This is a genomic window from Candidatus Ichthyocystis sparus (assembly GCF_900078745.1).
Lineage (GTDB): Bacteria > Pseudomonadota > Gammaproteobacteria > Burkholderiales > 2013Ark19i > Ichthyocystis > Ichthyocystis sparus.
Map to the genome: position 1 here is coordinate 115,344 of NZ_FKII01000045.1, position 57,671 is coordinate 173,014.

A 57,671-nucleotide genomic window follows, 5' to 3' on the forward strand; every position below is an offset into this window, starting at 1 on the left:
TGCAAGATATTGCAGCTTATTACCAAGCTCAAAAGAAAGTGGATATACAGCCTCCTACAGATAATACATCAGGGATAGAAATTGCTAAGGGATATAGCATATACAAGAAGCTGGCGTGCGCTTCTTGCCACGGAGAGGTTGGAACACCTTCGTCTGATGAATACCCTGTGTTGGCACATCAGCGTCAAGATTACTTAGAGTCTGCCTTATTAGATTATCGCTCTAAGATACGCAAGAATGTAATTATGCAAAGCCTAGTATCAAAAGTTACAGATGAAGAGATACATCTTATGGCGTCGTTTTTATCTCACCAAAAGCCCGGTGTATTCAACCCTAACCACTTGGAAGAAGAGGATTCTTAACAATGGCTGCTACCAAAACTCCGATTTGTGATTTTAATTGGTCTGGACCTGATTTTTCCCTTCTGGGAACAGATGGAAAGGTTTGGTCGCGCAGTGATACTATGGGACCCAGTGGTCATCTCATCATATTCATGTGTAATCACTGCCCATATGTACAGTCTATACTTGATGAATTACTTGAAGATATTTCCTACCTAGAAACTCAGGGCATAAAGTCTGTTGCTATTTCTGCAAACGATGCAATTGAATATCCAGAGGATTCACTTGAAAATATGAAACTTTTGGCGAAGAGAAAAAAATTCTCCTTTCCGTACCTATATGATGAGTCACAGGACGTGGCACGCGCCTATGGTGCTGTTTGTACGCCTGATTTCTTTGGATTCAACAGCAAAAATAAGCTCCAATATCGTGGCAGACATAGCTCAAGCGGAAAAGAGATTGTTCCTGGAGCAAAAAAGGAGCTACGTGAAGCCATGATTCTCGTTTCAAAAACAGGTAAAGGACCTGAAGAACAGCACCCGAGCATAGGTTGCTCTATAAAGTGGAAAAATTAAATACAATGAATCAGATGTCGAACACGACGGCATCTAACAATAAAGTCTGGGGAAACAGTTTCTTCATTGTCGCGCCTATATTTTTCCACAAATATACTAGGATTAGCCAGAACAATTTCCCTTCTTTTTTTTTCTTCATCTTCCTCGTCTTGATTGCCACCTTGCTGCTTAGAGTTCCCCTCGTCTTCGTACACACCTATATTGATAGGTGAGGACAATAGAGGCTCCACTTCACGAATGCGCTCAACAGAAATATCATTTGTAGGCATTTCTTGACCTTGAAATTTTATGGACAAGAAAATTCTATATATTTGTGCGCATACTACATATGACAAATTTGTTGTTTAATATGATAAAAATTACACTATAAATACGTTAAAATGTGGCAAAAATCCGTTGTATTACCTAAGTATTTGGGATAATAATCCAAATATCCCCTATAAGGACTGTCAACTTTTTAACACTTCTGGAAAAAGTTCCGCATAAGGTACTGCAGTTTGGTTTATCACTAACATGACGTGGCTCCTGTTAAGTAAGCGCGGATGTTTAACTCCACAAGAATAAGCTATTTGTTCTATCTCGCTATTCATATTGGAAACATAATTAGCCACACGCACATACTTTTCTGCTACTACCAACCCCCTTTGCAAACGAACACTATGGGTGGTAATACCAGTAGGACAACGATTGGTATGACACCTCATTGCTTGTATACATCCAAGAGAAAACAAAAAACCGCGAGCGCTATTTACAAAATTAGCACCCATACAAAGAGCCCAAGCTACGTCTACAGGTGTAACCAACTTGCCAGATGCAATTAAGACGATACGTTTTTTTAAATCGTATTTATTCATTAAATCAACGACTCGTGGTAGTGAATCGCGAATAGAAAGGCTCATATGGTCCATTAACCCTTGTGGAGCAGCACCTGTACCGCCTTCACCACCATCAATAACTAAAAAATCTGGAGCAGATTGTAATCCACGTTCATTTATGGCAGAAAACAGATCACATAAAAAGTCATATCCCCCAAGTGCTGTTTTTACACCAACTGGTTTCTTGGTTGCAGCACGAACCCTTGAAACAAAATCAAGCAACTCGTCTATCGAGTGTGCCATTTTATGGCAATTAGGACTAATAGAGTCTACATGTGGCTTAATACCACGAATCTTAGCAATGTCGTCAGTTACCTTAGCAGCAGGCAATAAACCGCCCTTTCCTGGCTTCGCACCCTGAGACAATTTAACTTCAAAAGCTCTTACCGATGTATTCGCAGCTACCTCCTCTAGCTTGGACCAGGAAAAATTACCATCACCATCACGAAAGCCGTACAAAGCGGTACCAATTTGAGCTATAAGGTCAGCCCCTCCATCTAGGTGGTGTGGGCTAACCCCTCCTTCACCAGTGCTTAACCAGCAACCTGATTCACGTGCACCCTTGGATAGTGCTCTAACAGCAGGTTTTGATATGGAACCATAGCTCATACCACTTATGTTTATAAGAGAACTAGCCTCGAAGGGAAAATCACAATAGCCTTCACCAATTCTTATAGGGGGAGTAGTAAGAGAATCTTGTACTTGCACAGCAAAAGGCGCACTTGAAAAGATAATAGACCCTTCCCTACGAATGTAATATGTAGATCCAAATGCAACAGATTTATCATCATCTTTGGACATTCTGTACACCCAAGATCGCGTAGATCTGTCAAATGGCATCTCTTCCCTATCACCGGAGAAAAAGTACTGCCTAAAGTGCTCCCCTTGCCTCTCCAGGAGGTACCTAAAGTGTCCAATAACTGGAAAATTTCTTAACACAGAGTGCTTTTTTTGCAACACATCATAAATATATACCAACAAAATCAGTAACATAAATATAAAAACAGGAGCACTGATAATGAAAGTAGCAATATGCTCTAAAGTACTAATAAAATCCATTTTAAAATTACCCATAATGACTTGCAGTCATACTATTGGCTACAGCTTTTACGCTACAACCGAACGGAACTACTATTTATGACAACTTCACTTTTTGTTAGAGGCAATACTCAACTAAGTCAATATGATGAGGAGCGAATAAAGTCCATATTGGAGCTTATCACTGAGCCATTGAAAAAAAAAATTAAACATGATCTCTTAATACTTTTTAAGTATGGCCCTGAGTGGAAAAGAAGTTGGGAAAAATCTCAGAACCTTAAACATAAAAATTCTATACTTATGGTTTTTATGACCTCAGAACTTTCAATAGATTCTGATTTCAGGGATGAATTATCATCATTTATCAATTTACGCCCTCAATCCATAGTATGGATTGAGTATCAGAACTACAAGAAAAGCTTACTTACCAATTTACCCCTGCCCCAAGGAATAATTGCGCTAAATTGGACAAAACAGCGTTTTCTACCACTAGAAAACGATCTTTTTGTTATTCCTATAGAAAAGATAGGATCTACCATACTTGAGCTCATGAGTAAAAATAGATCATCCACTACCAACAATAGATCATCCACCACTAACATGAGCCCCCCCAAGATAATATTTGCTGAACACAGGAACTCTCATTTAGCTCGTAAAAAGCCGGATCATAAGGCCGTCAAAAAACACCTAGGTCCCTTAGCATCAGATTTTTTATCAATTCCTACTAAGAGCAAGGGCTCACGTTCTATATTAGCAAAGCCATCACCTAATGTTATAACTATGTTTAGTGATGGAACCGGTGACTACCCAACCTTAGTAGAGGCTGTAAGTAGGTGCCCTGACAACGGCACCATCATCATAAAGCCAGGAATATACCTAGAAAACCTTATTATTAGTCGTCCTATCAACATAATTGGTGAAGGTAATAACGAGGATATTGAAATACGTGCTTCAGGATCATGCAATTTCTTGATTGATAATGACTGCGTGCTGAGAAATTTAACAATAAGGCAGTTTGGTGGAATAGACTGGTACGCTATAGATGTACGTGGCCCATACAATATAGAAATAGATAAATGCAATATACAAAGCGATTGCAACGCTTGCATAGCCGTACACAGTGAAGCAGATCCGTATATACACCATTGTTTCATTCACGATAGTGCTGATGGTAGTGGCATATTTGTTTACGATCGTGGTCGAGGTCGTATTGAGCATAATAAAATTTCTTGGAACAAGCATGCAGGAATTGAGATTAAGTCTGGTGCAGAACCTATAATACGTTTCAACCACATTAATGACAGCTATGGAGGAGGAATACTTGTATATGGGGTTTCAGGGGGACTTGTAGAAGAAAATGAAATTATAGGAAGTGCCTTTGCCGGAATACAAATCGAGGAATTTTCTAATCCAACTATAAGAAAAAACTTAATTCTCGCAGGAAAACAAAGTGGAATCTACATAAGAGATAATGGAGAAGGAGTAGTAGAAGACAATGATATTAGCAGTAATGAATTTGCTGGAATTGCTGTAGAATCTGGGGGATCACCATTTGCCTACCTGAACAGAATCCACTTCAATAATTATGGAATATGGGTCTACAATGGAGGTAAAGGTACGTATGAGGGAAATGATTTACAGGGAAATAAGTCAGGAAGCTGGCTCCTAAATGGTAATAGACCTATCAACTCGATCAACAATGCTGAGGATAAATAGATACTTAGTTCATATTACTAAATATTGAAAGATACAACATGGATTTTGATAAACGATTGCACCCACTAACCATGATAAGTCCTCTTGACGGACGATATGCTAACCATGTTGAGCAACTATCACAAACGGTAAGTGAGTACGCACTGAACAAAGCACGAGTTCATGTGGAAATAGAGTGGCTTATTTCTCTGGCTGATAATCCAGAAATTAGTGACGTAACAAATCTCAGTGTTGATGAAATATTGTTCCTTAGAAGTATAAGTAATAATTTTTCTATATCAGACGCAGAAAAAATAAAGTCCATTGAGAATGTTATTAATCATGATGTTAAGTCAGTAGAGTACTGGATAAGAGAAAAAATTTCTGCTCTAGATTCGCTTTCAAGTAAAAAAGAACTAATCCACTTTTCTTGTACTAGTGAAGACATAAATAACCTGGCAGACGCCATAATGATCAGGGACACTCGAACCATATTGTTAGAAAAAATTCACGTTATAGTGGACCACCTTTTTAAGATGGTTGTAGAATATTCATCAACTCCAATGATGTCTAGAACCCATGGGCAACCAGCCAGCCCTACTACACTAGGTAAGGAAGTTGCTGTATTCTTACATAGAGTAGGTACTATTAAGAAAAAAATAGAAGAATTATCGATTACAGGAAAGTTTAACGGTGCTGTAGGAAACTATCACGCACATACTATTGCTTATCCCAACGTCGATTGGATAGCTCATTCAAAAAAATTCGTTCAGTCATTGGGATTTTCTTTTTGTCTATACTCGACACAAGTAGAGTCGCACGACACGATGGCAACTTTTTTTTTATTATTTTCTCAACTTAATAGTGTACTAATTGATTTATGTCGTGACTTCTGGGGATATATAAGTCTAGGCTACCTAAAACAGCAAATAAATCATCAAGAGGTTGGTTCTTCTACCATGCCTCACAAGGTTAATCCAATCAATTTCGAAAATGCTGAAAGTAATCTTAGCTTAGCTAATTCTCTTCTTATCCACCTTTCAGAACAGCTAACTGTGTCGCGTTGGCAACGTGATCTTAAAGATTCAACACTTAAAAGAAATATTGGTGTAGCTTTTGGTCATTGTCTTCTTGGATATTCCATGCTGATAAAGGGACTAACAAATGTTAATGCCGACACAAAAAAAATGTTAGAAGACCTAAATCAGAACTGGGAGTTACTAGCAGAGGCAGTTCAAAGTGTCATGCGTAGATACAAAATTAACAATGCGTATGAGGAGATGAAAAAACTAACTAGAGGACAGAAAATCACGTCTGATAAATTACACAAGTTCATAAAATCCCTCCCTTTACCACCTGAAGATATGGAAAGGTTGATACGATTAACTCCAGAATCTTATATTGGGTACGCAAAAATAATAGCACAACAAGTAATTAATGATTACGCAGAAAACAATTAAGGATTATAAAAATTAACTCAAAATACCTATACATAAAACATCAAATAAAATTAATATATACAATGTGAGTATCGCAGTCGTATAAATCTTACTTTATATAAATCTTATTTTCTTTATATAAATCTTACTGATCATCTATTATTAAAAAAGTATTAACTTCGTAAGTGGTGCATACTACTATATCCGGCAAGGCATATTAATGCATATGATGTTGTAATATTATTTGTCAATGCCCCATGCTAATTAGCAACGTATGCAATAAACATACTTTACTTAATTTTTTTTAATACATAAATTATCATGGTGTGGAATTTTGTCTGATACAAGGTAAAAAAGATGGAAATGGTTCAGTATAATAGGGGTTCGCTTGACAGCCTTGGAAATTACATGGACATAGGATCAAGTATTGACGGTGAACAAAATATAGAAGTAGCAGATGTAGAAAATAACAATGAGCCAAGTAGTAGAGGGGTTATGTCGGACTTATTGGGATTTTGCTCAACTACGATGACAACGACAATGCACGCTGCTAGAGGAAGTGTAAATTATTTATCTAACTTAGCTATAAACGACGGAATCAGGGTTATTGCAATTTCATTTTTAATTACAATTGCAATTGCTCTCGTTGCAGCTATTATAGCTGCAATTTTCCTTAAAATTGCTGGCCATGTGTAACGATATATAGGCAATCGCGTAGTGTATAAAATTTCAGATACATAGCATATGATGGATAAAAAATGGATAGTAGGGGGTATAGATAGTTAGAATGGTAGATTCGCTCATGGACGTGCTTATCTGTTAGTAAGCATGCTGGACGACAATAAATACAGCCTGATATTTATGCAAAGATCCTGTGGTACGTAAAATTTTTTAAGTATGTCAAGAATGGATAGTAAACACTTGGTACTTAGTTTACTTAAACAATAAAATTAGAGCCATTGCAGTTGCCTTTTACCATGCTAGAATCTGTATTATGCAGCAAGTATTGTATATATCAATGGTGCCACATATATATTGATATTGTTCCAATGTTTAGCCATTTTTAGCAATACAACTTCTTGATACACAAGCATTATCATTATAACGGTGCTATAATTGCGGCGTAGCTTTTTTACCGTATACAAGTTTAGATAGCGCATTAAATGAAAATTATTCTAGCTTCACCTAGGGGATTTTGTGCTGGCGTAGAAAGAGCCATTGGTATAGTTAATGATGCTATTGGCTTTTTTGGTCCTCCTGTTTATGTACGTCACGAAGTCGTACACAACAGACGTGTGGTTAGTGAATTACAAGAAAAAGGTGTAATTTTTGTTGATGATCTCTTGGAGGTGCCAGATAACAGTATTTTGATCTTTTCAGCTCACGGAGTATCTCAAGCCATTAGGAAACAGGCTAAGAGCAAAAATTGCAGGCTATTCGATGCCACCTGTCCTCTAGTTACAAAGGTTCATGTAGAGGTTAGAAAACAATCTGCAGCTGGATATCACATAATTATGATTGGCCATGCTGGACATCCAGAGGTAGAAGGAACAATGGGCCAAATAGAAAAAGATCGGATATCATTAGTACAAACAACATACGATATTGCAAATTTGGATATTGACTCGGATAAGATATTTTATGTAACACAAACGACTCTATCGGTTGATGAAACCAAACAGATAATAAGAGCATTGCAGCGGAAGTACCCTCACATAATTGGGCCCAAAAAAGACGATATATGCTACGCCACCCAGAATCGCCAAGATTCCGTAAAAAAGCTGGTAAAAATAGTCGAATGCGTAATAGTAATAGGCTCTCCAAATAGTTCTAATTCCAGACAACTAAAGCATGTAGCACAAAGCCAAGGCTGTCTTACTTACATGATAGACTCACATGAGGAACTTGACACTGCGTGGCTTAGAGATTTCAAAACAGTTGGTATTACGGCTGGGGCATCAGTTCCAGAGAATCTGATAACGGAAGTAGTTCAAAAAATAAGCGAAGCATTTCCGGATACGTACACTGAACAAATGGAATCGCAGCCAGAAACAATATCTTTTCCTATACCAAAAATACAAAAAACAGGCAGCCACATTACTCAGTAGCCGCCACAAAATACCTTCCTAATTGCCCAATAATTCCTCTATGGTATCGACCGTAGGGGCCCCAGATATCCTCTGTCCCGTCATGAAAAATGTGGTAGGTGTTCCAGTAACGCTATATTTACGTCCCATTTCTACATTTTTCCTGAGAGGAGTATTGCAAGATCCACTGTTATTGGGTTCCTTAGAATCAACTATCCAATCATGCCAAGCCTTAGCACGATCTGGAGCACACCAAATCTTTGCGGCTACAACCATAGACTGCTCCTTAACAACTGGATACAAAACCACGTAAACCGTAGCATTGGTCAAAGTTGAGATTTCTTCTGTAAACACACGACAATACTTACAATATGGATCCTCAAAAACCACTATATGGCGAGAACCGTTACCACTAACATAGGGGATGGCATTTTTTTCAAATGGAAAGTTCTTAATAGCATTTGCCATTATCGACGTCTTTACCTTATCTGTAAGGTTGACCCGCGATTTTTCATCGATAAGAGTACCTTGAAAAATAAGGTGAAGCTTAACATTTACGTAAATTATCTGATCGCCAGAAGCCACTACAACCCAACCAGGCATGGAAGAGGGCAACACAGCATCTACAGAAACTGAAGGAAAAACACTAACAGCTATGTCTATGGCCTTATTTTTTATATCCTCAGTTACTTTGGATGCAATATTCGAATTACTATGAACTGCAGAAGCAAAAACATTAGTATACAATAACAAGCAGGCCCAAAACAGCCTCTGCCTAGCTCTTAACATCATTAAATATTCCTTTCTATATTAATTTATTGAGCACATCGTACGAACCAATTTTTCGCAAACACAAACTGATCTGTCAATAATAATCCACGTAACAGTATTTCCAGAGAAATAGAATTTGAAGACGCGTACCAAAGAGAACGGGTTACAAAAGACCACTTTCGTGCTTCAATTTCAGATTTTCGTCCGTAGGCACGAAGTATGCTTGCATCAAAAACAGGCCTAAAAGAAGGACGATTCCCCAAAACACCGGATAAATGTAACACACCCCTAAAACCTATGTTAAGTCCTTGCCCTGCCAAAGGATGAACAGAATATGCGGCATTACCCAACAAAACACACCTCTGACCTACCACAGGCGTTATATATTCTTCTATATCGTAACAATATATATCCCCAGCTACAGTCAAAGCAGATGAATCTATACCTAAAAACCCGCATAAAGCCTCGCCCCAAGAAGGATTGTCATCATTCCAAAGATAATGTTTTGCAGGCAATGACCAAACACAGCAAGCTGAGTAACTAGTACCAGCATATGGCAAAAACGCAATTACACCAAACTTATCTCCAAACCATTGCCTAGCTGTGATTGGATCCTGATCTTTCCAATTGATAGGAAACACGGCTGTCTTAGCTGGAAGAATTTGATTTTTGTGTATACAAGGAATATTAAAATAGTTACGTAACCATGAATGAGAACCATCAGCTGCCAAAACCAACTCCGCATCTATAGATGAGCCGTGTTTATCGATTAACTGAACGCTATCATGAGATAGCAAGCAACGCGATACTGAAAACTCAGTTCGACAGATAATATTCTCTTCTTTTATTTTAGCAACCAGCGCCTTCCAAAGATCTAAGGCTGACACGGTCCATGCAATTGGACGTACTTGGCAAGACTCACCAAGTGACAACGCTGGAAAATGTTTGACTGTACCTATCTGCATACTCTCTACAGGGCAAGCTTTAACACTTATGCCGTGTTCTAACAAGGCAGTATAGACATAATCTGTCAGAGCAAAGATATTATTTGGCACATAGCTTTCAATTATTTCCCAAGTTTTGCTGTCAACTAGGGTTACAGATAAGCCATGACGGGATAATGCTATACTAGCCCACAGGCCAACAAAGCCTGCTCCAACAACTACAACATCAATTTTTTTAGACATATAACCATCACATACCTTGAAAAAATTACCGCTCGATATATAGTAAGCGGATTTGGACCAAGTTGTATCCATTTTTCTAACTAGGGAGGGTATTATACATGTGGCTTTTATACCTGGAGGGTGTCGGCGCGTGCTTATTTATTGCAACACTTGTGTGGTACACCCTACGTAAAGATCCAGAGGACAAAAAGGACCAAAGGTAAGATATTTGGCCATAGATGGATAATTTAACTGGCAAAGTAGGTACAAGCGGTAGAACTTCAGCAGAAACAGTTCATGTTTCCGCTGGGGTTGTAGAAAGAGGCGACGGACATTATTTAATGTCCTGTCGCCCACCTCTGCAGTCTAGTCCTGGATTCTGGGAGTTTCCTGGGGGTAAGCAAGAACCGGGCGAAAGCTGCCGAGATGCCCTTGTAAGGGAATTACACGAAGAGGTGGGAATCCATGTAGAAACTGCCTATCTACTGGTTACTAAGCACATACGACACACATGCGGCGACATCATGCTTCATTTTTGGCGTGTGACCAGATGGAAGAATGAGCCCTGCAGCCTGGAAAATCAGCGACTTTTTTGGCAGGATCGCCTAAAGCCATTGCAGGTTAGTCCTTTGCTAAGAACAAATCTCTCGGTATTAAAAATCTTATCTCGCCCTCATGTGATAGTAGTAATAGACAATGAAGTTCCTACGAAAAGTGTACAAGACGCTATATCAAGTTTAGGCATGGAGTGCCATATTCTTGTACGGCAAAAATTGGGACATACAGTCGACCTTAGCAAGGTGGGATTGCCTATTATTATTGGGAATAAACTAGTCAGTGGCAATAATACAACTTTGTATACTTGGGTAGATACTAGCAAAGAAGAATTAGATTGGTACCATGCTTACAAAAGATGGCCAGAAACGCCTGATCACGACACATGCCTTCTTTTAACAGAAAAACCGAAACAAACTCTGACCTTGCCTTTTGGATACTATGTTCCAACGTCACACGTAGACGAAGGAACGCTGGAAAATGCATGGCAAATAGGAGCATGGGGAGTACACGTGAATGTATTTCAACTACTGCTTTAGTTGTTATCGTCATCCTTAGAGCCGGAATCTGCAGGCTCGTTGGTATCCATTACATATTCCTCGTTCATCCAATGCACCCAATCCTTTTTTCTACATAATTCGGAACAGAAAGGACGCCACGGATTGTCGCTACTATACAAAATATTCTTTCTACAAATTGGACATGACACCCAGACACCAGACATCAGTCCTCCTTAGCATAACGGCAGTATGTTTCATGATAATTTCTTACATTAGATTCTAATAACTTCAAACTATAATTGTTGTCAATTACATCATCGTAATCTTCATAGAAGTTCTCTCGTTCTTGAACCCCCAAAACTGCATCGGCTTCATCTGGCAAAAACCCACGGCCAGTAATTAAACGCTCACGCTGGAGCGATTTATCACAACGAACTAGTAAAACCCTTTGCACAGAGGTTAGCCAAAAAGAAGCGGAACGCAAGACAGGAACCTCAACCAAAGCATATGGGACATTGGCCAAGAGTCCCAATCTATCCTGCACACGATCCCTAACCATTGGGTGTATCAATGATTCAAGAAGCATTCTGGCGCTATCATCAGAAAAAATGAGGTGTCTCATACTAGGACGATCCATAGAGCCATCTTCACCAATAAATCTACTGCCAAAATGTTTAGCAATAATTGGAACAGCATCACCCCCTGCTGCTGTAAGATTCCTAGAAATTTCATCGCAATCTACTACACCAGCTCCATTTTGGGAAAAAAAACGAGAGGCTGCAGACTTTCCAGAAGCAATACCGCCAATCAAAGTTACAATGTACATTAAGCAACTATCTCGGATCTTAGTTTACATTGTGATATGTGCACCAATCCATCCAAGACCAGGGTATCAATATAATGTGCCGGTATAGAAATATTTCTTTTCCATAAGCGATAGAAAAATTCACCACTTCCGCCAGATATAATAACCCTGGGCACTGTGCTAAATCTTCTCTGAACTCTCTCGACCATTCTACAGGCCCATCCTATAGACAAATCGCAAGCACCCACCTTAACTGCGGCAGAAGTGCTTTGTGGGAAATCATCCAGGTCATCAGGAAGGTCTGCAAAATCAAAATCTTCCAAAGTAAGAGTAGTACCCTCCAACAAACTTCTTTCAAGCCAGTAAAATCCAGGGACAATTGTTCCACCCCAATACGATCCTCTACCTACAACATCGGCTGTCAATGCAGTACCACAATTTATAACCACAATAACTTCGCTAGAGAACAAACAATTGGCAGCAACCACACTGGCCCAACGATCGGAGCCTAGCTTACTTGGATTTTTATATAAATTATTTAAACCACTCTGATCCGTTAAAGAATCAACCTGATAGATAGAAGCATTGTTCCATCTATTCTTAGCAAAATGCATCATAGTCTCTGGGCTAAAGCTGGAAACATTAGAAATAGCCACACAACCTGGCACATGGCGTGGAGAAAGATTATCCCAGCTTTTCAACAGCTCAGAAGACCTCCTTGTAGGAACAGAATCTGTAACATGCCAACACCTTTGAGCATCATCATAAATGGAACAAACTCCCCATTTAGTTAAAAAGTTCCCCATATCAACAACTAAGTAATTCACGACTCTCACTTCTCCGACAAAGAGATACATCACCAGACAAAAAGGCTCTAATTCCGCCTACACGATCATTGCTACTCAACAACAAAGCACCTCTATCATCAACACCTTCACACCACCCCTCGTAATTACATTTAGAGGTACGTATCAATAAACGGGAGCTGTTAAAAAAGTGATGTCGCATCCACGCTGATCTGAAATAAGAAAATCCACGACGAATAAAAATACCCAAATACGCTATTAACTTATTTATAATAGCAACAGCAGTACATTCCCTAAATTTATTAAAATGTAGACAATTCTCACCTAAGGCAGTAGACAACAAGAGCTTCAAGTTGACACCCACACCTATAACAACACGATCTTTACTCTTTTCCACCAAAACACCGGCCAATTTGCTTCTAGACGGAAGCAGTAAGAGATCATTTGGCCACTTCAGGCCAACATTGGTATGCCCAAAGGCATGTAATACTTCCAAAATTACTAATGACACAACAAGAGCAAAACCATCATAATTACGATCAGTGTCAATATAACTTACAGAAAACGTCAACCCATGGCCAAGGGGTGATATCCAAGAACGGCCATGGCGTCCACGTCCACGCAGCTGATATTCTGACCAAAAGACATTAAATGGCTCCTTTTGATTGTGGGCAAAAGCCATGTCCTGAGTTGACGAACATGTAACAAAGGAAACAACAAGACAAGAAACCAGACTAGATAACCTCCTAGTATCAACCCAAGAGTTACCTGAGTCTTTCAAAGAAACATAATTGGACGAAATAAACTTAACTGGGAGTCCAAAACAAAACCAGCAAACTAGCATCTCACGTAAATTAGCTACGGAACACGAAACGGCACGAGAAAACCGTAAAAGATCCAGGCAAGAAACAGAATGGAGCTCGCCCCACAGCGCCCAAGACCAACGGGGGGGAGAAAAAATCAACTTCTGGTCAATCAAAATCCTCACCCAAAAGACATCTCATTACCAAAGCATCCTCATAATTACGCGGTCCAGCTGGGGTAATGTTATAGTAATACCTATAACGACACCCAACTACTTCAAATCCAGCCCACTTGTATAGGGAGAGCGCATTCAAATTGCTCATCCTAAGCTCAAGCATGACTTTGTAACAGCCACAAGACTTAGCCTGGGTCAGCAATGAAAGTAATAGCAGGATCCCAAAACCAGAACGCCTTGCTTTAGGAGATACCGCAATATTCAGGATATCCATAGCATCAACGCTTATGGAGGCAAGAGTGTATCCCAAAATCTCTCCGTCCACATCAATCAACACACCCCAAATACCCGACTTCAGTAGGTCCTCGAATTGGCTTAGACTACATGGATGGGGATGACATAATTGATCTAGCTCAGCAAGACGCGGCAAATCCTCTCTACGAATGAACCGGAGCACAACAAGCCTCCACAAAGTTGTTTATTCTTGACACAGACGAGGACTATACCCCTACTAAGGGTGGTCTTCAATAAAAAAACAACAACAAAAGCACCCGTTATGTATGTTAGACATAACTAAAGCACATTTAGCACGTATGAATTGACAAAACTTCCCCCTACTATCACCCCCAAAGTATATCAGGTCGTAGCTGTTGTACATCAGGACTACAAGCAAGATCTGTCATCAAAAACCTAGGCATAGCAAAAACCCGCCAAGAGAAAAAACAAAAAGAGGGGGAAAATCCCCCCACTCTAGTAGTAAAAGCATGTCCCACAAAAATTCTATGGAAACTCTGGAGCAGTTTCGGTGTGAGTACAAGAAACAGGAAGTATCTCCACTGGCACATTTGAAACACAAGTCCAAGCAAACATACCACCAGCCGAAGTATCACCAACAAGTTCTATAATTCTGTCAACAACTTTGGAACTAACACCGGTATTAGAGAACTTAGCCAAAATTACACAGGCAGTACCAGTACCAGCTTTCAATGAGTAGCCCGACAGAACCTTAGACGCACCCCAAGCCGTACTGTTCTCAACAGGACAAGCACCGGTAGTAGCAACTGCCTCAACTACACGCTGACGAAAAGAAGTCAGCTCAGCTAAAGCAGCTCCAAAATTGGCTTTAGCAGTGTAATTTTGATATGCCGGTAAAGCAATAGCTGCCAGAATACCGATGATAGCGACCACTATCAGTAACTCGACCAAAGTGAAACCCTTATTTCTATTCACGACAGCCCCCCCCTTTCATTACGTAAAAAGACACACACATGCAGGCCACCAAAAACATAAGGCACACTTACAAGACACATGCCATTAGGATATGCTATGTGTAAGCAGAGATTGTTGCAACGCTGATGTAATACCAACTAAATCACATTGCCCACACGTAGGCAAACAATCACCCACTGGTGCACAATATGAAGAACAACAACAATTTCTACCAACAACGAAATCACACGTTAAAAAATAACAAGCCTAGCAATAACCTAACAAAGCAACACCCGCACCAACATTAAGTAATATGCCCAAGTTGAACCACAAACCGATGTCCCCAGTAGCAAGCAACCCACTGAAAGAAGTCATCAAACCCGGCCAAATTGAGAATATCGTTTTGACAAAAAAACAGGCTAAGGTTTCATTAGCTTAAACAAAAAAATAAAAACTGCAAAAAGAACAAAAACACAGACGGTGTGGAGTCTACTAAAACATTGTAATGTTTGGTTATTACCACTACAGCAAAAGGGGGAAATAAAACCACCAAAACAACTCTTGTGTTTATACGGATACTATGGAAAAACTACAATCGGTACACGCACGCAATCAGATGTAGTATGACTGACCCGTCCAACTGTAGTGCTGCAAGTCCATGTCAACAAACCATCAGAAGTCTGTAGGCCGACTAGCTCTACAAAACGACCACGCAACAACTTGTGTGCAGAGGACCCAAATTGTGCCCTAATTAGGCACCCATGAGAAAATCCTGTAGGAGCCTCAACAAGTGAGTATGAAGAAAACAGACGCGACCCTGGGAAGGAATGTCCTACTTCATTCGGGCAATTGCTACTACTGGAAACAACCTCATAGATCTTACGCTTTAAAAAGGACAACTCCTCGACACCATCGCGAAAATCTTTTATAACAGCGTGCCTCTGATACACAGGAGAAAAAATAAACCAACAGCCAACAAATACCACAACAACCGCTACCGCCTCAAAGCTGGACATACCGATCACTGATTTTGAGCTCAATCGTATCACAGGAGCTGATTTTTCCAACAAAACTACACAGTGCGAATGCTAACATGCAGGAAGCACGCATCTACAAATAGCCTTTACATAGTAGCAGCATTAACTAGCATCAGTAACATTTTAATTCTCCATAGACACGCAAATACCTCCCCCCATACAGATAGCGCCATCATATATAACCAACGACTGGCCTGGAGCAACAGCACGCTGAGGAGAGGAAAACACAACACGCCCGGAAGCAGTACCAAAGCCATAGTATTCACACAACTGATCAGATTGATGGTAACGAACTTGCGAAAGATAGCAATTACTTCCATCACTAGGGCACTCACCAATCCACGATAAATCTCCTAAATCAACTATCCTACAATACAAAGATGGGTGGTGCTCTCCCAAACAAACAATCAGAGCGTTACGATTAACATCCTTAGAGACAACATACCAAGCCAGGTTAGCATCATAGCCACGAACACCACCTATACCGAGTCCTCGGCGTTGCCCAATGGTGTGAAACATTAAACCCTGGTGCTGACCTAGGTATTTTCCATCTAGGGTATAGATAGGACCCGGATGAGCCGGCAAAAAACTTGACAAAAACTCACGAAAAGGCCTCTCACCAACGGAGCAAATTCCAGTAGAATCGCGCTTATTGGCATTAGGAAGACCGATTTTGCGTGCCAGTTTACGTACAGTAACCTTATCTAAATTCCCAAGAGGAAAGATAACATGTTGCAACTGATATTGGTTTAAGCGATAGAGAAAATAGCTTTGATCCTTAGTAAGATCGGTCCCCTTAAGAAGACGGTAGATACCGTCTGGCCCTTTTTCAACACGGGCATAATGTCCGGTTGCTATGTAATCAGCACCATTGGATAAAGCGTAATTCAAAAAAGAATCAAACTTTATGTACGCATTGCAAAACACATCTGGGTTTGGAGTGCGGCCATGCTTGTATTCGTATAAGAAGTGGGTAAACACCCGTTCATAGTACTGCTTAGAAAAATCTACCACTTCCAGGGATATGGATAGGTGATCGCATACAGATATAGCATCATTAAGATCATCATCTTGTGTGCAATAATTGCTTTTAGTATTAGTAGCTGATGGACAAAAATCCTCACGCCAATTTTTCATGAAAACAGCGCTAACATCATAATTCTTGTTTTGCAGCAACCAGGCAGACAGAGCAGAATCAACACCGCCAGAGAGACCAATAAAAACTCTTCCCTTTGACATATAAAAGCGCCCCCAGAGATACGTAAACCATACAGCACAGTATAGTCAATTGTACCATTTTCCACTCTAGAAAATAAGATAAAAGCATGCTAGGATCCCAGAAATAGACACAAGGACCTGATATGTCTTCTAATCATGGCCAGACAACAGTGGTAACGATATCGCCTGCGGAGCTCCCACTTCACTGCCCTAGGACAAAGGAACTTTGGAATCTTCATCCAAGGGTGTATCTGGACATTAAAAAAACAGGTGAAATAATGTGCCCATACTGCGGTCAAAACTACGTGCTGAGCGAAACTACAGATAATAAGGATTAGTGGGAGATAAGCTACCGTCAAGAGTGATTCTTCCGTCGAACACAAAGCACGTCCCCTGGAAAAACCCCTGTCCAAATACCTCCAGATACCTAATAATCCCTCCATCCAACTGGTAAGCACTAATGCCTTCACTGTAAAACCAGTGGGATGCTTTTTCACAGCGAATACCGCCTGTACAAAAAGTAACTACGGTGCTATTTTCCTTTAGCAAGTGGCGAGACATTTTGCGGCTAAATTCGCCAAATGAATTTATTGAAACATTTACAGCACCAGAAAATGTTCCCATCTGATACTCAAAATCGTTGCGCACGTCTACTAAGCACAATGGAGTACCAGCATCATCACTACTCATACTCATCCATCTGTGAAAATCTTCTACGGACAAGTAAGGTAAAGGACGGTACGTAGCCTCACGACAACGATAAGATACAATCTCTGGTTTAATTTTCACTAAAAATCTACGAAAACCAATTCTAGTGGCGTAGCTCCTACGTATACTACATACCAAATTGGCTCTTTTAGACAAGGCACTATAGTATTCCTCTAACTCTGGAGATGGTCCGCAAAGTGAGAAATTAATTCCTTCGTTTGCTATGATTATGGTACCTTTTATATCATATCCCATAGAGTCTGCAGTATCTAAGCACCAACTACGCAATTCCTCCAAGTTACCCATACGTGAAAATTGATATCCAGAAATGTACAATATAGGCAAGACTCCGATACACATAGATAAACGACCTCCTATCTTACTTTGATTACAGGATTGCACACACATGAAACTAAAGTAAAAGTAAAAATAGCTGTTCGGTACATCACGTGTATGTATGCCGAAACAATACTAATTATACAAACATAGTAACAATTGTAATGGCATAAACATGATACTAACGCTACTAGTAACTGTAAACATTCTACCAAACTAAAAAACCTATAACACGCTAAATCTCTTAAGATTTTCCTTAATAAGGATAGCGCAGCTCTAGGGTAACTGGCGTGTTATAAAACACAGGGTAATTTGCTAATTTAAGGTTTGAAGTGAAGTTTTATAGTGAATTGTTTACATTGAATTTGTACAAATTTGGGAATTTACTTTGCTTGCGAACTTAGTCCACTGGGTACTTAATCTATCTAAGCAATTAACCTACTGAGTACTTACTCCATTTGAGAACTTACTCCAATAGAAACCCAAGCGCAAATGGCATAACATCATCGTCATCGAATCAATCACGGAGGCATGTATAGGTATCATTATACATGCCAGGTTACTCTAAACCTTATACCGTGGAAGTGCAGCTCAACTACCTTCAAGAGTGGGATGCGCGCTCCTCACGATATTTAATCGGACAGATAAAATGGCATCGAACATAGGGTATTCTCTAGCCTGTGGTTCTGGTGAAGAGGATGTTTTTTCGCTCGTTACTAAAGAATCTGGGGATATAAAAAAAGAACATCATTCCAAAGATTTTTCAGATCTTTGTCAAGGGTTACCGAGTGCATACTCAGGGGAAACACTTGCTAGAGAACTTGGACTCATAGGTAAAATGTGGTCTGAATTAACGTCAGGCACGGAAGAAGTAGACGAGGAATTCTTATCGTCTCTTGACAGATTTAGCAAATACCTTGAGGAGGAATTGCAAGAGGGTACTAGTAGCACACAGGAAGGATCAGTAAAAGAATTACTAATTTTATGTTGGTCAGAACAAGAGTCTCCTAGGGCTGATGCTTGTGCAGCAGGGGGCTTAATGGCTAGTGTTTTATCAGTATTAAGTAAAGTAGAACGAGCTTGCTCTAAGTCAGAACAAAGAAGAAAAGCCGTTGGTGGTGTTGTGTCGGCTTTATTGAGATTACTACATCACAATTCATCGTCTAATCTTAGCAAAGAACAGCTAGAGTCTGTACTGACTGTTATGCTAGATGGAGATTTTTACAAATCTGAATTCATCGCTCAATCCCAACCAGAAGGATGTAATCTACTGAAAGATGTAGTTACCAACTGTGCGGATAGATACAAATTGATGTGTGCAGAAGAAGAAGCTTTAGTAGGATTTACCTTATCCTCGTACGCAGCAGAGTCTGTTGGTAATCCTCACTTTTGCAATCAGCTTGATAAAAAACTATCTAGTATGCCTACAAACACTGACCTTATTTACAAGTGTGACGAAATTACTACTTCTTGCAAATATGAAGTCACAGTGAAACTGATTTCTTATTCATCTATTCCAAGTAGTGTTCGTGGTTTTTCATTAAAGGTCATGGAAGAACAAAAACAAAACACAGGTAATCTATCTGAGCTTGAATCAAAACTAGCTGAAGTAGCATTATCGGAAGATGCCTTAGGAAAAATGATTGGAGAAAAAATAAAAGCTGCTGAAGAAAGAGTTGGTGATTATGAAGAAGCCTTTATTTTATCAATGATGTCATCTATGGAAGCTAATTCATGTGTTATTGATAAAGAAACGGGAAGAGCTGTACCTAAGCATATAAGAATCACTGCAAAATCTGTGGAAAAAGCTAGAAGGATATATACATTTATTAGTGAACACAGTTCACAAAAAGAACAACATATGGAAATGGCATTACTTATGTTTTCTGGCATGAATTGGGTTACTGAAGATGCATCATTAAGCACGCTTATTGCAGCAGAAGAAGTACTAAAACTATTTGGACACAAGCAAGTTTCAGAATTACATGCAGCTTCTAAGGAAAAAGCAGAAGAAGTAACAAGAGATATAGCAGAAATGTACAAAGATTTACTTGAAAGTGCTGCAGCGCTTCCAGCAGGGAACGAACAGATTTTATTAGTGAAACTTAAAAAAATATCCCTAACAGCACATAGTGTAATTTCTCATCTTCCTAAAGGCCTGCTATCAGAAAGGGAAGCTGTCAGAATGGCGGTCGAGTCATTATCTAAAGAAAATGCAAATGCATTAGCAGCTGCCAAACGTGTTCTTTCTGGATGGTGGATGCTTGAGGCAAGAAAAGTAATTGAAAAAATATCTGAGAAAACTGCCTCCTCAATGCCTAGAGAGCTAGGTATATCATTGAGTAAATTGGATGGAGCTCTAGGAATTTCCAGATTTGGTATGGCATTGCGGGGAAGAGGTTCGCCTCCTAGAAAAGAACGAAAACAACATGATGTAGAAGGAGGGGTACTAGAAGTACTTGGTTTTTGCTACAGTCAAAAATATGATTACTATTATCAAAATAGATCTGAGCTTCCAACTTCTTATGCTCTACACACTATGGGCAACTACTTGCCAACAACAAGTTCTGACCATGGAACTAAAGTCACCGTAGATGGAAAAGATTATGCCGTTCAAAATTCTCTTATACAAGATCTTAGACGGTCGTTATACACGGTTTGTGGAGTAGAAATATCTGCAAATGATATAGATGGTGGTACAGAGGGTAAAAATGAAGCAGAAGTAACAGAGGAAATGTCTAGGTTTTTTGTTAAAGAAGTAGCAAAATTAGGACTTACACCAGAAGCTTTTGAAGTATTATGCGCCATAATGAACCAAAGCTCTGCTGCTGTTATGTTGAATACAGGGTGGATTGTAAGCCATTTACTTTTCCCAGTACAAGCGGGAATTGGAATAAATGAGGAGTTTAGTGGTACTACCAAACATGAATTACGCGTGCTACCATCAGGACAGGTAGTTATGACATGCAGCATTTCCGGAGTTGCTCGCGCACTATATGTACAGGAAAAAGAACGTTATGTGGATGTTAAAAAAGATGTCAGTGCTCATAGACAAAACTCCAATTTTGTCTTCACAGATCCAGAACTGCTTGCAGGAATAGACATATCGTCCAGTATGGAGGTCTTAATAAACACTGATGGAACAATACGAATTATTAAATTAAAATATGAACTGCCAAATCTAACCCCAGAAAGAGTAGAAAGTATTTGTAGTTCCCAGGGATTTTAAAATCTATTTACTTGTCTACAGTCACTAAATATAACTATCAGGCTCAATGTAGCCTGATTTTTTTTGCCTACGTAAAGCAAAAAATTAATCAATTTAGCAAATATGCTCATAAAAAAAACCTATAAAAAGAACTATAAGTCATACATGCAGTCAATTCACAGTGTCTCAGTATCTATATCTAGGAAAAACTTTAAAGGTTTTTTCCCTAGTGGTTGCGTTTGCATGTTTGCATATATGAGGTTCCTGTCCTGTGTAGAGTAATCAGGATGTACCGGGGGAAGAGTTCACGGTTAACACAGTTACACTTAATAAGGAAGAGCAACTATGATTGATCCTAATGCTGCACCAGGTGGTGGTAGAGTAGATCAAAGCGGTCCCGCAGGGGGACCTGAAGCTCCTGAAGATGATAACGAACAACTTTCAGTTGGTGATGGTTCTGATGCTAGAGCTGCAAGTAGCCCTGCAGACGAGGGTTCGGCACGTGAAATTAGTTCACGCAATATGGAGATTGCAACTTCAGAAAATGCTGGCCGCTCAGGAAAAAGTAAAGGGGCTAGTGGTGCAAACAAGTTAATGGCCCAGGGAAAGGCAAAGTTGAGTCAACTAGGTCATAAGATAGCAAATGCATTTGCAACTCTCAAAAGCAATCTCGAAGCTAAAATTACTCAGATGGAGCTCAAGGTTAAATCTAAAATGGTTAAGAATGGGCAAATGAGACCATTTGGTCTACCTGGACCTGTTGAGGGAAACGAAGGTGGAGGTGCTTCTCAATTATCAAGGCAAGGTGCTGTGCGTGATCGCGCAGGCAGTAATCAAACAGATGGTTTAACAAGGCAAGGTGCTGTACGTCATCATGGAGATGATGGTGGTCGAAGAGAAGGTTTAAGTAATTTAGTGGCACAATCTCCTGCAAACATCGGTTCACATACAGGAAAAAATTCTAAAGGTCTGTTGAGTAAAATTAGGGGTTTCTTCGCTAAATTGAAAACAAACATTGTCCGTCATGCCAGGGATTTCAATCCAGCAAGATCATTGGGGTTAATCTCCAATAATCGATCCCAAGGATCTGTACATGCTACCCCTAGTGCCCCCCCTCTTCCTGTTGATCACGTTTATGAAGAAATAGATTATGGTGCTGCTAGAAGAGGAAGTGGCGGTAGTGAGCATATATATGAAGACATGGATAGCGTTGCTGGTAGAGGCGGTAGAGAACCACATTCATCTCTTCCTGGAGACAATACCAGAACACAGTATGACAATAGGGGTGATAGTACAGTACCACATTATGACAATAGAATAACTGCCGGTGAAGACGGGTATGCTGCTGTCAATAAAAATAAAATTGATGATGGATTGATGAAAGAACTGCTTACGGAGTTTGATGATCTTTTTGTTGATCATACACCAGGTGAAATGCGTGCTTCATTAGATGAAGCATATGCTCAAGAGCTGGAGGATGTATTCAGAGATTACAATGCCAGCTCTGGTGAGGATACGGCACCTCCACTTCCACCAAGGAATATTGGTGGTCCCAACAGACCGCCAAGGGCAAGGGATGCTACCGGAAATTAAATGGCTTGGGTTATGAATACATTATAATCTAATGCTGGCAACACAATGTTACAGTGCAAAATGGTTAGTAGCTATACATATCATCCAGTGCAACCTACTATATGGGTTGCACTGTGTTTTTAAGATAATTAACTTATTTAGCAATAAGATTGTTATGTGCTTATAAAGCATAGAATAAATTACCTTGTGTATAATAGGTAGGATAGTAAAAACTAAGTAATAAGCGTGATATTGTGTCATTAATATTTAAACATGATATACAGTTAAAAATAACAATATTAAATGAAGATTGCTTAAGTAACTATGTCATCAAAAGTAATCTAAAGCGTCATATTAAATAAAAATCTACATTATTACGGATAAAAAGAGTTTGTATTTGTATCAAAGGAGCAGAGTAAATTCTATAATTGTTCGTTTGTAGGATACAAACAAGGAAGTAGCATTTAATCCAGAGATGAAACTTTGTACCACTATAAAAACTCAACCCGTACTATTAGCAGCTCTAATTTTAGGGATTTAAAATATGAGAACTAATGAATATAGTCGTCAAAGCACTGATGATACTGATGCAAATCATAACTTAAAAGAAAGCGGCACCATTAATACTTCAGGTAAGACGTCATCAGGTAGAGAGCTATCGCAAACACCTGAAGAACATTCTCGTAATAAAGACAAATCGTCAGCTGTATCTGATGCACTTCGTAGAGCGGCTGCACGTGGAGCAGGTGCAAATGTAGGTTCCAGGACATCATCTTCACACAAATCAGCTATTTATGATGCTCTTCGTAGAGCAAGCGCAGGTAGAGGCAGTTCAGAGTCATTATCAACAGGTAGAGAAATATCACAAACATCTGAAGAACATTCTCGTAATAAAGATCGATCGTCAGATGTATATGATGCACTTCGTAGAGCGGCTGCACGTGTAGCAGGTGCAAATGTAGCTTCCGGGACATCATCTTCACACAAACCAGCTATGTCGTCTGATGTGCTTCGTAGAGCAAGCGCAGGTAGAGGCAGTTCAGAGTCATTATCACCATACAGCTCATCTGTATCAGCTATATCTGGTACACTTTCTGATGCACTTCATAGAGCAGGTGCAAATATAGGTTCCGGACAATCATCTTCACGCAAATTAGATATTACAGTTAGAGAAAAGGCCAGTTCTACCATTACAAAGGCTAATAGTATTGTATCTAGCCTAGGACAAAAATTGGATAATACGGAAGAAATTTCTCAATTATTACTGACTCTTAGAGAAGACACAATACCACTATATTTAAGGATATCAAATAGGTTAATGGAGGGGTATTTTATTGAAGAAAATACGTACCCTAATACGTCATCATTAGAAAATTTAAGATCACGGTCTGAAGATGAATTAAGTGAAGATATGATAGAGGATATTACATCTCAGATGTTGAACATGCATAAAAAAATGAGTACATATTTAATGGGTGCTGTGGAGGAAGTAAAAGCCTTAGCCGCTCGCATAGAAGGATCAGAAGATATAGGTCAACCATCAGATGGTTTAAAAAAAATGTTGATCCTAAAAATGAGTGAGATAGACTCAACTATAGACAAAGAATTTTCAGAATTTCAAGCGGAGTTATCTTATAAATATGACTTACTATTGAAAAATTTAGTAAGTCTAACAAAAGTTGTACACGAAAATAGAGATAAACTTATAAATTCAGCCCACAATGCCGCTGAAAAATATGGTTTATTAGAAGAAAAAAGCCAAAAGGCAACGTCTTATCAAAGTAAAAAAGGGACATCTAGTGCTAAATCTAGACACGGTTTGTTAGGAAAAGGTGGAAAAGCATCGTTATCACAAAGTAAAAAAAGAATATCCGAGGCTAAATCTAAAATTAAATCTTTAATTGATCGTGCTTCTATTAAAAAAGGTAGTAAAAGTGATGAAGTAGATACTAGAGTGAGAAGTAGGTCAGTAAATCTGATGAATTCATTATTATCTGATTGGGGAGAACACACCATACCACCATCAGGATCGGACGTGATGAGTGTTGCGTCTGCTCTATCAGTTGATACTGATTATGCACGTGCTACATCTAAATATCTTCTGAGAGCACTTAGTGGAGAATAGGTATGGTTCTTGTTAAAAATTTATTACTCAAGTTTATAATATAGACGTGCTTATTTGTACATAAAAAAATTTCTTTAAAATTTATAGCATTGGTATCGGATTGGCTATGGTCATAATTGACCATAGCCAATTGTAACTGCACAGGAATAAAGACAATATGATCTTGACATAACCTATAGTCAGTAACAATAGTGATATTAATAGCACCGTAGTTGATAAATAACATGATACTAGTGTTAGTAGTATAGATTTATCTCTACTAAAAAAATTGCCCTTCATGTATAGAATTAGTTAATTGAGAAATAAAATATAAAATATATAACTGTTGATGATTGCATTAGACAATTATTACTAGCTGTATATTTAGATACTAGATCTCATTTTATGGTACAAGGCAATGCAGCAGAGGCTGATAGGGGTGGGAATGTACCTGAACACAAGAATAAAATTATCTTGAAAAGACTGCTGCTGAACTAGTTGAATTAGTAAGAAAGTGGGCGAATTTAATTTAATCATAGAAGCATAAAAAAACGATTATGTCGTTAACGTACCAGAATATTGCAGTTTAGTTAATTTACTCCATCTACCGAAATTATTCGCAAGTATTTTCTCTTTAAGGCAAAGGAAGGCTCAGTATTTACCGATCTGTGAGTAAGCATATTGTGTTTTTCAGTTGATGGAGAAGGGGGTAATAAATTACATTCTTATGTTTAATAGAAAGTGCTGTTACGTTTTTAGAGAAGTGCGTATTGGTGAACTGATTCTGGTAATTTGAAGTTTGTTCCTATCATATCACTAGATAAACTTGAGTGCTCTGTGTTCGTTAAAATTAGGATACGACGTAACCGCAGAGCCCATAATGTGGGGGTACTCTACCTACTTTATACTCTACCTACTTTAATATGATTAATTACCTAATCAAAGCTGAAGTTTGGTCAAGACCTTAGCAACTTTCTTTTAGTAAATTCTTTACTGGAGCAAATGAGCATCTATGTACTGGAGACGGTCCGAACTTTTCCAGGAGTAAAAAATGTTGCTTTGTTGGGTATCCCTTATGCTTGACAAAATCGTACTGTGGGTATAGTTCGTGCAAAACACTGCAATAATGGTCCCTGCTTACTTTGGCCATGATAGAGGCAGCGCTAACAGCTGGTATCAAAGCATCCCCACATACAACTGCTCTACATACTGTACTGAGATTAGGACAATGAGAGCCATCAATGCAAACATCGTCGCATGGAACATGAGAAACCTTATCAAATGCCCGTTTCATAGCTAACAGGCTGGCCTGTAATATGTTCATTTGGTCAATTTCTGCCACTGTTGCCTCTGCAACGGCCCATGCTATAGCAGTCTCTTGAATAACAAGAAACAGTTCCTCACGCTTTTTTTTAGATAACTTCTTGGAGTCATTTAGTTCTGGCAGGCTACGGCTCATATCCAAAATCACGGCTGCAGCAAACACGCTACCAGCAAGAGGCCCCCTACCCGCTTCATCAACACCACAAACTAGCATAACTACGCCCTAGCACACATAATATTAGCCTCAGCCATAAGACGTTCTCCACAGTAAACGCGTCCAGAATATTTACTTATAGAGGTACGTTTCATAAGCATAGAAACATTTATGGTTATAGTGTCTCCTGGCACTATAGGTGCTCTAAACCTAGCATTGTCGATACCGGCGAGGTAGTACACATCGTTTTTGCTGCTGTTAGCATTTCCTTCTGAGGAAATGGTAAGTAAGATCCCCGCTGCTTGTGCCATAGACTCAACTACTAAGACACCTGGCATAACTGGATTTCCTGGAAAATGACCCACGAAAAATGGTTCATTTATGGTAACGTTCTTGATAGCAACGATACTTTGGCTAGGTTCACAGGAAATAACTCTATCCACCAATAAAAACGGGTATCTATGGGGAAGATTAGACATTATGCCTTGAGCAGTAATCATATTATTCTCTCTTATTTCAAGACTTTGATGTTGTATCATCGGCTTGAGAATAGCTAAGTTGTTTTAGAACCTGATCGGTAATATCAACATTCTTATTAACGTATACAGCTTCCTGCAGGATAGCATCGTATCTCTCGCGCGCAGCCACCTTACGGACAACTGAGTTAGCGGCACGAATTATCCTTTGATACTCCTCTTTACGCCGAGAATTTAGAGCTTCTGCAGAATCTCTTCTAGCCATATGTAGCTCAAGTGTCAACTCATTATATTTTCTTTCTAGTTCATGGCGTTCATCGTAGGATATCTTTCCATCCACACCATCCATCTTTGCTTGAATCTCACCCAAACTTGCCTCTAGATCCTTAACTTTTTGTAGGCGTGGTTCAAATTCCTTCAATAGTCTATGTTCTGCATCTAGAGCCAATTGTGACTCCCTAAGAATGCGACGAGTATCTACAAAACCGATCTTAGTAGCATAAACATAGCTTGGTATAAGAAAAAACAATGTACTAAACAAAACAATAGATGATCGCACTAAAATTCCTCCACTTATCACTTACTTTAAAAAGCTGTACCAACGGTAAATTGAAGAGCTTGTACATGGTCATCAAAAGCAGGATTAATAGCATATCCATAGGAAAATCTTAGGGGTCCCATAGGTGATAGCCAAGACAATGCCATACCCACAGAGTACCTGAAATCTTTTATGTTAAAACTACTGTACCGTAGCCTGTAATCACCTCTGCCATATACTTGGCCAAAATCTAGGAAAGCGGCTATCCGTAATGAGCGATCTTTTCCCATTCCTGGAATTGGAAAAAGCAATTCCGCACCACCATCTACTTCTGTATTTCCACCAAAAGCACTGCCACTGCTATCACGCGGACCAAGAGAACTTGTAGAGTACCCACGAACGGTTCCTATTCCCCCGGCATAAAAGTTCTTAAAGAATGGTAATGAAGAGCCATCTAATCCTCGTCCAAGCGCGATATGCCCACGCAGCAGCAAAACCAGCTCGTCATCTCTTATAGGAAAATAATTCTGATGTTTATAGTCAAGAACATAGTACTTTAAATTACTACCTGGCAAAGTAATCTCAGCAGATACTTGATCATACACTCCCTTAGTTGGGTATATTAGACTGTCTCTTAGATCCCTAGTCCATGAAAAATCCTGGGTCAGAATAGAGTTTGAAGGACCATGTTGGTGTACAAATTTAACAAATTGGCTTGGGCTATCTTTGTATACAGTTAGGTCAACATGCTCTACACCAACACCAGTAAATATCGTATCAAATTCAGAAATCGGAATACCGAAACGCAACCTACCTCCCGTGCTAACAGCACGGTAGTTGGCAATCCCCAACACACCTTGATAAACAGCATTGCGGTAAAATCCGATTTGACTACTTATTCCGTTAATAGTCCAGTAAGGATTAACGTAACTTACATCTATAAGTTGGTTAAGAGAACTAGTATTTAAACGAATACTGGCAAGATTTCCTGTCCCAAAAACATTAGGATGAGTAACAGACAGTGACAGCACAACCTTCTCTGCCGAGGAATAGCCTATACCGAACCTAAATTGTCCTGATGGCCTTTCCTTAACTGAAACATGGATATCGGTCTGATCGTCTCTACCAGAAACGGGAACCATGTTAAATACCACATCAGAGAAATAGCCTAGCCTATTAAGCCTTTCCTTGGAGCGTTCAATTTTAGAAAGATTATACATTGCACCTTCATATTGACGAAACTCACGACGAATCACTTCATCTTTTGTCATCGTGTTACCGTCTATATCTATGTGCCTAACCCAGACCAACTTACCAGTCCGTAAAACAAGTTTAACATCAACCGTTTTGCTATCTCTATGAACGTCTGGATGCACATCCACGGTAGCATATGGATATCCCCTATCAGCAACGAAATTAGTCAATTTTTTGACAAAGTCAATCAAGGCCTTTCTACTAAAAATATCGCCCGGACGAATACTTAGCATTTTTTTAAAAGATTCGTCTGTTATAAGTGGCCCATCGAAAACAACCTTACCAAACTTAAATACTTGACCTTCATGTACAGAAATTTTTATAAAAGTGTCTGATAAATCTGGTACAACAGATACTTCCTCAGATTGTATAAAGAAATCTACAAACCCGCGATCGTAGTAATAGCTCATCAAAGAACTGATGTCAGAATCTAGCTTACTACGAGAATACCTATCATTCTTCGTGTACCAACTAAAAAATCCAGTAGGTCTAAGAGACATACTGGACAACAATTTACTACTAGAAAAACTATTGTTCCCCGAAAAATTAATACCACGTACTCGTACAGTAGGAGATTCCCGCACCAAAAACTGTACTGACACACGATTATTTTCCAGTGGAGTTACTTGTGTTTTAATATGAACAGCATACATAGAATCAAGCAAATACTGCTGCCTAAGCTCAATAACAGCTCGGTACAATACTGCAGGGCTAAATACGTTACCTGGATAAATTCCTACAGCTAAAAGTCCTTTCCTTACTACATTGTCACTAAAAGCGTACATGCCACTAAAGGATATACTGCTTATAGTTGGAGCTTCCCGCACGTAAATAATAAGTTGATCATTATCATCTCGATAAAACCTAATATCTGTATACAAACCAGACTCAAAAAGATTATGAATAGCCTGAGAAAAATGCTCTTCATCCCAAGAGTCCCCGGGATGCAAACCTGAACCATCTATAACAACCTTAGGCTGCATACGAACCAAGCCCTTAACCACTATGTTGGATATAGCATTAGGGACAGCAGCAAAACTACAAAGGCAGTTCAACAACAAGCAGCAAAAAAGAAAAACACTTTTTTTCATCAATATATCTTCTTAACCAAAAATAACACGAGCCTAGTAACGGAAAACAACTAACCTACACAAATAGATAACCTATCTTTAGCAACGGTGCTAGCATAAGCCTTAACTTCCTGGTCAAAGCACAATATGTCATCCAATGTAGAACATGGACGCGCAGGCACTCCAGAGTAAGTCTCAGAAATTATAGTAAGAATATCTGTAAAACGAATTTGACCGCTTAAAAATAGCTGCACCGCCGCCTCATTAGCAGCATTTACAATTATACAATCGCTATGTCCAGCTGTAACAGCATCAAGTACTATTTTCAAACACGGAGCAATATTTGTATCAAGCGCATGGAAGGATAAACTGCCAAGCTTGATCAAATCAATGTTAGATACACCCGATATATGCCTATTAGAAGATGACAAAGCATAGGATAGTGCAGTTCTCATATCAGGATAGGACATATGAGCCAAAGTTACCCCATCAATATAGTCAACTAATCCATGAACTATACTCTCGGGATGCACAACTATCCCAACCTTGCTTGGAGAAACTCCAAATAACCAGCAAGCCTCAGCCACTTCAAGTCCTTTGTTTACCATAGTAGCCGAATCAACAGAAATTTTACGACCCATTGACCAGCGCGGATGGGTACAAACTTGTTCGGGAGTTACATTGTCAAGCTGAGAAAAAGGAAGCGGCCAAAATGGCCCCCCAGATGCTGTCAGCACTAGGCGCTTTACAAGATTTGCTGAAGTTTCACAAGAATAATCCCTAGGTAAAAGACACTGTAACAAAGCAGAATGCTCGCTATCGATGGGAATAATATTAGCGCCTGAGCTACGCGCAACATCCATTATCACTGGGCCTCCAGCAACTAAGGATTCCTTATTTGCCAAAAGAACCTCTTTGCCCGACTCCAAAGCAGCACAAGTTGCAACCAATCCTGCTGTACCGGTAATTGCAGCAAGTACAACATCCACCTCAGGCAGTGAGATTATACGGGGAAAATCGCGCCCAGAAAGAACACAAACGTCCCTATCCGAAAGGGCCAAGGACAAAGCTTTAAAGGCATCATCATTAGCAACACACACATAATCAGGATTAAATGCACAACATTGTTCATACAAGAGTGGCCACTTCTCATTAGCTGACAAAGCTAAAACACGGTACCTATCAGGGTATAGGCGTACAACATCAAGCGCCTGACTTCCAATTGAGCCAGTAGATCCGGCAATCACGACATTCCTAGGCATTGCGTCCCTTCTGGCTAACGATTCAAAATACAAAACAATAGAGGCATCATAGAAAAGTATGAATCAAACCTATCTAAAATACCCCCGTGACCAGGAAGAAGGTTACCACTATCCTTTACTCCAGACACCCTCTTAACGGCAGATTCTAGAAGATCACCGGAAACTGCATAGGAAACAAAAATGGCAGCAATAAAAAAGTCGGCCCCAGAAAACTTCCACGGCAATATAACTATCCCCCAAAGATGGGATATTAATAGTACTAAGACGGCTGCAATATATGAACCACAAAGACCCTCAAACGATTTACGCGGACTAATCGAAGGAGCTATAGGAGTACGACCAAATAACGTACCAATAAAATATGCACAGCTATCCATAGACATAATAATAAAAACAGACCAGAACAAAAATTTTGCCCCCAGAAAACGGAATATCCAGAATGTAGACAACCAACCAATCAGGATACAGGATACGCCCAAAAAGGCTAACGGATTTGACATGCTCCAAGAACTAGCACTGTAATTTATTAGAGAAAATGGTACCAAGGCCCATAAACCAGAAAATACGAAAGCCACACTAAGAGCTTGTGATTTCGGTAGATACCAAGCAAAAACACCATATAGTACGGTAGATGCAAAAATCATAAAATCCAGCGCACGTGACTTAGGTAATGTAATGAATAACCTGCTCCATTCCCAAAGTGACAGCAAAAGTAAAAGCCCAACTACCACCATAGCCATAGCTGGGGACAAAAATTTCACTACAAGAAACAACAAAACTAATAGGAAAAATGCAGTGATAGAGCGAAGTAGAAGCTCCCTAAAACGAGACTTTTTTAGCAACATCTAAAGGACATCTCCAAAATCACAATCAACACTGCCCCCTACCGATCCAAATCTCCTGTTTCTGCGCTGAAAAACTCCGATAGCATCAGTAAGGGATTTCTCATTGAAATCAGGCCAAAAAACAGGTGTAAAATAAAACTCTGTGTAAGCCAATTGCCACAAAAAGAAATTACTTATGCGATATTCACCAGATGTACGAATAAAAAGATCCGGCTCAGGTAGGTGAGAAAGACAAAAGTACGGACTCAAACTTTCAACACTAATATCTTCTGGGGAAAAGGAAGGATGATCGGAGACAAAACCCTTAACAGCCTGGATTATATCCCAACGCCCCCCGTAGTTTAGGGCTATATTGAGGAACAACTTATTATTTCCGCGAGTCTCTTCCTCTGCTCGCCCCAGCTCATCTAACAAGCTTGAATAGTTAGATAAGAAAAACCTGTCACCAATAAAAGATAAACAAACTCCATGCTCCTTCAAAAAACCCATATGTTGCCTAAGAGCGACAACTAATAATGAAAAAAGAGCATCCACTTCCGATACTGGACGACGCCAATTCTCCGTGCTAAAAGCAAACAAAGTCAAGCAAGGCACTCGATGGCACAAACACCCTCGCACAACACTTTCAACAGCATCAACACCCTTGCTATGACCAGACAACCGCGACATAGAACGCTTCTCAGCCCAGCGACCATTACCATCCATAACGATAGCTATATGCTGCGGAACCTCCACAGCGGATGATGATTGCGACAAAAAACACCCCTGCAGATAATTAAATAGTCATTACTTCCGTTTCCTTTGCATGCATAATATCATCAATATCAGCGATGAAACGGTCAGTTAATTTCTGAATCTTGTCTTGTAAAGAGCGTTCTTCATCCTCTGAAATTTCCTTCTTCTTTAAGGATTCTTTCAGAGAAGAATTAGCATCCCTACGTATATTTCTAATGCTAACTCTTCCAAGTTCACTCTCAGAACGCACAAGCTTGGCCAAATCACGACGCCTCTCTTCAGAAAGAGCAGGCATAGGAACACACACTGCATCTGATTTCGTAAAAGGATTCAAGCACAAATCTGAATCACGAATGGCCTTCTCAATAGCGGGAAGCAGAGACTTCTCCCATGGTTGAATCATAATGGTACGAGAATCACTCAGCGTAAGGCTAGCAACCTGCTTAACTGGAATCGTAGATCCATAGTAAGGGACCAACACATCCTCAACCAAAGAAGTATTAGCACGCCCTGTCCTAATCTTAGACAAAGAAACCTTCAACGACCCTATAGTTTTCTCCATCTTGTCTTGTGTAAGCCGCTGTATGTCATCAACCACGCATAAATCCTTCATTTAACATGTTAACAATAAACCAGCGTTCCTTCTGGCTCACCGCAAACAATCCTAGATAGAGCGCCTGGATTAAAAATATTGAAGACCACAATGGGTAAATTCTGATCCCTGCACAATGCCAGCGCTGTAGAATCCATAACTCGCAATCCCTCAGCCAAAGCCACGTCAACGGAAACAGAATCATAGCGAACCGCATCATCATAGATATTCGGATCTTTATCATACACACCATCAACCTTAGTGGCCTTCAAAACTATAGAAGCGCCAATCTCTGTACCACGAAGAGAGGCTGCAGTATCGGTAGTAAAAAACGGATTACCAGTACCAGCCGCAAATATAACAACAAAACCATCCTCTAAGTACGAAATGGCCTTATTCCGTACGTACAACTCTATTATGGTCTCAATCTGTAGTGCGGACATAGAACGAGCAGAAACGTTCCTTTGCCTTAGAGCCTCGCGCAAAATAATGGCGTTCATAACTGTAGCTAACATGCCAACATAATCTGCATCTGCTCGCTCCATACCAAGACCGACCAAGTTAGATCCTCGGAAGATATTGCCCCCACCTACAACAACACCAATCTGAACCCCCATGGCACGAACCGACGCTATTTCGTCTGCTATGGCATAGAGTACGCCAGAATTAACACCAAAACCATCACCCCCTGAAAGCGATTCACCGGACAACTTAAGAAGAACACGCCTGTGGCGTACAACGGACATAACTCCCCCGAGGTTACATGGATTTGACTGCTGCCACTTCTTTGGCAAAATCAACCCGCTCCTTCTCTATCCCCTCACCTACCACAAAGAATTGAAAGCGATGAACAACAGTACCATTACTTACTAGCATTTCTCCAACAGACTTAGAGGTATCCTTAACAAAAGGCTGATCAAGTAAACTAACCTCACTCAGGAACTTTGATACTCTACCATTAACCATCTTGGATATTATTTCATCTGATTTACCCGATTGAGCAGCTTGTTGGCGATAGATCTCCATTTCTCTTTCCAAAATATCCTTGGGAACATCATCGCGTGACACGCACAACGGCCTAGATGCCGCTATATGCATAGCAACATCCCTTGCTGCATTGTCATCTCCACTGTACTCGACCATTACACCTATACGCGAACCATGAACATAACAGGTCAAATTACACTCGCTTTGCCACAAGGTAAAGCGACGTATAGTAATATTCTCTCCGATCCTACCAGCCAATGCAACTCGCATATCCTCTATAGTTTGCTTACCTTCTGTAGACAAACTCATTAAGTTCTCTATGTCGCTGGGGCGTTCCTGAAAAATCAAAGAGGCCACAGAATAAGAAAAATCTATAAAACTCTCATTTCTGCAGACAAAATCAGTCTCACAGTTTACTTCCAACAAAACACCAGAAAGACGATCATCTGATATGCGACACAAAACTATGCCCTCAGAAGCAACACGAGAGGAGGCTTTTGTGGCCCTATCGCCTAAGCGAACCCTCAAAATGTCCTCCGCCTTCTTCATATCACCACCAGCTTCAACCAAAGCTTTTTTACACTCTAGTAAAGGAGCATCCGTTTTTAACCTTAATTCCTTAACCATAGCAGCTGTAATTTCACTCATATACCCTCGCCTATTGGCCAACAATCGTCGACTCACACCAAATCTGATACGCCTTCTGCATCATCAGCATTGCTAACCTCGACAAGCTCCTCCGAAATGCTAGAAACCATCGCATCTCTACTTCGCTTGCGACCATCTAAAATTGCATCCGCTATACCACTGGCATATAAACGAATAGCCTTCCCAGAGTCATCATTTCCTGGAATAACATAATCTATCCCGTCTGGGGAATCATTAGTATCAACAACACCTACAACTGGAATACCCAATTTCTTGGCTTCTGCAACAGCAATCTTCTGATATCCAACGTCTACTATGAACAAAGCATCAGGAAGATTATGCATGGATGAAATTCCACCAAAACTACAACGCAGCTTTGCCAATTCACGCTGCTTCATGATCATCTCTTTTTTGTACAAAAACTGTTGCTTACTCTCATCTGAGAACAATTCCTCCACTTCGCGCAAATGCTTTATTGACTGGCGCACAGTTTTGAAATTGGTCAACATACCGCCGAGCCAACGATAATGGACATATGGCATACTGCACCGAGTAGCTTCCTCAGAGATAATATCCCGAGCTGACCTTTTAGTACCAACAAACAAAATATTCCCATTGTTAGACGACAAGCCTGAAACAAAACGTAACGCATCACGGTACATTTTGACTGTCTTTTCCAAATTAATTATATGGATACGGTTACGTTGACCAAAAATATACGGTGCCATCTTAGGGTTCCAGAACCTAACCTGATGACCAAAATGGCAACCTGCCTCCAACATCTGACGAATTGTTGCTCCCATAAGATATCCTCGCACAAGGGTTCACACTAACGCAGGACAAAAAAAAAGCACCCTATGCCTGTCCTACGCGCAAATTTTACAACGGTGTTCAATTCTAAGGGACTTATTAGTAATACGTAAACTACTTTCTAGATTAAATAAATAAAAATTAGTCCCGAAAAATACCCAAAAGAGCTATGATAGTAGGTAAAAGTGGTAAGTGCTCGCGACTGTGAGGGAATGTATGTCTAGACGGGACGAAGCTGTTTTAATCAAAAAATCAGATGAAATTGAGAAAATGAGAATAGCTGGCAAATTGGCATCTGAGGTACTTGATTTTATAACGCCACATGTCAAAGCGGGAATAACTACTGAAGAGCTTGATAGGCATTGCTATGACTACATGGTAAATGTTCAACAAACTATACCTGCACCGCTTAACTATCACCCCTCTGGATTTAGTACTCCATATCCTAAGTCAATTTGCACATCTGTAAACAATATTATATGCCACGGCATTCCAAATGATCGTCAATTAAAAAATGGAGATATAGTAAATATAGACATTACTGTAATTAAAGATGGGTACCATGGCGACACAAGCCGCATGTTCATGGTAGGGGAAGTAGCGCAGCATGCCAAGCGTCTAGTTGAAAAAACTTATGAAGCCATGTGGGTAGGCATAACCCAGGTACGACCAGGAAACACTCTGGGTGATATAGGTTACTCCATTCAATCTTTCGCAGAAAACCTTGGATTTTCTGTGGTAAGGGAGTTTTGTGGTCACGGGGTTGGAAAAAACTTTCATGAGTCCCCACAAGTATTACATTACGGCAAACAAAACACCGGTCTAAAACTATTGCCAGGAATGACATTCACGATAGAACCTATGATAAACCAAGGTGGAAGACATATAAAGGTACTACGGGATGGATGGACTGTTACAACCAAGGATAGAAGCCTTTCTGCACAGTGGGAGCATACGATTTTGGTCACTGATGAAGGGTATGAGGTTCTAACAGTTTCGTCGGGCACACCCCTCCCTCCTCATAATATTTCCTAAATGTGGAGTCTTTTGTAGATATTTCCAGGAAAGATCTCCACTTCTTAAGATCACATACACTTAGTGGCAAGTTATACAGCTGACATAGCCCAGCAACCAAAGATAAATGACTCTCTGAGTACGTCCATAGCGCAACACTGTCAAACCCTATTATACGTGGCAACAAGGAAACCGCATTTATCACAAAATCCACACCTACACCACGGTAAAACGCAGTACGAATCAAAAATAGACCATTTTGCCACCAATATGACCCCCTGGAACGACAGCAAAGGGCAATAAGTCCTGCAAAAGCAAAAAATCTAGCATCTGCGTTACCTAAACTTGAATTGTCCCAATCTATAATGGTATGAGCTATGGATAACGAATCAGGAAAGGAGCACTTGTTTTCATGTAAAGGCCCAAGCGTAGAAACAATCGGCATATTATTCATAGCATCCCACACTAACATCTCTTGATCAGAATTGGACTTGTGTCCATTCAACAAAAAGTCTCGTGCCGACTTATCTGAACAAGGAATTGCCAAAGCAATCCGCACACAAGCAAGATTTCCCCTATCTACTGACGAATACAGCACCTCTTGTAAAATTGCACCATCCTGGTAAATGCCACACTCTACACGCAACCAACGACGCAAAGAAATAGGGTCTATAAAAATTTTGGGAGGCCAATTTTCTCTTTCAACAAGCCACTGCATTTCTGAGGATTTTTCATCCCAAAAACGTGTAATCTTAAATGGTCCAACATTGCAATGCCCAGCCTTGGAAGGACGCAATGAATCATTAAGTGTTTCTATATCAGATGATGGAAGCCAGATTTGAACTCCCAATAACATCCAAATAAGCTCAACTAGCTGACGAGATTTACCGCAAGTATAGGAAGCTCCGTGGCGAAAGTCGTACAGAACATAGTGATCACTGTGGTGTTGAAGTTTTTTTGAGAGCTTACCACCTACTTTTGTCTTCAGTACCTTTCTTGATTTGTAATCTACAACACGAAATATCATCAACCATAACGAGCCAACACGAAGCACCAGGGGGTAGGAAATTCCATTATCCTCTATAGCTTGCACTAAAAAATTCACACTGGATAAATTCATCCAAACCGAAGAGTGCCTTAGTTTTTGTCCGAGTCTATTAATTAATAGGCGATAGTGAACCCCGCCGTTGGAATAATTTTGCAAAAATTCATCTACAGCATCTACAGAATCAGACAACAAAGCTGAAGCTGCAGCCAAATCAACCTCACGATCAGTATGAGGAATCCACTGCTCCTTAGAAAGAGCTAATCCGCCCTCGAATCTTCTGCAATCAGTAGCTGATAATAACTGAGATAGTTTATTGCATACAGCATCAGCAGTGTGTAATACGTAGTGCTCAGCATTTCTTCTTATAGTCTTCAATATAGTAACTAATAACACATTCCTCTCACCTTCTTTTACCCACTTTAGTTCATCCATATTATTTTCTAGGAGATACTGGAACACTGTAACCAACAATGGCATGTCCATGTTTCCGTAGTGAGAAATTAGATTTTTCTTTAAGTAATGTTCTTGCTCTTCTGTTACATAGTCTAACGAAGATGTCATAGATACTATTGCTTGCAATATTAGTAATAACCGCGAAAAAGACGGTAATACATTAGTCAATCTTAAGCAATATGAAAAATAACTTTCCTGATCCAAATATTTTAAAAACAACAATCTTTTCTTATATGAATCAGAAAAAAGGTCCGTATCACGATATGCATCTAATATATGCTCCCACTCAGTATTCTTTGCACCTGTTTCAACAAACGGGGGAAATATGCAGTGTAGGTTTACCAACTTGGTCTTTAATTTGGTAATAAGTTCGTAGTTAATACGAGTAGATGAAGTAGTAGAAAACTTACTAATCACACAACGAAACAAGTAAATAGCTACAAATCCCGTCCACTGATCATCTAGAAACAGATCTTGTAGAAAAACAAATATATCACCGCGGCTAAAAATAGCAGATAAACGACAATATGTATCTTGATCGAACAATATGAACAGCTGGCACACACGCGAATGAATAACATCTCTAAAATCTGCTGCGGCAACCTTAGAAAATCTGTCACTACCTATACGATGTGCAATACCAACAAGCTCTTCATCAGATCCACTATCCAAAGCAATTAAAAAAGAAACTATGTCGTCATCAAAAAGCAACACCTCTGGATCAGGAGAAATAACCTGAGAAAAAATACTCTCCCTTGGAGAAAAACCAGATGGATAAAAGTAATAAAGTAACCTGTTAAATGATTGTTCAGAAAAAGGAAAATGTAAAAAATAGCCTCTAGACAGCATTACATCACCAAAAATTATGGATGAACACATCATACATTACTAGCAGCATGATAAGGAATAACTCACTGAAGAACCAGGTAATGCTACACGACTAGAGCGAACGGCAGGTAAAACCATTAGCTAGAAACACTTAGGTGAACAATTTTCAGAACTGACATCCGTCCAATATTAATGATTTTTCCTAAATTTTCCATGGAGTTTTCCCAAGCAACCCGGGAATAACTGTATTTACCCAATACAAACTGATTGCCATAATAAGGCTCGCGTAGGATAATAATTGGATGGGGGAAGATCAGTATGAACATTAGAAATCCAGTTTATTTGATCTGGTATGAAAAAGATAGATCCAGCATCAGCCGTAGGATTGTTGTGGGTGTATACTATGTTACGTGCCTCTACCTAGTGCGCTTAGAGATACCAGGCAGCCTAACGGAGAGATAGTAAGTTTGGTGGAAATCCCCTTGCGTTGGTGGTCGTAGATTTTTGGGGGAATTTTTGTAGTGTGTCTCGTCAACTGGTGCGTAAAACGCACCTTGTTCTGCTCGGTGGTGTCCTTCGTTCTTTGTCTATTATTTTCTAGTGATGCTTTTTCTGGTGGTAGGGTTTTTTCTTTTGCCATATACGACCTTGACAGCAACAAGTGGATCAGCAGAAAAAATGAGCATGTCCCCATGGCTCCCGCGTCTACGATGAAGCTGGTCACGTCTGTTGCTGCACTAGACATACTGGGTCCAAGATACAGGTGGACTACAAGGATTTACGCTGATGGTACTCCTGATAAAAGCGGAAGAGTAAGAAAGATATGGATCGTTGGCTCTGGGGACCCAATGTTTCTAGACAGGGATTTTGATAATCTGCTTAAAGATTTGTACAGAAATAATATTAGAAAGATTGACACATTAGCTATAGACTTGAACAACTTTAATCACCAATTTCTAAATACCCTAGGTGACAAAAATCGGTTCGCTGCATACAATGTTGGTCCGTTTCCGTTCATAGTAAATTACAAAACTACTGAAATAGACATATCTCATCAAAATGGCAATATACTGATAGGAGCTAACAATTATTTGCCATACAATGTAACGATTGATAGCCATGTAAAGCTTGCTAACATACCTTGTTCAAAAGCATTAATTGACACCTATTACAGACCTGGAAGCTCTAAAAATCCAAGTAAGATACTGGTACGTGGCACTGACTCTACCAATTGTTCACATCACACTGTGTACTTGTCGTTTATGACTCATCAGCAATACATAGAAAATCTTTTTCGTAGACGTTGGCAAGATATGACTGGAAACTATCTACTTAAAAGCATAATAGAAGACGTACCCAAGAAAAGCGCTATATTGGTAGCAGATCACACCTCGTACCCTTTATCAACAACGCTTATTGGAATGAATAAATTTAGCAATAACCTAATGTCGTACTTAACATTTTTGTCAATAGGATACAAATCTGATTATAAGCAAGCAACATTTGCTGCTGCTAGCAAAAAACTGACCTCATGGGTAGAGCAGGAAAATATAAGTGATCAACAAATACGCATAAAGGATGGATGTGGAATATCAAAAAGCAATCGTCTAACATCATCTTTTTTGTCGGAATTACTGCGCCATGCTTTTCATAAAGAATATTTCCCTGTTTTGTTAGAGTCCCTTCCTATAGCAGGTGTTGATGGAACGCTAGCATACCGCTTCAACAACAGTCCCTTAAGAAAACATGCATTCATGAAAACGGGCACTCTTGAAAACGTAAGGGCACTGGCTGGGTACTGGAAGATGCCAAGAGGCCACTGGTACAGCTTCGTGGCCTTAGTAAATTGTCAAAAAAAATGTACAGATGACGATCTATTGTGGCTTGATCTGCAAACAGAAAAGCTCTACCTGTCACTTGCCGATAACACAAATCCAGGTAGATTGATACCTTCAAGTTAGTGGACCAATATGACTGGTGTAAACAGCCAGGTCTGGCTGTTTATGCCAAACGCCCCATCTTGCTTGCACGTATCAGCCACTATGCTATCAGTACTTGGATGGCCTGGATTATTATCTGAATAACAGTAAGTTATACCAACAGAGTCACCAGAAGCAGTCTGATAGGTGTCATACATATAAAACTGCTGCACTGACCACTCTTCCCACTTGTATACAGTCTGATGAGCAAGAACATATCCAGCTGACATTGATAAAGCAAAAGTATTGTCAAAATATGGAACTAAGTCCCCTTGTGCAAACTTTGTACGAAGAAACTCCCTCCACCAAAGCTGACGCCTTCCCCTATCAGTATCTGGATCTCCACAATAGTCCTGAGAATTATTCTTATAGCTACCCAAAGCTGTAACACATAAACCATCGTCGGTCCATCTAGACAAATCCCAATGATGCAACTGCATATAGACATTTGGCTTAATAGCAGAAGTATAGGACGAAGCGAAGAACACCATCTGAGGACCTTCTGTCGAACATGGTGCCTCAGAGATTGGAGTATTAAAGCTACCGCCACCAGCACCACTTAAACACATGCCATCTTTTACGTTTTGTATATGCTCATGAGACAGAAACACCCATTTTAAACCTGGGTCTTTTTTATCACAGGTATTAAAGGATAAGGTATCCCCTCGTTTTCCGTAGCACATAAGAGAACCGTCTGATCTGGTAACAGATATAAAGTACTTCTTCTGTGGATTGTTAGTAGTACCACTGTCATCGGGAATCAATCGCATATTTTCTATACTATAGTCTCCCATAAGTGAATGACAAGACATGGTAACAAAATTACTACCAACCACCTCCTCCTTAGTATATTGCTTTATGGCCAAACAATATCCATTGCCTGTAGTAAATACAGTAGGTACCCCTATAAGGCGAGAATCAAACCTCATTATAGTGTCTTTATTTTCCTCTCCAGATTTATCAATTGGAGGAGCAAAAGATCCCTTAACATCTGCCAAACACCATACTTTGCCATGTCCTGCATCATTAACACAAAACTGAGATCTATCTTTTTCTACATCTACTAGGTCCCCAAAACGCCAAACTGCAGCTGGGGTAGAAGCACTCTTGAAACAGTCTATCAAAGAAAGGTTAACCTCACCTGATGAATCAAATAATGGAATAAAACACTTGGATGGATCCATAGCGTAGCGTAATTCTTTAGTAAAATCAGTTGCAGCACTGATTAGATCTTTCCTAGGAATAACGTAATAGACGTCCCTTCCTCCAACAGATGGTTGCCAATTTATAACAACATGCTTCCTAGTTTTATCTATAGAAGGAACAGCAGCTCTGGTAGTTTTATTGGAAATAATATTACCCACAGACATACCAGAGAAGGAATTAACAAAAGTTGTAGTACAGTCAGTACCTGTCTGCGTGCTAACAGCTTTCCAAAGCTGTGTGGGTTTATCGTAGAACCCTTCCAATCTTAGCTTTGTACCTGGTTTGGCAGAATCATCAATGGTGAGGGCATGGAATCTAGTCTCAGCATCTAATAGGCCAAATGATCCTGGATGAGATTTGGAGTCTACCACTAACCAAACTTGAGAAACATCACCAGAAAAACGACCAACCACTACTTTAGAAGTAATAATTCCGGATTCTTTAACCATACTAAGGGCTAGATCCTTATTTTCTCCCCATATCAAATTCACAAAAAGTGACTGTGAAGATGGAATAAAATCTACACGAGGAATCCATACCTCGGTAAAGTTAAACATGTTTTCAGTATCTAGGATTGCATAACTATTGACGGTAATAGTCGACTCTTTAGCTGAAGCAAAAACCCCATTAGCGCTTATGGGTTTCAAAAACACACTACTGCACAGTGACTGAGGATCAACAACAACAGGAGAATGGTAGTTAGTTTGTTTCAATATTTGATTTGCACAATTTTCACCAGTATCAGCATCCTTGGGCACCCAATAGCTCCATTCTTTAGGATGAACAGAACATCCATGAAAACGCAAGACATTGGTACCAGGGGCAGGACGAAACATTATCGTAGTTGGAACCAAGCAAACAGGTTGCTGTACCTTCTCCTCAGAAGCTGGTGAATGTAAGGTTATAACACCAGGTAAACCATCGACAGCCCGAGCCTCCACGATAGCCCAGGGACTATAGTCTAATGATGATAATTCAGCTTGAAACCAGAATGAACCTAAAAACTCTATACCCCATACTTTGCGGGAATTGTCAGATAAAGCAACATAAAACATAGGGCGTCCACCAGGCAAAATGGAGCCATAAGCCTTAAACAAACTCCATTTCTGCCCTCTTCCACCGGTCTTTAAGTCAACACTAAGAAAAGAATTTACCAGCTCTCTATTGTCAATGCCAACAACATATTTAGGATTCGTATAGTGGGTAAAATACATGGTATAGCAAGAAGAAGCCGCAAGCGCAGAGGTGCTAACAACAGTTAACAACAATTGTAAAATCACATTTTTGATATAATTAGGCACCGCAAATTACCCCCCATCCTTCGTAACACGCAACAAAATAGAGCTAAAGCATCGGCCATGTTGATGGTACTAGGAAATATCAAAATGCAGGGTATTCCCATGTATCAACCAACATTATTACCAAAGCTACAAATAGAAACAAAATAAAATGAATAAATTTAGTCAATTAGTCAAAGCCAATTGACAACCCAAAGCCAGATGCGCTAACCATAATGGTAATATAAGTAAATATATCACACACAATGAAAGCAAAATGCCATAAAAAGCATAAAAAGTGATCCCTAGCCATGTGGATAAAAGTTACTATTATTTCTGTTATCGTACACGTAGTAAAACACCTCACCTGGGGAAACCAGTCCTAAACGATAACGTGCCTTCTCAATTAGCACATCGTGACCGTGCAAAAGATTATCCACCTTTGCAGCTAATTTTCTATTACGCTTAATCAAGGTGGAATTGTACGCAATCCAAGACTTTAATTCGTCCTGCCTACGCCAAACCTTAGGCCACCCTTCTTTGCCAAACCATAAAGAGTATTGAGTAGCCACGATTAGAATAGACAAAACTATTGTTACAGAGTAATACTTTATATTATAAAACTTTTCGTTCATAATGTAACCATATACACGTAAGTTTGCGTCTAGTTGTAAAAGTAGAGTACATATAAATTTAAATATAATCTGGCATAAAAGATATTAAAAATGTTCTCTCAGTTTTACCGTGACAATTAGTCCACTTACGTTAATATCATGCATAGCACTACCGAGCAATAAAAAAACAAAGTTAAATGAGAATACTATACCACCAGCAGTAGTTTATTAATCAAAGTCATTAATCACTGGAACAGTGATCATATGCTGGCTAAACAATCTCAAAATACATTCATAGCTAGAGATTAACCTTGCATTATTCATTATTATCTAATAAGTAAATCATCGTGGTATGAAACATACTTACCTACTGTGGATTACGTTAACTTACCAACAATATAAAGACTATGTACAATGTACCAGCGAGCAATATAAGATATAATTGTAAAATTGTTTATATACATCTCTCAGTATAATAAATTGATGCTAGTATGGTAATAAAAAATACCATGGCCCCTAATTTATAAAAAAATTATTATCTGTAATAGTCTTACTTTAGTGCTTCATTTTATTGTTTAAAACGGAAAAATTAGTTCTGGAGATGTGCACATTAAAACACATAATTTAGTAAAAGCAATTACTGTTCAAAACATCATGAGAGATTATCACTACAATGAAATTTTAATTATAAGCAACATTAATCTGTTCTGTTTTATTGTGTAAGTTAACATGTTAGACCATAGCAACATACATGAAAGTGGATGCTGTAAATTTCTACATAAATTTGTGCTGCTATCACCGCTATCATAAGTAACATAAGAATTAGTACTATCATTACATCTAACTATTAACCCTACATTGCTAAGCAATAAGCATGGCCAATTGGTGAATAATAAACTTACCTAAGTACAATGCTTAATATGCATAATTAAAAATTACAATTACATAAGTCAAGCAGACTGATATTATACTGTGAATGTCTTTCTAATTGTGCAGTTGATAGTCCTAGCTTATTGTTATTAGCTACTAGCATATACAACTAATCATACTAAGCGGTTTATTTTAGATAATATAATCTAGATTGATCATTGATATTTTTACTATAGAAATACGATATGCAAGATAAGATTAATGTTCGATAAAAACTTTTATCAAACATGTATTAATACAATGAATGGTAAAAATTCAAAAATAAATATTCAATGTAAGTTAGTTGTAAAAAAAGTTGTGGAGAAAACCTTATAAGTGATTATCGGTATTAATGAAATTCTTTAGTATATCAGTACTTAACATAATAAATTATTATTGCTCGATGTAAAATTATGTGTTAATAATTATCTGCCTGTTAATGAATATTTTTACAATATCTTCGGTTTTGAAGGTATTTACTTAATGATGTCTATGACGTCATAAATAGGCCTGTCGCAAGTGGTCCTCCTACTAGAAACACATGTAGTATTTGTTCTTTGTGTAGTGGAAAAATTATACCAAAATACAAATTAACTGTTTAGGTGAGATAGATGTCTGATAGAAGGTTACGTGGTTTTTGTAGTGCTGGCGGTGAACATTACGAGTCTGATGACGATTCTAGCTCATCATCTAATTCCAATTCCTCACCCAGTTCTAGTTCATCATCTGTTTCTAGTTCAGAACCTAGTTCTAGTTCGTCACCCGATTCTAGTTCATCACTTAGTGAGTTGAGTGCTTCAGGTACTTCAGCTGGAAGTGGTAGCAGCAGTACTGGTACTGGGTATGGCTTCAACACTAAAAAAAGCAGTGTATCTGCTAACAAAGGAAAAACTGACAGAAGTAACCCCTGGAAAAATGATGCTCGTAGAGCGGCGAAAACTTTAGTAGGAAGCGGAATAAAAACTGTTAGCAAGACCCCATCTGGTAATCGTGGTAATTTTTCATTAGTTCCGAGAACTGGCGCAGGTCCTAGAAGTAGACTTGGTACAAACAGGCCTCTTGTGAAAACATCAAGACAAGAGGCGAAAATGTCTAGATGCCCTTGGCGCCTTTCAGAGGTAATGCTTGTTCTGTTATGTAGCTTGGCTGGATCAGTGCTTTCTGGTTATGAAATGGCATTAGCAGATCGAGACTCTACTGGACCAATAACTGGCCTCAGTTTATCGATACTTGCACGTTTTCTAATAGTTTGTGTTGCTATGTTACTGATATCTTTTGTGGCACTTATATCAATATGCAACAATAAACCTATTAGAAAAAACAAGAAGGACAGCTAGCCGGCAAATCATACTAGACATTTACATATTTATGTAATCTCTAGTCGTGTTTGCAGTGGTACTAGTTTAATTCATGTTCATTCATAATCATTGTATCTGCACTCATATATACTCATTAGATCTCATTTTGCATCACAGATATGGGAGACTTACAATCTTCCATTTAGTAACTACTTCCACATACTACACACATTTATTATTATATTATAAAACGTAGGATGCGAATAAACCCTACGCGGATTAACATCATTCTTGTGCCCAACAGCCAATATTATAAACGCTAGTAATGTGGAATAGTTGTACTATATAAAATAAATATCCTTAAATCCTTAAAATAACCATAAAAAAACAAAATATTGGATTACAAAGAATTACAAAAGTAAATTGTCTCTTAAATTAAAATAGGCATATTTATAATAATTAAGCAACCCACTCCCTCCTTATTATATTAAAAGATTAAATTTTTTATCAAAGAATCATCTTTCCTAGTGTAGTAACACCACAGAACAGATCCGTGCAATCCTAAAAGACAAGGTGGTATCTTATTACGGTATCCACTGCTATTTTGACTATTGTGTCGTAGATACCATTATATACAAACTACTTATACTTATCCACTATCACAGATAACAATAAAATCATGATAGTGATAGTAGAGTTACGACGATAAAAAATTTTATATGGATGATACTCTTGGGTTCTCTTTACCACAATGTTTAGTACTTTATGGATCGTCGACATCAAAGTAAAAAATAACGGAGGACAATTGTATGTTTGGCAGGTTAACACGTGGTGTTTCGGATAGTAGCAGTAGCAGTGATTCAGAATCTGGAGAGTCTGCTGCTGGTGGGGTAAGTGGCTCTTCCCTTGGGGCGGTCGATCAAGATAGGAATGGGAAAGGCAAATCAGGGGATGATGGCGCTCCCGACAGGGTCTCTCTGCAAGCTCCCAGCTGTCTTGGATCTGGATACGTGGTATTGGGTGCAAGGCCCAAAAAAAAATCAGTGAAAAAGGAAGAGGGGGAAACTGACGGAAGGAAGAAGGGTGTTGAATGGACTAAGAAAGACAGAAAAGCAGCTAGATGTTATAGAGGTAAAGGACAAAAAATGGCTGCCGCTAGGGATGCTAAGCTTGCTGCTGAGGCAGGATGTGGAGGTAAAAGCAAAGAAGAAGGAGACGCATTGGGTTTAATAATAGCAGCAAGAGCGCTAAAAAAAGGACCTAGGAGTAAACATGGTCCAGGCACTGATCAGTCCAGTAGGAAAAGGACTGGCACCGGTAGAGATGCTAGTGCATATGGATTAATTGTAGCACCTTTGGTATTTACGTTACTTTCTGCAGTTTCTCTTTACTACTTATCAGCCACTGAAAGCACCAATCTGATGATTGGTTCAGTAAGAGGAATTGAGAAATCGCAACTCGCAAGGTTAGGAGCTGGTGCTTTTGGGATATTGTTAGTATTGTTCGCTGTGCTCTTAGGTACTCCAGCAGGTAGGAATAGAGGTAGAAGATAGAACAACCTGAGAAGAAGCTGTGAGTTCTATGTCGGAGTATCAATCGCCCTGCCGTATCCAATAGGGGGGTCGTTTCTTTTTTGATCTTTACCACCCTTCCCTCGTAAAGAGAAATATGTGCGGATTCGTATCCTGTATTTGATTGTAAAAAAGTGTCCTTCTTGGTATGACTTGTCGCCAAGTCAATAATTTCTCCAGGATTATGCGAGACTGCTGTGCCAAGCCAGACCTACTAGTCAAAAAAATGTTTCAAACGCTTCTGTTAATGTCTCAACTTAGTTCAGCTTGAGCCAAATATCATTGGCAGAATAGGTTTCAATGCTCTTACGTAAAAACAAAGATTAGATCACAAAGTATTATCTCCTACTAACTGTACTCTATCTATCAAACTCCTGATCAATGATTGCAAGATACTCCAATCATATTCATCCATGACATCTTCTATAAATATTATCGAAAAAAAATTACACAAACTATCTCAAATAGAAACAGAGGCAGAAAGTAGGACCCAACAAGCGAGGTCTTTGTTAATCTGATCGTCGTATAATGTGGATCCTTCTTTGTGCCCATCCTCTATCCCTGTTAGGTAAGTCAGTGCTGGGTATATGGCCTGTCATTTGGTTGTGCAAAATTGCCCTTAGTGGGGCTGTCTATGGTCACTAGTTTCTCCAAAAACCAAAATCTGCTGGTGATAAAGTAAAGATACTAGAAGTCCCTCCGCCACCTACCGCCCAACTAGGACAATATTCACAGTCCAATTTGAGGTGTTAGAAGGAGGACGAGACGTTAGGTCTTTAACTAGTGTGGGTACGCTCATAATCTCAAGAACCCCAAAAGAGGACAGTGTGCCGTAGGTAGTAGAAATGATAATGCATAAATAAGATAACCCTGGTTATTCGCAGGTGTCCAATTAATTGTGTATTCGTAACGCGTAGTGCGAAACAGGTAGGTGCGTAAGACTCTCGTGTACCTTTAAATTGTTACGCTTGTATGGTATTGTTTATTAATAAGTTTAGTGGCATTTTGCTCTAAGCACGGATTTTATTTAGATAAAAGTCTAAAAATTTGACAAAAAAACCACTGTTCTTTGACTATATTGCAAATAGAAGTACGACTTCGTCTAACACATAAGAACAAAATAAAAATTCCTCATTTACAGAATATAAATAGATATAAGTAATACAGGATAAATTACATGTCTGATAAAAAAATATATATCGCTTCAAATAATGATTAAAACTGATTAAAGCAGTATCAACGAAGATAGGTCCTTGCTGTAGGATCTATCTTGTGGCAGAAAATCAAGGTGAGGTGAGGCTGAAGGAGACGCTGACTATAAGTCTATTTTAACACACCTAACAATAATATGAGATGGTAACCATGATACTTCAGCCTCGAGTAACAATAGTTTTGGTAGCAGCGAGAGTTTAAGTGCAATAACCAAATAAGGTGGCAGCAAATCATGTACGGATTTTTTGTGATCTGTTAACAGGCCATGATAGGTATCTACATTCGGATTGTAGTTGCGACTACTGCGTGTGCCTGTTTCCTCCTCCACATATAATCATCTACTTGTGTGGCCGTGCCTACATGGATTGGATCGTAGAACAAGTTAGCTCAATTGTATTGACTAATAGGGATTGATAATACGGCACCTAATGGGTTTATTATCGCTTCATGCAACAAATATGTAGAATAATTTCTCAGTGAAATACATGAATACCACAGAGATAGGATAGGACATCATAAATAGGAAACTCTGGTAATGAGTATTTCATTCTTTTCATTAGCCACAGATGGTCAGTGAAATATTTTAAGTTGCACTCCATGGCAAAATCTATTCTCAGCTGCCAAAGCATATACAAATAAAGCAGGTACTGGGGCTATATTGGCTGCGTTGTGAGAAGACTGAGTAGTTTATATACATAAAGTTGGCATTGTGATACTTCGCAATACATTTGTGCCATGGCTGGTTGATACCAAACACCTTGGCAATAGCCAGCTGCTCCGGTCAACTTCAGTCATTTCATATTGCCCAGAACCAAAACCAGACAAATAAAATGTATAGAGCACCTACCAATAGACCTAAACCTTGCTTGACACTACTTATATTGAAGCAAAACTGTACAAAGGAAGACAAATTTCATGCGGATTTACCCTTATACAAAATCATGCAAGAACATAAATCTAAACCTCTCATGGATGGCAATAACTCCAGATTATTGAGTAAATTGGCTATGCCATTTATACTAACAGGTACGGGCGATATATTTGGGCTATGCTGATACGACATATAATTGGCAAAGTACAAACGAATATGATCATGCTGTGCAAAATACCAAAATAACCGGCATTGATCCTATATTTATGGCAACAGCTCTCCTCTACAGAACAATAGAATTTTAAATGGTGTTGGCACTAAGAACTAACACGTTTTTGTTATTTTATGAGATAGACGGAACCCACCACAGAGAGATAAAAACCATCTTTCCCAATGTAGTAACATAAAATCTGCGTAATCCTAAAAAGCAATATGATTTTACTAAGGTATTTGACCAATAATTACACTATAGTAGTGTATATATAACTATTAATATACAAACTATAACTACATATAATTACTACTTAGTAATTACTACTTATTAATTACTGTAAATACAAAAAATTCATATAAATAATATTTTTTCATCTTTAGGATGTTCTGGTGCTGGTTCTTTTCCCTGTAAATGTTTGCTTGCTTGCCGAACATCTCTTGTGCCAGAGTAAAAAACGAACCAAAGTAAAAGAACAACAATAGTGGAGGGTATATGTCTGACAGGATAACGCTAGGTGCTTCAGATAGTAGCAGTGATTCAGAAGCCGGTGAACCTACTAATGATGTTGGGGGAAATAGTTCTTCCCTTGGGGCGGTTGGTCAAGATAGAGGTAGGAGGAGTGGCGAATCAGGAAGTGGTGGTAGGTCCGGCAGGGGCTCTTTAACATCACCGGGCCGCGCTGGACAGCAAGAATTGGGCGCAAAGCCCAAAAAATGGACAGGAAGAAAAGAAGAAAGGGGAAGTAAAGCCACTGGGAAAGGTGTTGTATGGAATAAAGAAGACAGAAGGAGGGCAAAACTTCATAGAGGAAAAGGACAAAAACTTGCTGCTGATAGGGCTGCTGCTCGGGTTGGAGAAGAGGCAGATAAGTGCAAAGAAGTTAGAACAACAGAGGTGAGAGCGCTAGGTCAAGGCCCTAGAGGTAGGCATGGTCCAGGTAGCAGTGCTGATCAACATCGTAAGAAAAAACCTGACGGTGGTGGTGGTGACATTTTTGGTTTACGTGAGTTAGTTCTGACAGTTTTGGTATCTGCATTGCTTGCTGCATTTTTTACTTACGACTTGTTAAGCATTGAAGACCCCGAGCAGAATCATGGATCAATAACTGGGATTAGTAGGGTGGAAATGGCGGAATTAGGAGTTGGTAGTTTTGTGATCATGTTAATATTTTTAGCTATGCTTGTATCTAATCTATCAAATAGAAATAGGAAAACCTGAGGAAGATATGTTTTCTGTAAGGGGGAGTATTGTCGTATCCAAAATGGAGGGCTTTATGATCTTTATAGCCCTATTTCTCCCTTGTTAGAAGGATCCGTGCGGGTCTGTAGCCTATGCTTGACTGTACGAAAGGTCCTTTTGAACTGTTACTACACTAAATCAGTCACTAATTTCTACGTAATTGTGCGAAATTGCTATACCGATGCTAGAGCTACTGGACTCAAATTCAAATGTTTATATTTCTGTTGTAAAACATATAATATACAATTAGCAGGTTACGTTGCCTTGATGGAATCACTAGGGGCGGTGTGCGTTGCCTGTACAGGGGTTGGATACACACCATTGTCATAAAAATAATAGACAAAAGTAGCTTTATGTTTGATAAAATAAAAATGCCTTGGATGGTTGCAATTATGCTTTTATAGTAACTACATATCATTAGTAGTAATGATGAAAATAAATCCCCCATTGGAACGATAGGTCAAAATAAATACGTAAAATAATAGAGGTAAAAGTTTTGCGGGATGTACAAAATTAATTAGACCGTACAAAAAGTAGCTCTGTACTGCTTAAGGTATTGAGCACAAAAATTGCACAAATTACACAAATAGGATAAAAAATTATCCAAACTCATAAATTCATTAAAAATCTTGTAGTGCCCATCTGAATAAAACTGACTCTAGCACAATATAAAGCAACACACACATCCTCTCCGAAGTCAAAATCAATCAAATAAACGGCATCCATGATAACTCTAAGCATTACTCAGTGCCACTTAGGTGTGGAGCAAAAACAACTTCATTACCAACTGCACACCAAAAATAAATTTCATGCGTTCTTCATGGAATAAAAAAACTAATAACCACTCTGCAAAAAACAACTAAAAATCTAACTATACACAGCAGTAATATTGGTTTATTTGTCTATATAAAATCAATATCATAATAAAAATAATAAATATGTGCTACCAAAATTTAGTGCGCAATAATATATTGTTGCTCCTGATGGGATGATTAAAATAAAAAAATAGTGGATCATATTTAACTGTACAAGAAATACAAACTTCACGTAGATTTTCCCTTAGGCGAAGTTACACATAAATGTAAGCTGCCTTACGGATGGTTGCACTTAAGCAGATTGGGTAAGTTTGCCATGCCGTTCACATTAAAAGGAAAGGGTAATGCGTTTAGGCTATGACATGTCTTCCAGTTAGCAAAGTACAAACAAATATGGGCATACTGGTCATGTACAAAATACTAAAACAAAAACAACCAATTTTCTTACAGTGTAATGAAATTTTAAACAAACATCACCGGCACTAAGAACTAACATGTTTTTGTTATTGTTACTTATAAGATATGATACTTGAAGTCTATCAAAAAATCCTAAAGTAGAGGGTAAATTGTACGAATAATAAAGAGTAAGGTAATTTTACTGAGCTATTTAACTAGTACTTCCATCATTCCACTATTGTACTGTAAATAACCTCATGTACAAACATCTATACTTACTCATCATTTACTATCGCAATAATAAAAAGTTGATATAAATAATATTTTTTCATCTTTACCATGACCCTTACTTGTACAAATGTTTTGATATCTTGTCAGTCATTGGTACCAAAGTAAAATAACAACAGTAATGGAGAGTAATTGTACGTATGACAGGATAACACGAGGTGTTACTGATAGTAGAAGTAGCAGCAGTGATTCGGAAGCTGTGAATCTACTGCTAGTAGAGTAAATAGCTCTCCCCTTGGGGCTTGTCGGTCAAGATAAGGATGAAAGTGGCAAATCAGAAAGTGGTTGTAGGTCCAGCAGAAGCTCTTCAATGTACCCAGGCCATGTTGGTCTAATGTAATTAGGTGCAAGACCTCAGAAAAATAACAGAGGTAAAAGAAGAAAAGGAGGGGAGTAATCCTGCCAATAAGGGTGTTGTATGGAATAAAAGATACAGAAGTGGGGCGAGACTTTATAAAGGTAAGGACACAACAACTTGCCGCTGAAAAGGCTGCTAAGGAGTGAGGTAGGTGTTGCCGCTATAATCAGCTACAATAATAGCAGTAAGAATAGTAGGAACAGGACATAAGGGTGGGCATGGGACAGGTTGTGATCAACCCCATATAAGAAAAGCTGAAACCCACTATGATAATTTTTTTAGTACAGGTGAATTTATTGTAATAATTTCATCATTTATGTCATTTACTGCAATTTTTCCTACGGCTTATTAATCCTTGAAGACCACTATAAGTAGTCTGCTCAATAACAGGGTTTCGTGAAATGCTCCTAGGATTTTTCAGTTGTTTTTACGGCCTCGTTATCTTTTTAGCCATGCTTACAGGTACTTATCTAGCGAAGATAGAACGGCCTGAGGCGATTGCATTTGTTTATGTAATGATGGAGAAAAAAGACATCATCGTATCAAATAGGGAGAAAGTTTTTTGATTTTTGCCAAACTCTCTCACTTATTGTAGGAATAATTGCAGACCAATTTATCGCCCTTAATTGGCTGCACAAAAATGTCCTTGATGAACTGTCACTATCCTTCAGAATAGTGAGGGATATCTGTGCATAGTCATACCTTCTAGCCTGAAAAATATTGTTGAAAAAAGATTACACAAATGCACAAACTATCCCAATAGGACGAAAAATCATCCTAATTTATAAACTCACTAAAAATCTTGTGGTGCCCATATGAGTGAGTAAAATTTACTATCAACACAATCTAGAGCAATGCACACATCCTATGCAGGATCAAAGCCAGCACTAGCAATTTATCATCCTAACTAGTGCTAATTGTAACTCCTATAATGGTAATCACTTCAAGTAGAAACAAAATATACAGAATAGAAAATTAACAATAGTAAATAGAATAGATCGAGGGGCAGCAAAACCTTAAGCAAAAGTTGCACAAGACAAAGAATTTTTGCGCCTAGAAGATAGATGCTAATGTTTCTACTTAAAGGCTACTGCTTACAGTGAAGAGCGACCGCAGTTTATCATGTACAATAGAAAGAAATCATTCGGACTTAAAAGCAGTGAGAAAAAAAGAAGGTCCAAGATGAAGGCTTGGCATTGACAAAACCCATGATTGCAAAAAATAGTCAGGAAAGAGGAACATCTTAATCTTGATGTAGGATATTCTGTCTCAGGTTTTTTTAGTCTTCTCCTCAACTACAAATCTTCTGGTTTATGATTGTTATATAAAATAAACAAAGAAACTATACCCAGATTTAGAGCAATAGACAAAAACCTCTCCCGTCTCATACAAACATTCAAGAAAATGAAACTTTAAATGATATTGATACTAATAACTAACCTAACACGTTTTTATTATTTATAAGATATATGAAAGCCCAACCAAAAATCCTAATATAGCAATGCATCACAATAGATATAACCCTAAAAAGCAATATGACTTTACTACGGTTGCTATAGTGTTTAATCAGTACTATAACTTAACTATTGTACTGGAATATCCATATATACAAACTATGTAGCTACTAACTACTTTCTTACTTATTGGTTACTATAACAATAAAAAGTTCGTATGAATAATATCTTTTCATCTTTAGCATGAACAGGCATGGGTGGTTCTCCCGATTGGTGTTTGCTTACTTGCCAATCATTGCAATCATTGCGTTGGTATCAGAGTGGAAGGACAAACCAAGGTAGAAGAGCAAGAAATATAGAAGAACAACGATAAAGGTTATTATGTCTGACAAAAGAATATATGGTGCTTCAGGTGGTGATAGTAGTTCAGAAGCCGATGAACCTATTACCGGTGGAGACAAGTCTCCACTTGGAGCAATAGGTCAAGAGGATGAAGGTAAGGCTGGAAAATCAGAGGGTAAAGCTGGTGGTAGTAGTGGATCCGGCGCGTCATTAGCAAGTCCTGGTGGCCCTGGATCATCTAGGGAATTGGGTGCAAGGCAGAAAGTAAGACACGAGGAAGGTAAGGGAAAACATCGGAAGAAAAAAGATGCTATATGGCAAAACCCTACCCGAAAATCAGCAAAATCTTTGAGAGGTCAAGGGCAGTTTCTCGCCGCTGTTAAAAGTGAGGGAAGTACCGCCCCAGCTAAGCAGGATACAAGAGGTACAATAGTGCTGGTGAGATTAGAAGGCCCCAGAAGTCGTGGTAGGCCAGAAGGTACTGCTCATCGTCGATCCGTTGGCAGAAGAACTGTCACCGATCCTACGACTTGGGGTATAACTGAAGTAGCTATGCAGTTTTTTGTCTTTGTTCCATCTCTTTTAGTTTTTATTTACGATTTACTAACCCTTGAGAGAACCGATAAGAGCTCCTCAAACCAAGCGTCTGGCTTTATAACCAGGCTTGGGTGGGGAAAACTAGTAAGATACGCATTAATTAATTTGGTTATCTTATTAGTCTTGTTAGCTATGCTTTTAGGTGTTATGTCGGGTAGAAGTACAGGTAAAAATAAGAAACCCTGAGGAAAGCTGTGTTCTATAATGCTGGAAGAAGGCATTGTTTGTATACAGTTGGGAACTTTTTTTGTGATCTTTGCCCACTATATCCCTTGTAAAATCCGTGCAGGAAATCTGTAGGCTGTGTTTGATTGTACAGGTTGTCCTCAATAGAGGAATGTCGCGCACTAATTTCTCCTGAATTACGCAGGTTTGCTGTGCTATGGCGAAGAACTATTGGAAGCATGTAAAAAAATCGTCTGGTTAAATCCTCAGAGACCGTAGAGCTATAGGATAGGGAATGTAGCCAGATAACTAGTAACAGGCAAATTATTTTTGGGTCGTAGTGATAAATCAGCAGAATATTTTAAATTACACTATATGGTAAGGTCTGCTCTCAACAACCGAAACATATGCGAATAAAGTAGGTATTGGTGCGTGGGATAGGATGTGTGTGGTATCGTGCCGGCATCATGATATTCACAATATACGCTGGTTATCATGATTCTTGGTCTCAAGCGCCTGGGTACCTAAGTGCAATTAGCAGCTGCTGCGATCAATCAAGGTCGTATTATCTTTCTCTGGATCAAAACAAGACAAATAGATATCATCTGCCAATGTAGATCCAGACCTTGATCAACATCGCCCAGTATATGGGGCAAAACTGTCTTAATCACCTAACTATACAAGATATACAAGAAAGTCAGATTTCGTGCAGCTTTTCCCTTAGGAAAGGTTAGGAACAAATATAAATTGCTTATGTATAACTAAGCCTCAGCATACTGAACTTACAAAACACTAAAACAATCGCCTTTAATCCTATACTATATTTACAGGTACCACCATCCATCTACCATACGGTGCTTGAGAGAATAGAATTTTAAATGGTATTGGCCCAAGGACTAACACGTTCTTTATTTTATAAGATGGATAAAGTTTATCAAAATCAAAAAATCTTCTCTAATGTAGTAACACTAATGGAATAGATCCGTGTAATCATAAAAAAACAAGGTGATTTTACTACGGCACTTACTAGCACCTTAACTATTGTGTCGTAGATACCCTTATATCCTCATATAAAAACTATTTACACTTATTTACTATCACAAATAACAATAAAATTGTGATATTAATAATATAGTTACAACAATATAAAAGTTCATATAGATAATACTTTTGAGTGCTCTTTTCCACAGTGTTTGGTACTTCGTGTCATCGCATCAAAGTAAAAAAAAACAATAACGAAGGAGATTGTGTGTCTGATAGGGTAACACGGGGTGTTTCGGATAGTACAGTAGCAATGATTCAGGATCTGGTGGTCTACTAGTGAAGTAAGTAGCTCTCCCCTTTGGGGTAGTCAATCAAGATAGGAATGGGAGTAACAAATCAGAAGATGATAGTAAGCAACGAAGTCCATTCGCCAACCATCATCAATGCTGAATCAAGGGCATTGGGTGCAAGACCCAAAGGAAGATCAGGAGAAAAAGAAGACGAGACTTAATAAAGGTGAGGAGCAAAAACGTGCTGTTTATAAAATTTCTAAGGCTGCTATTGAAGGCAAAAAAGAGAGGTGCCGATACACGTCCGTTACAACAGCAGTGAGAGTGGTAGAAAGGGGCCATAGAAGTAGAACGTGGACCAGATAGTAGTCATTAAATCCAATAAGAAAAGAACTAGCACCAATGGTGTTATTTTTGTTGTATTTTAAGTAGCTACAGCAATTTCAATGTTTGGAGGATCTCTTGTAGTTTTTGTTTATTATTTATTAAGCTTTGATAATTACAGTACTTCCAGCTCAATAACAGGGTTTG

The 57,671-nt window shown here is 39.0% G+C and carries 47 protein-coding genes (1 of these 47 only partly in view); 19 read left to right on the top strand and 28 right to left on the bottom strand.

Annotation, left to right across the window (positions count from 1 at the left end; genetic code table 11):
• Positions 1 to 362, top strand: partial view of a c-type cytochrome gene (locus A6733_RS02640; RefSeq protein ID WP_092401923.1) — the 3' portion only. 283 nt of this gene lie to the left of the window's left edge; only the last 362 of its 645 coding nucleotides appear in the window; the start codon falls outside the window, past its left edge; its stop codon occupies positions 360 to 362.
• Positions 363 to 364: 2 nt separating this feature from the next.
• On the top strand, positions 365 to 916 hold the full coding sequence (locus A6733_RS02645; RefSeq protein ID WP_092401920.1) for a thioredoxin family protein: 552 nt from the start codon (positions 365 to 367) through the stop codon (positions 914 to 916).
• Here the strand turns inward: A6733_RS02645 and A6733_RS02650 are convergent.
• Together A6733_RS02650 and A6733_RS02655 are read right to left on the bottom strand one after the other, a co-directional pair.
• Positions 913 to 1,212 carry a hypothetical protein gene (locus A6733_RS02650; RefSeq protein ID WP_092401918.1) on the bottom strand — a complete coding sequence of 100 codons (300 nt, stop codon included), beginning with the start codon at positions 1,210 to 1,212 and terminating at the stop codon, positions 913 to 915. The genes A6733_RS02645 and A6733_RS02650 overlap by 4 nt on opposite strands.
• A gap of 153 nt (positions 1,213 to 1,365) precedes the next feature.
• The gene (locus tag A6733_RS02655; protein WP_242641467.1) at positions 1,366 to 2,865 is read right to left on the bottom strand and encodes an FMN-binding glutamate synthase family protein; all 1,500 of its coding nucleotides are present in this window, start codon (positions 2,863 to 2,865) and stop codon (positions 1,366 to 1,368) included.
• A gap of 63 nt (positions 2,866 to 2,928) precedes the next feature.
• Here A6733_RS02655 and A6733_RS02660 point away from each other — a divergent pair, with 63 nt between their 5' ends.
• The 4 genes from A6733_RS02660 to ispH all read left to right on the top strand — a co-directional run bounded on the left by A6733_RS02660 (position 2,929) and on the right by ispH (position 8,071).
• Complete coding sequence (locus tag A6733_RS02660; protein ID WP_092460359.1) at positions 2,929 to 4,545, top strand: right-handed parallel beta-helix repeat-containing protein; 1,617 nt, start codon at positions 2,929 to 2,931, stop codon at positions 4,543 to 4,545.
• Between the two features lie 38 nt (positions 4,546 to 4,583).
• Positions 4,584 to 5,984, top strand: coding sequence for an adenylosuccinate lyase (gene purB / locus A6733_RS02665; protein WP_092401909.1), 1,401 nt, complete (start codon positions 4,584 to 4,586; stop codon positions 5,982 to 5,984).
• A 336-nt stretch (positions 5,985 to 6,320) separates the two neighbouring features.
• Positions 6,321 to 6,659 carry a hypothetical protein gene (locus tag A6733_RS02670; protein ID WP_092401906.1) on the top strand — a complete coding sequence of 113 codons (339 nt, stop codon included), beginning with the start codon at positions 6,321 to 6,323 and terminating at the stop codon, positions 6,657 to 6,659.
• Between the two features lie 467 nt (positions 6,660 to 7,126).
• Positions 7,127 to 8,071: a 4-hydroxy-3-methylbut-2-enyl diphosphate reductase gene (ispH, locus tag A6733_RS02675; RefSeq protein ID WP_092401903.1), complete on the top strand. Its 945-nt coding sequence runs from the start codon at positions 7,127 to 7,129 to the stop codon at positions 8,069 to 8,071.
• 18 nt (positions 8,072 to 8,089) lie between these two features.
• Here ispH and A6733_RS02680 read toward each other — a convergent pair whose 3' ends face one another.
• Positions 8,090 to 8,842 carry a DsbC family protein gene (locus A6733_RS02680; RefSeq protein ID WP_092401900.1) on the bottom strand — a complete coding sequence of 251 codons (753 nt, stop codon included), beginning with the start codon at positions 8,840 to 8,842 and terminating at the stop codon, positions 8,090 to 8,092.
• Between the two features lie 23 nt (positions 8,843 to 8,865).
• Positions 8,866 to 10,008 carry an FAD-dependent oxidoreductase gene (locus tag A6733_RS02685; protein WP_092460361.1) on the bottom strand — a complete coding sequence of 381 codons (1,143 nt, stop codon included), beginning with the start codon at positions 10,006 to 10,008 and terminating at the stop codon, positions 8,866 to 8,868.
• Positions 10,009 to 10,226: 218 nt separating this feature from the next.
• Between A6733_RS02685 and A6733_RS02690 the strand changes: the two genes are divergently transcribed.
• The gene (locus tag A6733_RS02690; protein WP_092401894.1) at positions 10,227 to 11,081 is read left to right on the top strand and encodes an NUDIX domain-containing protein; all 855 of its coding nucleotides are present in this window, start codon (positions 10,227 to 10,229) and stop codon (positions 11,079 to 11,081) included.
• On the opposite strand, the gene A6733_RS02695 is transcribed toward A6733_RS02690, so the two are convergent.
• From A6733_RS02695 to mnmA, 8 genes are all read right to left on the bottom strand, one after another.
• On the bottom strand, positions 11,078 to 11,266 hold the full coding sequence (locus A6733_RS02695; protein ID WP_092401891.1) for a DNA gyrase inhibitor YacG: 189 nt from the start codon (positions 11,264 to 11,266) through the stop codon (positions 11,078 to 11,080). The genes A6733_RS02690 and A6733_RS02695 overlap by 4 nt on opposite strands.
• Positions 11,266 to 11,868, bottom strand: coding sequence for a dephospho-CoA kinase (coaE, locus tag A6733_RS02700; RefSeq protein WP_092401888.1), 603 nt, complete (start codon positions 11,866 to 11,868; stop codon positions 11,266 to 11,268). Before coaE ends, A6733_RS02695 begins: the two co-directional genes overlap by 1 nt.
• Positions 11,868 to 12,674 carry a type III pantothenate kinase gene (locus A6733_RS02705; protein WP_175330546.1) on the bottom strand — a complete coding sequence of 269 codons (807 nt, stop codon included), beginning with the start codon at positions 12,672 to 12,674 and terminating at the stop codon, positions 11,868 to 11,870. Before A6733_RS02705 ends, coaE begins: the two co-directional genes overlap by 1 nt.
• Positions 12,655 to 13,632 carry a biotin--[acetyl-CoA-carboxylase] ligase gene (locus A6733_RS02710; RefSeq protein ID WP_092401882.1) on the bottom strand — a complete coding sequence of 326 codons (978 nt, stop codon included), beginning with the start codon at positions 13,630 to 13,632 and terminating at the stop codon, positions 12,655 to 12,657. The genes A6733_RS02705 and A6733_RS02710 overlap by 20 nt, the downstream gene beginning before the upstream one ends.
• A complete protein-coding gene (locus A6733_RS02715; protein ID WP_175330547.1) occupies positions 13,625 to 14,089 on the bottom strand; it encodes a GNAT family N-acetyltransferase in 465 nt (154 codons plus the stop codon). Before A6733_RS02715 ends, A6733_RS02710 begins: the two co-directional genes overlap by 8 nt.
• Positions 14,090 to 14,412: 323 nt before the next feature.
• On the bottom strand, positions 14,413 to 14,862 hold the full coding sequence (locus A6733_RS09365; RefSeq protein ID WP_092401876.1) for a pilin: 450 nt from the start codon (positions 14,860 to 14,862) through the stop codon (positions 14,413 to 14,415).
• Between the two features lie 557 nt (positions 14,863 to 15,419).
• On the bottom strand, positions 15,420 to 15,857 hold the full coding sequence (locus A6733_RS02725; RefSeq protein ID WP_092401873.1) for a hypothetical protein: 438 nt from the start codon (positions 15,855 to 15,857) through the stop codon (positions 15,420 to 15,422).
• Between the two features lie 144 nt (positions 15,858 to 16,001).
• Positions 16,002 to 17,117, bottom strand: a complete 1,116-nt coding sequence (mnmA, locus tag A6733_RS02730; RefSeq protein ID WP_092401870.1) for a tRNA 2-thiouridine(34) synthase MnmA — start codon at positions 17,115 to 17,117, stop codon at positions 16,002 to 16,004.
• 122 nt (positions 17,118 to 17,239) lie between these two features.
• On the opposite strand from mnmA, the gene A6733_RS02735 reads away from it, so the two are divergent.
• Complete coding sequence (locus tag A6733_RS02735) at positions 17,240 to 17,434, top strand: zinc-finger domain-containing protein (protein WP_092401867.1); 195 nt, start codon at positions 17,240 to 17,242, stop codon at positions 17,432 to 17,434.
• Here A6733_RS02735 and trhO read toward each other — a convergent pair.
• Positions 17,415 to 18,164, bottom strand: coding sequence for an oxygen-dependent tRNA uridine(34) hydroxylase TrhO (gene trhO / locus A6733_RS02740; RefSeq protein WP_175330574.1), 750 nt, complete (start codon positions 18,162 to 18,164; stop codon positions 17,415 to 17,417). The two genes, A6733_RS02735 and trhO, sit on opposite strands and share 20 nt — an antisense overlap.
• 625 nt (positions 18,165 to 18,789) lie before the next feature.
• Between trhO and A6733_RS02745 the strand changes: the two genes are divergently transcribed.
• From A6733_RS02745 to A6733_RS02755, 3 genes are all read left to right on the top strand, one after another.
• Positions 18,790 to 21,369, top strand: a complete 2,580-nt coding sequence (locus tag A6733_RS02745) for a hypothetical protein (RefSeq protein WP_092401860.1) — start codon at positions 18,790 to 18,792, stop codon at positions 21,367 to 21,369.
• A 324-nt stretch (positions 21,370 to 21,693) separates the two neighbouring features.
• Entirely contained in the window at positions 21,694 to 22,941 is a 1,248-nt protein-coding gene (locus A6733_RS02750) for a hypothetical protein (RefSeq protein ID WP_092460363.1), read from the top strand.
• Positions 22,942 to 23,464: 523 nt separating this feature from the next.
• The gene (locus A6733_RS02755) at positions 23,465 to 25,045 is read left to right on the top strand and encodes a coiled-coil domain-containing protein (protein WP_092411199.1); all 1,581 of its coding nucleotides are present in this window, start codon (positions 23,465 to 23,467) and stop codon (positions 25,043 to 25,045) included.
• A 943-nt stretch (positions 25,046 to 25,988) separates the two neighbouring features.
• On the opposite strand, the gene rnhB is transcribed toward A6733_RS02755, so the two are convergent.
• Genes rnhB through rpsB form a run of 11 tightly spaced genes read right to left on the bottom strand, consistent with a single transcriptional unit; the run spans position 25,989 to position 35,711 of the window.
• Entirely contained in the window at positions 25,989 to 26,561 is a 573-nt protein-coding gene (gene rnhB / locus A6733_RS02760; RefSeq protein WP_092402451.1) for a ribonuclease HII, read from the bottom strand.
• A 2-nt stretch (positions 26,562 to 26,563) separates the two neighbouring features.
• Complete coding sequence (fabZ, locus tag A6733_RS02765) at positions 26,564 to 27,001, bottom strand: 3-hydroxyacyl-ACP dehydratase FabZ (protein WP_242641470.1); 438 nt, start codon at positions 26,999 to 27,001, stop codon at positions 26,564 to 26,566.
• A gap of 16 nt (positions 27,002 to 27,017) precedes the next feature.
• Complete coding sequence (locus tag A6733_RS02770) at positions 27,018 to 27,536, bottom strand: OmpH/Skp family outer membrane protein (protein WP_175330496.1); 519 nt, start codon at positions 27,534 to 27,536, stop codon at positions 27,018 to 27,020.
• A 26-nt stretch (positions 27,537 to 27,562) separates the two neighbouring features.
• Positions 27,563 to 29,860 carry an outer membrane protein assembly factor BamA gene (bamA, locus tag A6733_RS02775; RefSeq protein ID WP_092402445.1) on the bottom strand — a complete coding sequence of 766 codons (2,298 nt, stop codon included), beginning with the start codon at positions 29,858 to 29,860 and terminating at the stop codon, positions 27,563 to 27,565.
• A gap of 50 nt (positions 29,861 to 29,910) precedes the next feature.
• The gene (gene dxr, locus A6733_RS02780) at positions 29,911 to 31,101 is read right to left on the bottom strand and encodes a 1-deoxy-D-xylulose-5-phosphate reductoisomerase (protein WP_092460364.1); all 1,191 of its coding nucleotides are present in this window, start codon (positions 31,099 to 31,101) and stop codon (positions 29,911 to 29,913) included.
• A gap of 14 nt (positions 31,102 to 31,115) precedes the next feature.
• The gene (locus tag A6733_RS02785; RefSeq protein ID WP_092402441.1) at positions 31,116 to 31,946 is read right to left on the bottom strand and encodes a phosphatidate cytidylyltransferase; all 831 of its coding nucleotides are present in this window, start codon (positions 31,944 to 31,946) and stop codon (positions 31,116 to 31,118) included.
• Positions 31,947 to 32,702: a polyprenyl diphosphate synthase gene (gene uppS / locus A6733_RS02790; protein ID WP_278183824.1), complete on the bottom strand. Its 756-nt coding sequence runs from the start codon at positions 32,700 to 32,702 to the stop codon at positions 31,947 to 31,949.
• 19 nt (positions 32,703 to 32,721) lie between these two features.
• Complete coding sequence (gene frr / locus A6733_RS02795) at positions 32,722 to 33,243, bottom strand: ribosome recycling factor (protein ID WP_242641474.1); 522 nt, start codon at positions 33,241 to 33,243, stop codon at positions 32,722 to 32,724.
• Between the two features lie 59 nt (positions 33,244 to 33,302).
• Positions 33,303 to 34,019, bottom strand: a complete 717-nt coding sequence (pyrH, locus tag A6733_RS02800; RefSeq protein ID WP_092402439.1) for a UMP kinase — start codon at positions 34,017 to 34,019, stop codon at positions 33,303 to 33,305.
• Between the two features lie 13 nt (positions 34,020 to 34,032).
• Positions 34,033 to 34,908 carry a translation elongation factor Ts gene (gene tsf / locus A6733_RS02805; protein WP_092402437.1) on the bottom strand — a complete coding sequence of 292 codons (876 nt, stop codon included), beginning with the start codon at positions 34,906 to 34,908 and terminating at the stop codon, positions 34,033 to 34,035.
• A gap of 32 nt (positions 34,909 to 34,940) precedes the next feature.
• Positions 34,941 to 35,711: a 30S ribosomal protein S2 gene (gene rpsB / locus A6733_RS02810; RefSeq protein ID WP_092402435.1), complete on the bottom strand. Its 771-nt coding sequence runs from the start codon at positions 35,709 to 35,711 to the stop codon at positions 34,941 to 34,943.
• A 223-nt stretch (positions 35,712 to 35,934) separates the two neighbouring features.
• Between rpsB and map the strand changes: the two genes are divergently transcribed.
• Positions 35,935 to 36,753: a type I methionyl aminopeptidase gene (gene map, locus A6733_RS02815; protein WP_092402433.1), complete on the top strand. Its 819-nt coding sequence runs from the start codon at positions 35,935 to 35,937 to the stop codon at positions 36,751 to 36,753.
• Here map and A6733_RS02820 read toward each other — a convergent pair.
• Positions 36,683 to 39,115, bottom strand: coding sequence for a hypothetical protein (locus tag A6733_RS02820; RefSeq protein WP_092402431.1), 2,433 nt, complete (start codon positions 39,113 to 39,115; stop codon positions 36,683 to 36,685). The genes map and A6733_RS02820 overlap by 71 nt on opposite strands.
• A gap of 500 nt (positions 39,116 to 39,615) precedes the next feature.
• On the opposite strand from A6733_RS02820, the gene dacB reads away from it, so the two are divergent.
• Positions 39,616 to 41,022, top strand: coding sequence for a D-alanyl-D-alanine carboxypeptidase/D-alanyl-D-alanine endopeptidase (gene dacB, locus A6733_RS02825; RefSeq protein WP_176696094.1), 1,407 nt, complete (start codon positions 39,616 to 39,618; stop codon positions 41,020 to 41,022).
• Here dacB and A6733_RS02830 read toward each other — a convergent pair.
• Both A6733_RS02830 and A6733_RS02835 read right to left on the bottom strand, forming a co-directional pair.
• Complete coding sequence (locus tag A6733_RS02830) at positions 41,019 to 43,547, bottom strand: RICIN domain-containing protein (protein ID WP_092411198.1); 2,529 nt, start codon at positions 43,545 to 43,547, stop codon at positions 41,019 to 41,021. The genes dacB and A6733_RS02830 overlap by 4 nt on opposite strands.
• A 281-nt stretch (positions 43,548 to 43,828) precedes the next feature.
• Positions 43,829 to 44,158, bottom strand: coding sequence for a septum formation initiator family protein (locus A6733_RS02835; RefSeq protein WP_092402425.1), 330 nt, complete (start codon positions 44,156 to 44,158; stop codon positions 43,829 to 43,831).
• A gap of 1,499 nt (positions 44,159 to 45,657) precedes the next feature.
• On the opposite strand from A6733_RS02835, the gene A6733_RS02840 reads away from it, so the two are divergent.
• Together A6733_RS02840 and A6733_RS02845 are read left to right on the top strand one after the other, a co-directional pair.
• Positions 45,658 to 46,383 carry a hypothetical protein gene (locus A6733_RS02840; protein WP_092411197.1) on the top strand — a complete coding sequence of 242 codons (726 nt, stop codon included), beginning with the start codon at positions 45,658 to 45,660 and terminating at the stop codon, positions 46,381 to 46,383.
• A 770-nt stretch (positions 46,384 to 47,153) separates the two neighbouring features.
• Positions 47,154 to 47,897 (top strand): hypothetical protein, encoded by a 744-nt coding sequence (locus A6733_RS02845; RefSeq protein ID WP_092402883.1) that lies wholly within the window; start codon positions 47,154 to 47,156, stop codon positions 47,895 to 47,897.
• A 346-nt stretch (positions 47,898 to 48,243) separates the two neighbouring features.
• On the opposite strand, the gene A6733_RS09860 is transcribed toward A6733_RS02845, so the two are convergent.
• Positions 48,244 to 48,369, bottom strand: a complete 126-nt coding sequence (locus A6733_RS09860; RefSeq protein ID WP_141663299.1) for a hypothetical protein — start codon at positions 48,367 to 48,369, stop codon at positions 48,244 to 48,246.
• A gap of 2,335 nt (positions 48,370 to 50,704) precedes the next feature.
• Here A6733_RS09860 and A6733_RS02855 point away from each other — a divergent pair.
• The 4 genes from A6733_RS02855 to A6733_RS02865 all read left to right on the top strand — a co-directional run bounded on the left by A6733_RS02855 (position 50,705) and on the right by A6733_RS02865 (position 57,506).
• Positions 50,705 to 51,430, top strand: coding sequence for a hypothetical protein (locus tag A6733_RS02855; RefSeq protein WP_092460366.1), 726 nt, complete (start codon positions 50,705 to 50,707; stop codon positions 51,428 to 51,430).
• 1,864 nt (positions 51,431 to 53,294) lie between these two features.
• On the top strand, positions 53,295 to 53,435 hold the full coding sequence (locus A6733_RS08790; RefSeq protein WP_176695528.1) for a hypothetical protein: 141 nt from the start codon (positions 53,295 to 53,297) through the stop codon (positions 53,433 to 53,435).
• Between the two features lie 1,708 nt (positions 53,436 to 55,143).
• Complete coding sequence (locus A6733_RS02860) at positions 55,144 to 55,887, top strand: hypothetical protein (protein WP_092411196.1); 744 nt, start codon at positions 55,144 to 55,146, stop codon at positions 55,885 to 55,887.
• Positions 55,888 to 57,314: 1,427 nt separating this feature from the next.
• On the top strand, positions 57,315 to 57,506 hold the full coding sequence (locus A6733_RS02865; RefSeq protein ID WP_092411195.1) for a hypothetical protein: 192 nt from the start codon (positions 57,315 to 57,317) through the stop codon (positions 57,504 to 57,506).
• Positions 57,507 to 57,671 lie beyond the last annotated feature (165 nt).

Bases quoted from the DNA above. Each gene is read 5' to 3' on its own strand.
- map (WP_092402433.1), top strand. From the start codon at position 35,935: ATGTCTAGACGGGACGAAGCTGTTTTAATCAAAAAATCAGATGAAATT.
- A6733_RS02735 (WP_092401867.1), top strand. From the start codon at position 17,240: ATGTCTTCTAATCATGGCCAGACAACAGTGGTAACGATATCGCCTGCG.
- rpsB (WP_092402435.1), bottom strand. From the start codon at position 35,711: ATGGGAGCAACAATTCGTCAGATGTTGGAGGCAGGTTGCCATTTTGGT.
- A6733_RS02840 (WP_092411197.1), top strand. From the start codon at position 45,658: ATGTCTGATAGAAGGTTACGTGGTTTTTGTAGTGCTGGCGGTGAACAT.
- A6733_RS02655 (WP_242641467.1), bottom strand. From the start codon at position 2,865: ATGGGTAATTTTAAAATGGATTTTATTAGTACTTTAGAGCATATTGCT.
- bamA (WP_092402445.1), bottom strand. From the start codon at position 29,860: ATGAAAAAAAGTGTTTTTCTTTTTTGCTGCTTGTTGTTGAACTGCCTT.
- A6733_RS02660 (WP_092460359.1), top strand. From the start codon at position 2,929: ATGACAACTTCACTTTTTGTTAGAGGCAATACTCAACTAAGTCAATAT.
- A6733_RS02685 (WP_092460361.1), bottom strand. From the start codon at position 10,008: ATGTCTAAAAAAATTGATGTTGTAGTTGTTGGAGCAGGCTTTGTTGGC.
- A6733_RS02745 (WP_092401860.1), top strand. From the start codon at position 18,790: ATGGCATCGAACATAGGGTATTCTCTAGCCTGTGGTTCTGGTGAAGAG.
- trhO (WP_175330574.1), bottom strand. From the start codon at position 18,164: ATGTGTATCGGAGTCTTGCCTATATTGTACATTTCTGGATATCAATTT.
- A6733_RS02785 (WP_092402441.1), bottom strand. From the start codon at position 31,946: ATGTTGCTAAAAAAGTCTCGTTTTAGGGAGCTTCTACTTCGCTCTATC.
- ispH (WP_092401903.1), top strand. From the start codon at position 7,127: ATGAAAATTATTCTAGCTTCACCTAGGGGATTTTGTGCTGGCGTAGAA.
- coaE (WP_092401888.1), bottom strand. From the start codon at position 11,868: ATGTACATTGTAACTTTGATTGGCGGTATTGCTTCTGGAAAGTCTGCA.
- purB (WP_092401909.1), top strand. From the start codon at position 4,584: ATGGATTTTGATAAACGATTGCACCCACTAACCATGATAAGTCCTCTT.
- A6733_RS02680 (WP_092401900.1), bottom strand. From the start codon at position 8,842: ATGATGTTAAGAGCTAGGCAGAGGCTGTTTTGGGCCTGCTTGTTATTG.
- mnmA (WP_092401870.1), bottom strand. From the start codon at position 17,117: ATGTCAAAGGGAAGAGTTTTTATTGGTCTCTCTGGCGGTGTTGATTCT.
- A6733_RS02750 (WP_092460363.1), top strand. From the start codon at position 21,694: ATGATTGATCCTAATGCTGCACCAGGTGGTGGTAGAGTAGATCAAAGC.
- rnhB (WP_092402451.1), bottom strand. From the start codon at position 26,561: ATGCTAGTTTGTGGTGTTGATGAAGCGGGTAGGGGGCCTCTTGCTGGT.
- fabZ (WP_242641470.1), bottom strand. From the start codon at position 27,001: ATGATTACTGCTCAAGGCATAATGTCTAATCTTCCCCATAGATACCCG.
- A6733_RS02670 (WP_092401906.1), top strand. From the start codon at position 6,321: ATGGAAATGGTTCAGTATAATAGGGGTTCGCTTGACAGCCTTGGAAAT.
- A6733_RS02820 (WP_092402431.1), bottom strand. From the start codon at position 39,115: ATGATGTGTTCATCCATAATTTTTGGTGATGTAATGCTGTCTAGAGGC.
- A6733_RS02695 (WP_092401891.1), bottom strand. From the start codon at position 11,266: ATGTCTGGTGTCTGGGTGTCATGTCCAATTTGTAGAAAGAATATTTTG.
- frr (WP_242641474.1), bottom strand. From the start codon at position 33,243: ATGGAGAAAACTATAGGGTCGTTGAAGGTTTCTTTGTCTAAGATTAGG.
- A6733_RS02690 (WP_092401894.1), top strand. From the start codon at position 10,227: ATGGATAATTTAACTGGCAAAGTAGGTACAAGCGGTAGAACTTCAGCA.
- A6733_RS02860 (WP_092411196.1), top strand. From the start codon at position 55,144: ATGTCTGACAAAAGAATATATGGTGCTTCAGGTGGTGATAGTAGTTCA.
- A6733_RS02755 (WP_092411199.1), top strand. From the start codon at position 23,465: ATGAGAACTAATGAATATAGTCGTCAAAGCACTGATGATACTGATGCA.
- tsf (WP_092402437.1), bottom strand. From the start codon at position 34,908: ATGAGTGAAATTACAGCTGCTATGGTTAAGGAATTAAGGTTAAAAACG.
- A6733_RS02835 (WP_092402425.1), bottom strand. From the start codon at position 44,158: ATGAACGAAAAGTTTTATAATATAAAGTATTACTCTGTAACAATAGTT.
- A6733_RS02855 (WP_092460366.1), top strand. From the start codon at position 50,705: ATGTCTGACAGGATAACGCTAGGTGCTTCAGATAGTAGCAGTGATTCA.
- A6733_RS02845 (WP_092402883.1), top strand. From the start codon at position 47,154: ATGTTTGGCAGGTTAACACGTGGTGTTTCGGATAGTAGCAGTAGCAGT.
- A6733_RS02725 (WP_092401873.1), bottom strand. From the start codon at position 15,857: ATGTCCAGCTTTGAGGCGGTAGCGGTTGTTGTGGTATTTGTTGGCTGT.
- pyrH (WP_092402439.1), bottom strand. From the start codon at position 34,019: ATGTCCGTTGTACGCCACAGGCGTGTTCTTCTTAAGTTGTCCGGTGAA.
- A6733_RS02645 (WP_092401920.1), top strand. From the start codon at position 365: ATGGCTGCTACCAAAACTCCGATTTGTGATTTTAATTGGTCTGGACCT.
- dxr (WP_092460364.1), bottom strand. From the start codon at position 31,101: ATGCCTAGGAATGTCGTGATTGCCGGATCTACTGGCTCAATTGGAAGT.